Here is a 55074-nt window from a genome sequence, read left to right as displayed (position 1 = left end):
TTCCGCCAGTGAGGACCACCGCGTCCACCTGGCTGACAAGGCTGGTGGGATCGAGCGCATCCGTCTCATGGGTTGCGGGTCCGCCGCCCTGGACGTCAACGGAGCCGACCGTGCCCGCAGGGGGCAGCACAACGGTTACCCCAGTCAGCCAGCCCGCGCCCGTTTTGGAGACCTGCCCCACGCGTATACCCGGTACGTCAGTCAAAGAACCCATGCGCCAATTCTGCCTCCGCATGCTGCTTAGCCGCCGCAAGCGAGCCCTATTTACTTAAGCTATTGAATATCGATAGAATCAGGCTGTTGCTCGATAAGGGAGAGTTCATGGGAAAGCTGGCGGTCCTCGCGCTGCGCATCGTCATTGCGCTGGTTTTGGCTGGTTCACTGTTCGTCCAGGTGTGGATGGTGCCGCTGGTGTCCATCGACCTTCAGGAAGCCGGGGCCCCGGACGGGCTGCGCATCGCGTTCCTGGCGATTGTGGTCCTGGGGATCATCTGCGTACAGATCACGGCGGTATGTGTCTGGCAGTTGCTGACCATGGTCCGGCGGGGAACGGTCTTCTCCCACGCGGCCTTCCGCTATGTGGACATCATCTTCTGGGCTATCGCCGCGGCGGCCGTCCTTGTCTTCGGGATTGCCGTGCTGCTGACTCCCGGGGAAGTCGCGCCCGGCATCGTGCTGCTGATCTGCGGCGCTGCCCTGATGATTGGCGGCGTGGCACTGATTCTCCTGGTGCTCCGGACCCTCCTGGACCAGGCTGTGGCGCGTGATGCCGAGGCCAAGCACCTGCGCGACGAACTCGACGAGGTGATCTGATGGCCATCATCGTGGACATCGACGTGCTGCTGGCCAAGCGAAAAATGCCCGTGGGGGTGCTGGCGGAAAAAGTGGGCATCACCCCGGCCAACCTGGCGGTGCTCAAGAACGGACGCGCCAAGGCCGTGCGCTTCACAACGCTTGAGGCGCTGTGCGAGGTGCTGGAATGCCAGCCCGGCGATCTGCTCCGGTGGGAACCGGACAGCCGGGATGGCCAGTCCCCGGACACTCCCCCAACTAAGTAGCGGCTTAGGGGATCGGCACTGGGGTGACGCCGAGCGGGACAAGGTGCTCCGCGCCGCCGTCGGGTGCTGACAGCACCCAGATGCCCTTCTCGTGCACCGCCACGGAGTGCTCCCACTGGCAGGAGCGCTTGCCGTCGGTGGTGACCACTGTCCAGTCGTCCTCGAGCACAGCGGTTTCAATGCCGCCGCGGACCAGCATCGGCTCGATGGCCAGGCACAGGCCGGGCTTGATCCTGGGGCCGCGGTGGCTGGTGCGGTAATTCAGGACGTCGGGGGCCATGTGCATCTCGGAGCCGATGCCGTGCCCCACGTAGTCCTCCAGGATGCCCAGCGGCTTGCCGGGCACTGACGAGACGTAGTCGTCGATGGCGGCCCCGATGTCGCCCACATGCGTCCCGGTGGCCAGGGCTGCGATCCCCCGCCACATGGCCGCGCGGGTGACGTCGGAGAGCCGCTGGTCCTCCGAATCGGGTGTGCCCACGATGACGGTCCGGGCCGAGTCGGAGTGCCAGCCGTTGACGATCGCACCGCCGTCGATGGAGATCATGTCGCCGTCCTGCAGCACGCGGCTGCCCGGGATGCCGTGGACCACTTCCTCGTTCACGGACGTGCAGATGGTGGCAGGGAAGCCGTGGTAGCCGAGGAAGTTGGACTTGGCGCCGGCCTCGTTGAGCACGGCAGCGAAGACGTCGTCGAGGTGCTTGGTGGTGACGCCCGGCACGGCGGCGGCAACGGCTGCATCAAGGGCCCTGCTCAGGACCAGCCCGGCCTCGTGCATGGTGCGCATCTGGGCGTTGTTCTTGAGTTCGATGCGGGGCTGGCGGAAGCCCATGGTGTGTCCTTTCAAATGGCTGAGGCTCCTCCCCTGTTCCGGGAGGAGCCTCAGAAAAACGGTGCCTGGATCAGGCTGCTGCCTGTGCCGCCTTGATGGCCTGCATCACGCGGTCGGTCACGTCATCGATGGCGCCGATGCCGTCAACCTGGGTGAGGATGCCGCGCTCGGCGTACTTGGCCACCACGGCTTCGGTCTGCTCGTGGTAGAGGTCAAGGCGGTGGCGGATGACGGCTTCGTTGTCGTCGCTCCGGCCCGTTTCCTTGGCCCGGCCCAGCAGGCGGTGCACCAGTTCCTCATCGTCGGCAGTGAGCTGCAGGACGACGTCGAGCTTCTCGTCGCCCTTGGCGAGGATCTCGTCGAGGTAGTCCACCTGCGCGGTGGTGCGCGGGTAGCCGTCCAGCAGGAAGCCGTTTTCGACGTCGGCCTCGCTGAGGCGGTCACGGACCATCTTGTTGGTCACGCTGTCCGGAACGAAATCCCCGTTGTCCATGTACTTCTTGGCCTCGATGCCAAGGGGCGTTTCGCCCTTTACATTGGCGCGGAAGATGTCGCCGGTGGAGATCGCCACAACGCCGAGGCGCTCTGAAATCCGCTCCGCCTGCGTTCCTTTTCCGGAACCGGGAGGTCCAATAATCAGCATTCTCGTCATCGCAAAAGCCCTTCGTAGTGACGTTGTTGTAGCTGCGCATCAATTTGCTTTACGGTCTCCAGGCCAACGCCCACCATGATCAGGATCGAGGTGCCACCGAACGGGAAGTTCTGGTTTGCGTTGATCAGTACCAATGCCACCAGCGGAATCAGTGCAACGAAGCCCAGGTACAGGGCGCCGGGCAGGGTGATCCGGGAGAGCACGTACTGCAGGTAGTCAGCGGTCGGCTTGCCGGCGCGGATACCTGGAATGAAGCCGCCGTACTTCTTCATGTTGTCGGACACTTCTTCAGGGTTGAAGGTGATCGCGACATAGAAGTAGGTAAAGAAGACGATCATGGCAAAGTACAGAACCATATAGATCGGCTGGTCGCCGCGGACCAGGTTGTTGTTGATCCATTCGACCCACGGCTGGAGCTGCTCCCCCTGTTGCGGCTGGTTGAACTGCGCAATCAGGCCGGGCAGGTAGAGCATGGAGGAAGCGAAGATTACCGGGATAACACCGGCCATGTTCACCTTGATGGGAATGTAGGTGCTGGTGCCGCCCACGGTCCGGCGTCCGATCATCCGTTTGGCGTACTGCACCGGAACGCGGCGCTGTGACTGCTCCACGAAGACCACCAGTGCCACGGTCAGCAGGCCAATGGCGAGGACGGTGAAGAACGTGGCCGGTCCCTGCGAGGTCCAGATGGCACCCAGGGACGTGGGGAACGTCGCTGCAATCGAGGTGAAGATGAGCAGGGACATGCCGTTGCCCACGCCCTTCTCGGTGACGAGCTCGCCCATCCACATGATCAGGCCGGTGCCGGCCGTCAGCGTGATGATGAGCAGGATGGTGGTGATGACGCTGTCGTCAGGGATGATCGGTAGCGCACAGCCGGGAAGCAGCTGGCCCGACCGCGCCAGGGACACCAGGGTGGTGGCATTAAGCAGGCCCAGGGCGATGGTGAGGTACCGCGTGTACTGGGTCAGCTTGGACTGGCCCGACGCGCCCTCTTCGTACAGCTGCTGGAAGCGGGGAATGACCACCCGGAGCAGCTGGACGATGATGCTCGCCGTGATGTACGGCATGATCCCCAGGGCGAAGATGGACACCTGGAGCAACGCGCCGCCGCTGAACAAGTTGACGAGCTGGTACAGCCCGCCGGCCGTCTGACCGTTCTGCAAACATTGCTGGACATTCTGGTAGTCCACACCAGGCGAGGGAATGAAAGCACCCAAGCGGAAAATGGTGATGATTCCCAGCGTGAACAACAACTTGCGTCGCAGATCAGGCGTGCGAAAGGCCCGGCCAAATGCGCTAAGCAAGCGTCCTCCTGTGGTGTTTATAAGAGTGGTGTGATGGGGCCCAATAAATCCCAACAACCGAGTCTAACGGTTGGATGCGCCATGCGAACAATCCGGGGAAGCGCTGCTGCGCCGGATGGCGGGAAAAATACGGCCTGCGGATGTGAAAAACTCCCGATGACCGGGGCGTTGGCCCCGGTCATCGGGAGTTGAACAACGGGCTGTCGCCCACCGGCTCTAGAGAGCGGTGGTGCTTCCGCCTGCTGCTGCAATCTTTTCAGCGGCGCTGGCCGAGAATGCGTGGGCGGTGACGTCAACCTTGACGGTGATGTCGCCGGTGCCCAGCACCTTGACGGGCTGGTTCTTGCGAACGGCACCCTTTTCGACCAGGTTCTCCACGGTGACAGTGCCACCTTCGGGGAACAGCTCGTTGAGCTTGTCCAGGTTCACAACCTGGAACTCAACCCGGAACGGGTTCTTGAAGCCACGCAGCTTGGGCAGGCGCATGTGCAGCGGCAGCTGGCCGCCGGCAAAGCCAGCCTTCACCTGGTAGCGGGCTGCCGTACCCTTGGTACCGCGACCGGCGGTCTTACCCTTGGATGCCTCACCACGACCAACACGGGTCTTGGCGGTCTTTGCACCCGGGGCGGGACGCAGGTGGTGAACCTTCAGGGCGTTCTGCTTTTCAGCCTGAGCCTTTTCGTTCTCTGCCATTTACTTCGCCTCCTCTACCTTTACCAGGTGCGGAACCGTGTTGAGCATCCCGACGGTCACGGCGTCGGCGGTGCGGACAACAGTGTGTCCGATCCGCTTCAGGCCGAGGGACCGCAGGGTGTCGCGCTGGTTCTGCTTGCCGCCAATGGCGGACTTGATCTGAGTGATCTCCAACTGCGCGTCGGAGGGGACCAGGTTCTTAGCCATGACTAAACACCTGCCTTCGGAGCCAGGAGGGCCTTCACCAGTGCCTGCGGAGCGATCTCGTCCAGCGGCAGGCCGCGGCGTGCTGCCACGGATGCGGGCTCTTCGAGGCGCTTAAGGGCATCAACTGTCGCGTGGACGATGTTGATGGCGTTGGAGGAACCGAGCGACTTGGAGAGGATGTCGTGGATGCCCACGCACTCCAGTACTGCACGGACCGGGCCACCGGCGATAACACCGGTACCGGCGGAAGCCGGACGCAGCATTACGACGCCGGCAGCGGCTTCACCCTGAACGCGGTGCGGGATGGTGTTGCCAACGCGGGGAACGCGGAAGAAGGACTTCTTGGCCTCTTCAACGCCCTTGGCGATAGCAGCGGGAACTTCCTTGGCCTTGCCGTAGCCCACGCCGACCATGCCGTTACCGTCACCAACGACGACCAGTGCGGTGAAGCTGAAGCGACGACCACCCTTGACCACCTTGGAAACGCGGTTGATGGTGACAACGCGCTCTACGAACTGGTTCTTTTCGGCTTCACGGCCACCGTCGCGGCCGCCACGGCCACCGCGGTCGCCGCGGCCCTGGCCGCGGTCGCCACGCTCGCCACGACGGGCGCCACCACGGCGGTCGTCGGCAGCGGGGGCAGTGGTCTCAGCAGCTGCGGCTTCGGGAGCCTTCTGATCTGCAGACACAGTGTCCTTTTCCTTGTTTGCTTCGGTCACAGTGACAGCCCACCTTCGCGTGCACCGTCAGCGACGGCGGCAATACGGCCGTGGTACTTGTTACCACCACGGTCGAAGACAACTGCCTCGACGCCGGCAGCCTTGGCACGCTCGGCAACGAGCTCGCCAACGCGCTTGGCCTTGGCAGTCTTGTCACCGTCGAATGCACGGAGGTCGGCTTCCAGAGTGGACGCGCTTGCTACGGTCTGGCCAATGCTGTCATCGACAACCTGGACAAATACGTGGCGGGCGGACCGGTTGACCACCAGGCGGGGGCGAACGGCCGTTCCTGCAATGCGCTTGCGGATACGAAGCTGGCGGCGGCTGCGGGCGGCAGCCTTGCTCTTGTTCGTGCGCTTCTTGTTAATGGCGATGGCCATGGTTACTTACCAGCCTTTCCGACCTTGCGGCGGATAACCTCGCCGGCGTAACGGATGCCCTTGCCCTTGTACGGGTCAGGCTTCCGCAGCTTGCGGATGTTGGCAGCAACTTCGCCGACCTGCTGCTTGTTGATGCCTGAGACAGAGAGCTTGGTCGGTCCCTCTACTGCAAAGGTGATGCCGGCAGGAGCCGACACATTGACCGGGTGGCTGAAGCCCAGAGCGAACTCCAGGTCAGATCCCTTGGCCTGAACGCGGTAACCGGTACCGACGATTTCAAGCTTCTTCTCGTAGCCTGCGGTGACGCCCTGGATCATGTTGGCGATCAGGGTGCGGGTCAGGCCGTGGAGCGAACGGGAGGCGCGCTCGTCGTTCGGGCGGGTGACGGTCAGGGTGTTGTCTTCCAGGGCAACCTCGATGGGGCTGGCCACAGTGTGGCTCAGTTCGCCCTTGGAACCCTTGACGCTGACGACAGAGCCGTCAACCTTGACCTCAACGCCGGCAGGAACGGTGATGGGGAGACGTCCAATACGTGACATTATTCTCTTCCTTTCCCGTTACCAGACGTACGCGAGGACTTCGCCGCCCACGCCCTTCTTGCCGGCCTGCTTGTCAGTCAGGAGGCCGGAAGAGGTGGACAGGATTGCGATACCCAGGCCACCCAGCACGTGCGGCAGGTTGGTGGACTTCGCGTAAACGCGGAGACCCGGCTTGGAGATGCGGCGAACACCGGCGATGGAACGCTCGCGGTTCGGACCGAACTTGAGCTCGAGGGTCAGCTTCTTGCCGACCTCTGCGTCCTCTTCCTTCCAGCCGGCGATGAAGCCTTCGGCCTTGAGGATGTCGGCAACGCGAGCCTTGAGCTTGCTGTAAGGCATAGACACGGTGTCGTGGTATGCCGAGTTTGCGTTACGCAGGCGCGTAAGCATGTCTGCGACAGGATCTGTCATTGTCATGGTGGGCTCTTGCCCTTCCTCGTAACGGTTTCCGCCGTCTGCTTCTGATGAAGCCGGCGGCCGGACCTTTTACGTAGTAATTAAGCTTCGGTCTTGAACGGGAAACCAAGCGCCTTGAGCAGCGCGCGGCCTTCATCGTCGGTCTTGGCAGTGGTCACAACCGTGATGTCCATACCGCGGACGCGGTCGATCTTGTCCTGGTCGATTTCATGGAACATAACCTGTTCGGTCAGACCGAAGGTGTAGTTGCCGTTGCCATCGAACTGCTTGCCGCTGAGGCCGCGGAAGTCGCGGATACGAGGCAGCGCCAGGGTGACCAGACGGTCCACGAATTCCCACATGCGGTCGCCGCGCAGGGTAGCGTGTGCACCGATGGGCATGCCTTCGCGCAGCTTGAACTGTGCGATCGACTTGCGGGCCTTGGTAACCTGCGGCTTCTGGCCGGTGATCTGGGTGAGGTCGCGGACGGCGCCGTCGATCAGCTTGGAGTCCTTGGCGGCATCTCCAACACCCATGTTCACAACGACCTTGACGAGGCGGGGAACCTGGTTCACGTTCGCGTACTTGAATTCATCCTGGAGCTGGGCCTTGATGGATTCTGCGTACTTGGTCTTCAGACGAGGAACGATCTTCGTTGCCGGAGTCTCGAGAGTCTCAGTCATTAGATGTCCTTCCCGGTGCTCTTGGACACGCGGATGCGGACGGTCTTCGTGGCGCCGTCCTTCTCTACGGTGTCGAGGCGGAAGCCCACGCGGGTCGGCTTCTTGGTCGACGGGTCAACCAGCGCCACGTTGGAGATGTGGATCGGGGCTTCAACAACCTCGATGCCACCGGTCTTGGTGCCGCGCTGCGACTGACCGACCTTGGTGTGCTTGGTGACGCGGTTGATGCCTTCAACCAACACGCGGTTGGTGTCGGTGAAGACGCGCAGGACCTTGCCCTGCTTGCCGCGGTCGCCGCCGCGCTCAGCCTTGGCGCCAGTGATGACCTGGACCAGGTCACCCTTCTTGATCTTTGCAGCCATGGACTAGAGCACCTCCGGAGCCAGAGAAACGATCTTCATGAACTTCTTGTCACGGAGTTCACGACCAACCGGTCCGAAGATACGGGTACCGCGGGGGTCACCGTCGCCCTTCAGGATCACAGCTGCGTTCTCGTCAAACTTGATGTAGGAACCATCCGCACGGCGGCGTTCCTTCTTGGTACGGACGATGACTGCCTTGACAACATCGCCCTTCTTTACGTTGCCGCCCGGGATTGCATCCTTGACGGTGGCGACAATGACGTCACCGATGCCTGCGTAGCGACGGCCGGATCCACCGAGAACGCGAATGGTAAGGATTTCCTTAGCACCCGTGTTGTCGGCGACCTTGAGTCGCGACTCCTGCTGAATCACTATTTACTCCTTGCGTCGCGCCGGTTCTCAGACCGAAAATCTTCCTACGGAATGAGCCTTGCGGAACGGTTGATCGGGGTGTCTCTTGACCTGCCTGGATTTTGCCAGACCAGGCCTAAACGCCCGTGCCAGAAGCAGTTGCTCCCATCTGTCCAGGACGGATCCCGGGCGCACAGGGGCACTATGCTGTGGCACGCTTGTTTACGAGTTTGGTGAACGGCGCACGAAAGGCGCCATACAAACTCAAAATCCTAGCACAGATTGGCCTGTTCCCCATATCACCGCAGGCCGCTCCCCCGCAAGCAACACGACGTCACCACCAACGCTCTCCCACTTATAGTGCGCATTCTTCCAACGCCCTCTCACTTATGGCGGTTACCCCACCAACCCGGGCTCCCTCGCGTAAAGAAAGTGAGCGCGGCTCTGTCTGGAAGCAACCACAAGTGAGCGCGCGTCACAAGGAAAGGGACGACGGCGTCACGCACGGCAGTCTTTCGGCCCGCCGAAGGTGCCGCTCCCCCGCAAAGCCGCGGCACCTTCCGTCGTAAGCCCACCAGAAGCGTGCACCGCCTGACGCAGGGTTGCCTTAAACGAGGCAGCCCCCGCTCCCGGTGGGAGCAGGGGCTGCAACAGCGAAGCAGCAGGTGCTACTTGGCCTTCTCGAGGATTTCCACGAGCCGCCAGTTCTTGGTGGCGGACAGCGGACGGGTCTCGGCGATGACAACCAGGTCGCCGATGCCGGCGGTGTTGTTCTCATCGTGTGCCTTGACCTTGGAGGTACGGCGGATGACCTTGCCGTACAGGGCGTGCTTCACGCGGTCCTCAACCTGGACAACGATGGTCTTCTCCATCTTGTCCGAGACCACGTAGCCGCGACGCGTCTTGCGGTAACCGCGCTGCTCAGCCGTGGCTGCGGTAGCAGTTTCCGTCACGTTCTGGTCCTTTTCACTCACTTGGCATCCTCCTCGGTTTCAACCGTTTCAGCCTTCTCGGCCTTCTTGGTTGCAGCCTTCTTGGACTTCTTCTCTTCCTTGGCTTCCACAACCGGTGCGGCAACCTCGGCACGGATGCCCAGCTCGCGCTCACGGAGAACGGTGTAGATGCGGGCGATGTCCTTCTTTACCGCGCGCAGGCGACCGTGGTTCTCCAGCTGACCGGTGGCGGACTGGAAACGCAGGTTGAACAGCTCTTCCTTGGCCTTGCGGAGTTCTTCAACGAGACGCTCGTTGTCGAAACCGTCCAGCTTTGCGGGAGCCAGATCCTTGGATCCTACTGCCATTTCTATTCACCACCCTCGCGACGCACGATGCGTGCCTTCAACGGCAGCTTGTGGATTGCCAGGCGCAGGGCCTCGCGAGCTACCTCTTCATTGACACCGGCGAGTTCGAAGAGAACCCGGCCCGGCTTGACGTTGGCGACCCACCATTCGGGCGAACCCTTTCCGGAACCCATGCGGGTTTCGGCAGGCTTCTTGGTCAGGGGACGGTCCGGGTAGATGTTGATCCAGACCTTACCGCCACGCTTGATGTGGCGGGTCATCGCGATACGAGCGGACTCGATCTGACGGTTGGTGACGTATGCCGGGCTCAGGGCCTGGATGCCGTACTCACCGAACGAGACCTTGGTGCCGCCCGTGGCAGCGCCGGAACGACCCGGGTGGTGCTGCTTACGGTGCTTGACTCGACGTGGGATAAGCATTTAAGCCTGTCCTCCTTCTACTGCTGCAGCGGGTGCAGCCTCACCTGCCGGTGCTTCGGCAGCAGGAGCTGCGTCAGCGGCCGGACGGTCGTTGCGACGGCGGCGATCGCCACGGTCAGCGCCACCCGGGCGGCCCGGACGGTCGCCGGAGCGGCCGCGGGACGGGGCGGAAGCAGCCTGGGCGGCCAGTTCCTTGGCAGTGACGTCACCCTTGTAGATCCAGACCTTCACGCCGATGCGGCCGAAGGTGGTCTTGGCTTCGTAGAAGCCGTAGTCGATGTTCGCGCGGAGGGTGTGCAGGGGCACACGGCCTTCGCGGTAGAACTCCGAGCGGGACATTTCAGCGCCACCCAGTCGACCCGAGCAGGCGATACGGATGCCCTTGGCACCGGCACGCTGCGCGGACTGCATGGCCTTCTTCATGGCGCGGCGGAATGCCACACGCGAAGTCAGCTGCTCTGCAACGCCCTGGGCAACAAGCTGGGCTTCCATCTCGGGGTTCTTGACCTCGAGGATGTTCAGCTGGACCTGCTTGCCGGTGAGCTTTTCGAGCTCGCCGCGGATGCGGTCTGCTTCCGCTCCACGGCGGCCGATGACGATGCCGGGACGGGCCGTGTGGATGTCCACGCGGACGCGGTCACGGGTGCGCTCGATCTCGACCTTCGCGATGCCGGCGCGCTCCATGCCCGTGGACATGAGCTGGCGGATGCGGATGTCTTCGCGAACGAAGTCCTTGTACCGCTGGCCGGCCTTGGTGCTGTCAGCGAACCAGTGCGATACGTGATCGGTGGTGATGCCGAGTCGGAACCCGTGCGGGTTTACTTTCTGTCCCACTTAGCGAGCCTCCTCTTTCTCCGGGGTAGCGACTACCACGGTGATGTGGCTGGTGCGCTTCTTGATCTGAAATGCACGACCCTGGGCGCGCGGCTGGAACCGCTTCATGGTCGGGCCTTCATCAACAAACGCTTCGCTGATGATGAGGTCACCTTCGTCAAACGCCACGCCGTCGCGGTCCGCGAGGACCCGGGCGTTGGAGATTGCCGACTGTACTACCTTGAATACCGGCTCCGAAGCTGCCTGCGGGGCAAACTTCAGAATTGCCAGAGCCTCATTCGCTTGCAATCCACGAACAAGGTTGACGACGCGCCGGGCCTTCATAGGCGTTACGCGGATGTGGCGCGCAATTGCCTTGGCTTCCATTGCTTTCCTTCTCTCGTCTATGACGTAAGCGCAGGCGCCTAGCGGCGCTTGCCCTTACGGTCGTCCTTGACATGGCCGCGGAAAGTCCGCGTGGGAGCGAATTCGCCGAGCTTGTGCCCGACCATCGACTCAGTGACAAACACCGGGATGTGCTTGCGTCCGTCGTGTACGGCGATCGTGTGTCCGAGCATGTCGGGGATGATCATCGAACGGCGGGACCAGGTCTTGATGACGTTCTTGGTGCCCTTTTCGTTTTCCCTGGCTACCTTCACAAAGAGGTGCTGGTCAACGAAAGGACCTTTTTTCAGGCTGCGTGGCATGTGTCCAGGCTCCTATCGCTTGTTCTTGCCAGTACGACGGCGACGCACAATAAGCTTGTCGCTCTCTTTGTTGGGGCGCCGGGTGCGGCCTTCCCGCTGACCGTTCGGGTTGACGGGGTTACGACCACCGGAGGTCTTACCTTCACCACCACCGTGCGGGTGGTCAACCGGGTTCATGGCGACACCACGGACGGTCGGGCGAACGCCCTTCCACCGCATACGGCCGGCCTTGCCCCAGTTGATGTTCGACTGCTCGGCGTTGCCGACCTCGCCGACGGTTGCGCGGCAGCGCACGTCAACGTTGCGGATTTCGCCGGAAGGCAGGCGCAGCTGGGCGAAGCGGCCTTCCTTGGCAACGAGCTGGATGGATGCACCGGCGGAGCGGCCCATCTTGGCGCCGCCACCCGGACGCAGTTCAACTGCGTGGATAACGGTACCCACGGGGATGTTGCGCAGGGGCAGGTTGTTGCCGGGCTTGATGTCAGCGTTGGCACCTGCTTCCACGAAGTCACCCTGGGACAGCTTGTTCGGGGCGATGATGTAACGCTTGGTGCCATCAACGTAGTGCAGGAGCGCGATGCGGGCCGTACGGTTCGGATCGTACTCAATTTCGGCTACGCGGGCGTCAACGCCGTCCTTGTCGTGGCGACGGAAGTCGATCAGACGGTACTGGCGCTTGTGTCCGCCACCCTTGTGACGGGTGGTGATCTTACCGGTGTTGTTACGGCCGCCCTTCTTGGGCAGCGGACGTACCAACGACTTTTCCGGCGTCGACCGCGTGATTTCGATGAAGTCCGCTACGCTCGAGCCACGACGGCCCGGGGTAGTCGGCTTGTATTTACGGATTCCCATAATTTATTTCCTCGTTAAAGTGGTCTCCGCTACGAGAGCGGACCGCCGAAGATGTCGATGGTGCCTTCTTTGAGGGTGACAATCGCACGCTTGGTGTTCTTGCGGGTACCCCATCCGAATTTGGTGCGCTTGCGCTTACCGGCACGGTTGATGGTGTTGATCGATTCGACCTTGACGGAGAAGATCTTCTCCACGGCCAGCTTGATTTCGGTCTTGTTCGACCGGGGGTCCACCAGGAAGGTGTACTTGCCCTCGTCGATCAGGCCGTAGCTCTTTTCCGACACGACGGGTGCAAGCACGACGTCGCGGGGATCCTTGATGGTGGCTGCGCTCACTTGGCATCCTCCTCGTTCTTAGCTGCCTTGGCGGCAACGAATGCGTCGTAGGCAGCCTTGGTGAAGACAACGTCATCAGACACGAGAACGTCGTAGGTGTTCAGCTGGTCTGCGTACAGAACGTGAACACCGGCGAGGTTGCGCACGGACAGTGCAGCAACGTCGTTGGCGCGCTCGATGACAACCAGCAGGTTCTTGCGGTCGGAAACACCGCGGAGCGTTGCCAGTGCGGTCTTGGCCGAAGGCTTGTCGCCTGCAACCAGCTCAGAGACAACGTGGATGCGTCCGTTGCGGGCCCGGTCAGACAGTGCGCCGCGCAGGGCAGCAGCAATCATCTTCTTGGGGGTGCGCTGGCTGTAGTCACGCGGGGTGGGACCGTGGACAATGCCACCGCCGGTCATGTGCGGAGCACGGATCGAACCCTGGCGGGCGCGGCCGGTACCCTTCTGCTTGAACGGCTTGCGTCCTGCACCGGAAACTTCAGCGCGGGTCTTGGTCTTGTGGGTACCCTGGCGAGCAGCAGCGAGCTGGGCAACGACAACCTGGTGCAGCAGCGGCACGTTGGTCTGGACGTCGAAGATCTCTGCAGGCAGGTCAACCTGGACAGTGTTAGCCATTGAACTAGGCTCCCTTCACGGCGGTGCGTACGAGTACGACCTGGCCGCGGGCGCCGGGAACGGCACCCTTGATCAGGAGCAGCGACTTCTCGACGTCAACCGCGTGAACCGTCAGGTTCAGCGTGGTGTGACGAACGGCGCCCATGCGGCCGGCCATTTTCATGCCCTTGAAGACGCGGCTCGGGGTGGATGCACCACCGATTGAACCGGGCTTACGGTGGTTCTTGTGGGCACCGTGGGAAGCTCCAACGCCGTGGAAGCCGTGACGCTTCATAACACCGGCGAAGCCCTTACCCTTGGTGGTGCCTACGACGTCGATCTTCTGGCCGGCTTCGAAGAGCTCTACAGAGAGCTCCTGGCCCAGCTCGTACTCGGCAGCATCTGCGGTACGAAGTTCGACGACGTGACGGCGAGGCGTGACGCCTGCCTTTTCAAAGTGACCAGCCAGCGGCTTGGTGACCTTGCGGGGATCGATCTGGCCGTAGCCGATCTGAACGGCGACGTAGCCATCAGCTTCTGCGTTGCGCAGCTGGGTGATGACGTTCGAGTCTGCCTGGACCACAGTGACGGGGATGAGCTTGTTGTTCTCGTCCCAGACCTGGGTCATGCCGAGCTTCGTGCCCAGCAGGCCCTTTACGTTACGGGTTGCGGTCATAGTTTCTCAGCACCTCCCTACAGCTTGATTTCGATGTTCACGTCAGCCGGCAGGTCGAGACGCATGAGCGAGTCAACAGCCTTCGGCGTGGGATCGATGATGTCGATAAGACGCTTGTGCGTGCGCATTTCGAAGTGCTCGCGGCTGTCCTTGTACTTGTGCGGAGAGCGGATAACGCAGTACACGTTCTTCTCCGTCGGCAGCGGCACGGGGCCCACTACCGTTGCGCCTGCGCGCGTGACCGTCTCAACGATCTTCCGTGCTGAAACGTCAATGACCTCGTGGTCGTATGACTTCAGCCGGATGCGGATTTTTTGTCCCGCCATGTCGCCTGACTCTCTTTCAGTCTGTGCTTCCCCGGTTTAGGGCTGCCCTGTTCACTTTCCTGTTGTATGTGGCTGCCGAAGCATTTGAAGTCGTAACTACCACCCGCCGCACAAACTGAATCCGGATGGATCCGGGTTCCTCACCTTGCCGGCGTAACCGACCCCCGCGGTCGGGCGTGTCGCGCTCAACACGCATACAAATCCGCAATTCCATTGGGGTGGGTTATGTTTGGTCTTCAACTTGGACCCTGCATCCGGCATTATCCGGATCGGGACGCGAAGAAGCGCTTGAACAACTCATCTAGTATGCCGGAAATCCCCGGCAGATGCGAATCGTCCCTCGTGGGGCCGGGGCATGGCGGGATCATTGCCCTTGGCTGCATCCGAATGGATGATAAGGACATGACGCTGGAAAGCACTGAATCGGTGACGGAACTGGCCGGCCGGATGCCGCCGTCGTTCACCCTTGGCGTGGCGGCGGCCGCCTTCCAAATTGAAGGCGCCCTCGGTGAAGGGGGCCGGGGGCCCTCCGGCTGGGACGCGTTCGCGGAGAAGCCCGGCGCCATTGTGGACGGCCACTCCCCCGCCATGGCCTGCGACCATTACAACAGGTTGCCGGAGGATGTGGCGCTGCTGCAGGACCTGGGCGTGGATTCCTACCGCTTCTCGCTTTCGTGGCCGCGGATCCAGCCGGACGGCCGGGGCAGTTTTAACCCGGAAGGACTGGACTTCTACGACCGGCTGATCGACCAGCTGCTGGAGGCTGGCATTTCCCCCATGGCCACGCTGTACCACTGGGACACGCCCCTGCCCCTTGAGCACCGCGGCGGCTGGCTCAACCGGGAGACCGCGGAACGCTTTGGCGAGTACGCCGCTGCAGCCGCCGGGCGCTACGGCGACCGCGTGGCCCAGTGGGTCACGCTCAACGAGCCTCTCTCGGTAACCCTGAACGGCTATGCCCTGGGCGTCCATGCCCCTGGCCGGGCGCTGATGTTCGATGCCCTCCCGTCCATCCACAACCAGCTGCTGGCGCACGGGCTGGGCGTACAGGCACTCCGGGCTGCCGGCGTAACCGGCGGCGTTGGGGTGACCAACCTCCATGCCCCCGTCCGGCCCGCCAGCCGGAGCATCGGCGACCGGATGGTGGCCCGGATGTACGACCTGCTGATGAACCGGATCTACGCCGACCCTGTCCTGCTGGGCCGCTACCCGCACCTTCCCCTGTACGCCCGGCCGTGGCTGCGCTCGATTGGCCGCATCTCCGACACCGACCTGCGCACCATCCACCAGCCGCTGGACTTCTACGGACTGAACTACTACTTCCCGGTCAAGGTAGCTATTGGCCGCGGTGTGACACCCATCCCTGCCGAACCGGACGAAGCAGTTGTCACCCTCCCGTATCACGAGGTGGGCTATCCGGAACTTGACCACACCGGATTCGGCTGGCCGGTGGCCCCCGAACATCTGGGCATCCTGCTCAAGGAACTCCAGGACCGGTACGGGGACGCCCTCCCGCCTGTCTACATCACGGAAGGCGGTGCGAGTTTTCCGGAGCCGGACAAGGTTGAGGGCACCCTCCAGGACGAGGAGCGGGTGCAATACCTGGCCACCCACCTGCGCGCTGCCCTCGATGCAACCTCCCCGGGCGGCATGGCTTCAGGCGTTGACCTGCGGGGCTATTACGTGTGGACACTGATGGACAACTTTGAGTGGGCTGCCGGCTACTCCCAACGGTTCGGGTTGGTCCACGTTGACTTTGAGACGCAGCAGAGGACCCCGAAACAGTCCTTCTACTGGTACCAGGCCCTTTCGCGGGCGCGGAAAACCCGGGCCGGCCAGTAGCCCGGGCCCGCACGGTATTTCCTTATCAGCCGAGGCCGGCAGAGCGGCCTGCTACTGGTTCTTGTTTGCCCGGTTGATTCGCTTGGCCCGGTCGATCTCGTGGCGGAAGTGCCTCTTGGCCCAGAACACGCCTGCCACCACCGCGACCACGATGATCAGGAAAATAAGCCATCCCATGATGATCTCCTCTCGATGCTGCCACATTATCAGGGGAGCTTCTGTGCGGGGCCGTCCTGCCCGCCAGCCGATTCAGTGCCCGCGCTGAGGTTGAGGCGCCACATGGCAAAGGCAATCAGTCCGACGGCGACAATCGCCAGCAGCGCGAAGGTGTACTCCCGCATGGCCCACAAGATGCAGGCAGCAATGCCGCCGGCACCCCAACGGACAAAGAACCGGTCCCCAAGGACCAGGCCTGCCACCAGCAGCGCGGCCAGCAGGAGCACGAGCCACAACTGCTGGCCCCCAGCCCCGCTCATAACCACGCCGGCGCCGGACAGGGTGAGCAGGACAGCCGATGCCGTTGCATATGCCCGGCCAGGCCCGTGCTGCCCTGCCCGGTACCGCAAGGCGGCGAGCAAGGCTCCCAGCGCCACGTACCACTGGGCTGCCCAGAAGGGGTCCGGCAGGCTCCCCGTGTCCAGGCGGAAGAGGGCCGCCCTCTGGACCGCGGCGGCCACTGCCACCGACCCAATTTCCGCCGCTACCCGGCGCACTGTTGCCGGCACTTCACACACGGCGACTCCGGCAGCACAGGTTAGCAGGGCAGCAGCGCACCACGCTGTTGAATCCGCCGGGAGCCCGGCCAGCGCGGCGGTGCCGAATCCCAGGAAGGATGCGCCCGCCAAAGACCAGCGGCGCAACGGCTCCTCGACCCGGCGGGAGGCCCGGGCCTGCCGCAGCGCATACAGGGCTGCGGCCGCCAGTCCCGGGCCGGCCAGCCACGGAAGATAGCGGCCCCAGTCCCCACCAAGTCCGTCAAACACTGAGCCTGCAAGCATGAACGCGCCGGTGAGCAGCGCTGCCGCCGCGGGCGGGTACAGTGCCGGGATCCGTTCAACATGCGAGGCAATAAACAGGACAGCGGCCAGGGCAAGGACGGCGGCCCCGGAAACCCAGCCCGCCGCCTCCGGTGCAACCAGCAGGGCAGTGCCCGTGAAAGATACTGCTGCAACAAGCCACAGCCAGTGCTCCACCCCCGCAGGTGCAGCGTTGCGCCGGTTCCCCACCACGCCTGCCCCCGCTGCCAGGAGGCCCAGGAGCATGAGCACCACTGAGGTTTCCGTGTATCCGAGCAGTGGCACTGCCCCAAAGGTAGCGAACGGACCGAGCGCAAGCACCCCGAACAACAGGGCGTAGAGGCCGAAGTACAGCGCACCGGGGGCAACAAACAGACGGCGGGCCAGCGCAGCGGATACCAGCAGCAGCGCCAGCTCCAGGAACAGGACGCCGCGGCCCCCGCTTTCGCCCGCCTGGCCGTAGCGGAGGGCGTACCCCAGGGGCAGCAGGGCCTGCCCGGCCAGCGTAATCCACACGGCTGCCTGCTGGAACGGCACCGATTGCAGGCTGGACCGCAGGACCCACCGCACCGCATGCTGGGCCGCAAGGACTGAGGCGAACGTCAGGGACACCGCTGCCGGCGAAGCAGTGATGTCGTAGCTGAGGACCACCGCCAGCGCAGCCGTCAACACACGGGCTGCTACGAAGTACCACCCTTTCTGCAGCGGGGAGGACGCAACCGGCACCATGACCGCAGCGAACAGCGCGAAAATGCCCACCAACACCTCTATGAGGAGCAGGTTGCCGGACGAGAGGTAGACGAGGACAACGAATAACGCCGGCGCAAACCATTCAGCACCACCTTCACGCCGCAGTACGTACCCGGCCAGCACGGCCGATCCGGCTGCTACGGCCGGCACCAAGACGGCCTGCCAGCTGCCTTCTCCCAGCGGAGCCATCATGGCGCCTATCAGCTGCACCACGAGCACCAGGCCGACATCAGCGGTTGTACCGCCCGGCGTGCGCCGCAGGAGGTATGCACCCAGGACAAGGGCCAGCTGGAGTCCCAGAGCCACGGCCAGCACGGTGGCCGGCAGAACCTGCTCCCCGGCCAGGACCGGTACGGCCCCACTCTGCGCCAGCTGCCCGAACACCGTCAGCACCAGGATCGTGCCCGTAACTCTCGCCAGCCACCAGTAACTCCAGCGGTGCAGGCGGCCGGGCAGCGTCAATGCGATAGCGGCCAGATACGCGAGCATCAGCACCAGCGCAATGTTTCCCGCGCCGGTGGAAACCAACCGGAAGGCGAACTCCACCATGACGGCAGAGACCACCAGCGGCAGCAGCTCCCCAACGGCGGGACGCCAGCCGCCTGGACTGGCAGGACGCCGGATCAACATCAGACCGGTGGCGACAGCTGCCAGCAACTGCAACAGGATCGCCACCATGGTCAGGAGATTTCCGCGGGTGGCGTCGACCGACGCCAGGACGGCGATCCCCACGACACCGAGGTCTGAAAAAACGGCCAGTGTGGCTTGGGAAGCGGGGACACTGTGCCCCAGGCGCTGCAGTGCCGCGGACAGCAGCTGCTGGCAAACGGCCGCCGCAGCGACGCCGAACCACACTGCGTGGTTCTGCAGAGCCCCCTCGGTGAGCGCCGCGGCCGCTGCAGGAACTGCCACGGTAGCGGCAACCCTTCCGTTCAGCACCAGCAGCCCCCGCCGTTCCTCCCCCTTCCGGAGCGCTCTCCCAAGCCAGATGAGCGACGCCAGCAACGGCACCGCCGCAAACGCCCACTCCCCCAGCACCGGGCTGAAGAACCATGCCAGCCCCAAGGGGGCGAACGGTGCCAGTTCAGCGCCGCCCCGGAACCTTGCAGCCAGCACGAAGCTGGCCAGCAGCAGAATCAGGAGCGGCAGCCATAGCGCTACCGGGCCGTCGCCCGGCCCGGAGGCAGCGGCCGTCCCCCGAAGCGCTGCGACCGAGGCGATTGCCGCCGTTACCGCGAACTGCGCTGCATGTGTCAGGAGCGCGTCAAAGCGCCACCACCCGGCACCCCGCAAAGTGCCGTCGTCGGGCACCTTTGGTTGCCTGACCGGCCGTCCTGTCCCGGCGGCCTCGCTTGGAAACCAGTCGGCCAGGACGCGGCCGCCAAACGCGGTTGCGGTGGACTGCAGCGCCAGGAGCAGTCCAGCGGCGAACAACGCATCTGCCCCGTGGCCCGTGAGTTCCCACACCACCACGCTGCCGGACACAGTCAGTGCCACCCGCGCAGCATAGAAATGTAACAGCCTGAACGGGGCGCTCCGGACGGCGGTCATCACCCCGAAGTACACCCCGCAGATACCGAGGACCAGGGCGTAGTCCCACCTCGCCAGCAGCAGCGGGAAGAAGGTGGATGCCAGGGCAACCGCCGGAACCACTAGAGGGTGGAGTCTGGACAAGGGTCCGGTGAAGACGGGAGGAAGCCATCCCGGCCGCAGCAGCGACACCACGGTAAACAGCACGGCCACGCCCGTTAGTGCAACGAAGTACCAAACGAGGGCCCCGCCCAGCACGGCAATGCCAGACCACGCTGTGGAAACGACGAATGTCAAGGACAGGTACACCAGGACCCTGCTCTCGAGCCGAAGGGCGGCGGCAATGTAGGCGAGGGTTCCGGCGAGGGACGTCAGCAGCCACACCGCGGGTCCGTGGAACAGCACGAAGTTATACAGGGCCAGGCCGATCACGGGAATCAGCGCGAGGCCCGTACCGGTGAACGCCACGGCGGCTGGCCTGAGCCGGTGAACCCTGCGGTGAAGGACCAGTCCCGAGGCATAGAACAGGGCCGCCACCGCGCAGACGCCGGCGAAGCGGAACAGCGGCGCCAGCCCGGTCCCCACGAACAGCGCCGCTGCCGCAACAAGCAGGAGGCTGGCAACGTATAGGGTGACGTTGATGTTCTGCCGGTCCCGGCGCTCCCGGCGGGCCTTGCGTTCTTCGTCGGACTCGGCGGGACGTGCCGGCCTGGCAGGATATGCCCGCTGCCGGGCCGGCGGCAACACTTTCCCGGCAGGCTGCTGCCGGGCAGGCGGCTGGGGCGGGGGCGGCGTCCCTCCAATGACTGGTGCGGACATCCGGGGCACGGGCTGGGCCGGCGGCGCCGACTTCCACTGCTGCTCCTGGGTGACCTTCGCCATCGCAACCCGCCACCCCTGGAGGTGGCCGTCCCGGTACCCCGCCTCATAGGATGCATCCCTCATGCCGCGACCTCCCGCTAGGCAGTGCTGTACGACTGCAATTTATCCAATGACTGGATAAGTTCTAGCAAGAGAAAGCCCCGCTGCACATGGCAGCGGGGCTTTCTGTGGATTATGCGGGGCGGTGCCCCGATGATCCGTTGATCAGCAAGGACTACTTGATGATCTTGGTGACGCGTCCCGAACCAACGGTGCGGCCGCCTTCGCGGATAGCGAAGCCGAGGCCCTCTTCCATAGCGATGGGCTGGATGAGCGCAACGGTCATCTCAGTGTTGTCGCCGGGCATAACCATTTCCGTGCCCTCGGGCAGGGTGATAACGCCGGTAACGTCCGTCGTACGGAAGTAGAACTGCGGGCGGTAGTTCGAGTAGAACGGGTTGTGGCGTCCGCCTTCGTCCTTGGAGAGGATGTAGACGTTGGCCTCGAAGTCGGTGTGCGGGGTGATGGAACCCGGCTTGACGACAACCTGGCCACGCTCGACGTCGTCGCGCTTCAGACCGCGGAGCAGGAGGCCACAGTTCTCGCCGGCCCATGCTTCGTCGAGCTGCTTGTGGAACATCTCGATACCGGTAACCGTGGTCTTCTGGACCGGGCGGATGCCGACGATCTCGACCTCGGAGTTGATGGCGAGGGTTCCACGCTCGGCGCGGCCCGTAACAACGGTTCCACGACCGGTGATGGTGAAGACGTCTTCGATCGGCATCAGGAACGGCTTGTCGCGGTCACGAACGGGGTCCGGAACGGACTCGTCCACAGCAGCCATCAGGTCCTCAACGGACTTGACCCACTCGGGATCGCCTTCCAGGGCCTTCAGGCCGGAAACGCGAACAACCGGAGCGTCGTCGCCATCGAAGCCCTGCGAGCTCAGGAGCTCACGAACTTCCATTTCAACGAGGTCGAGGAGTTCCTCGTCCTCAACCATGTCAGCCTTGTTCAGCGCGACCAGCAGGTAGGGAACACCAACCTGGCGGGCGAGCAGAACGTGCTCGCGGGTCTGTGCCATGGGGCCGTCGGTAGCAGCAACCACGAGGATTGCGCCGTCCATCTGGGCAGCACCGGTGATCATGTTCTTGATGTAGTCAGCGTGACCGGGGGCGTCAACGTGTGCGTAGTGACGCTTCTCGGTCTGGTACTCCACGTGGGAGATGTTGATGGTAATACCGCGCTGACGCTCTTCGGGAGCAGAGTCGATCGACGCGAAGTCGCGCTTCTCGTTGAGATCCGGGTACTTGTCGTACAGCACCTTGGAAATGGCGGCCGTCAGCGTCGTCTTACCGTGGTCAACGTGACCGATGGTGCCGATGTTGACGTGCGGCTTAGTCCGCTCGAACTTTGCCTTTGCCACAGGTTCCTCCTAGAACGATTTCAAATGGCTTGCCCTCTAACCGCGCTTCTCGCGGCAGAAACTCAGGCAAGTCTACTTGGGGGCTTTGGATTGGTGAAATTGCAGATTCAGGAACTAATACTAGTCCCTTGAGCCTGTTCGTACAGGTGGCCGGATCCGGTCGGGACCAAGCCGGCCACCTGTACTGGCTGCGCTTTCCGTTTCCGGCCCGCGCACCCGGGATGTTCGCTTTGAGAATCCGTGAGGACTACTCGCCGCGGCTCTTCTGGATGATCTCGTCGGCAACAGCCTTCGGGACCTCGGCGTAGCTGTTGAACGTCATGGAGTACACAGCACGGCCCTGGGTCTTCGAGCGCAAGTCGCCGATGTAGCCGAACATGCCGGACAGCGGAACGTGCGCACGAACAACCTTGACACCCTGTGCATCCTCCATGGACTGCATCTGGCCACGGCGGGAGTTGAGGTCACCGATAACTTCACCCATGTATTCCTCAGGGGTGCGGACTTCAACATCCATCAGCGGTTCGAGCAGGACGGGGTTCGCCTTCCGTGCAGCTTCCTTGAAAGCCATACGGCCAGCGATCTTGAACGCCATTTCCGAGGAGTCAACGTCGTGGTACGCGCCGTCAACCAGCGTGGCCTTGATGCCCACAACCGGGTAACCGGCCAGGACGCCGTCGTTCAGCGCATCCTGGATACCTGCGTCAACAGACGGGATGTACTCGCGGGGAACGCGGCCACCGGTGACCTTGTTCTCGAACTCGTACAGCTCGCCCTCGGCGGTGTCCAGCGGCTCGATCGCAATCTGAATCTTTGCGAACTGGCCCGAACCACCGGTCTGCTTCTTGTGGGTGTAGTCGTGGCGTTCCACGGCCCGCTTGATGGTCTCGCGGTAGGCGACCTGGGGCTTGCCCACGTTTGCCTCGACCTTGAACTCGCGGCGCATGCGGTCCACCAGGATGTCCAGGTGGAGCTCGCCCATGCCGGCGATGATGGTCTGGCCGGTGTCTTCGTTGAGGGACACCTGGAAGGTGGGGTCCTCAGCGGAGAGCTTCTGGATGGCTGTGGACAGCTTCTCCTGGTCACCCTTGGTGTTCGGCTCGATGGCGACAGAGATCACGGGCTCGGGGAAGCTCATGGACTCGAGCACGATCTGGTGGTTGGCATCGCACAGGGTGTCACCCGTGGTGGTGTCCTTCAAACCGATGGCTGCGTAGATGTGGCCGGCGGTAGCGCCCTCAACAGGCATTTCCTTGTTGGCGTGCATCTGGAACAGCTTGCCGATGCGCTCCTTCTTGCCCTTGGTGGAGTTGACCACCTGGGCACCTGCTTCCACGTGACCGGAGTACACGCGGATGAAGGTGAGTTGGCCGAAGAAGGGGTGCGCAGCAATCTTGAAGGCCAGTGCGGAGAACGGCTCTTCGGCGGAAGGCTTGCGGGTCAGTTCCTTCTCTTCGTCGCGAGGGTCGTGGCCGACCATCGGGGGGACGTCGAGCGGGTTCGGCAGGTAATCGACAACTGCATCGAGCATCGGCTGAACGCCACGGTTCTTGAACGCGGAACCGCAGAAGATCGGGTAGAGCTCGGAGTTGATCGTCATCTTGCGGATGCCGGCCTTGAGCTCGTCGATCGAGATCTCTTCACCTTCGAGGTACTTCTCCATGAGTTCCTCGGAGGACTCCGCGACGGTCTCAACCAGGTTCGCGCGGTACTCTTCGGCCTTTTCCTGGAGGTCAGCCGGGATCTCACGAATCTCGTACTTCGCGCCCATGGTCACGTCACCCTTGGCATCGCCGGGCCACACCAGTGCACGCATGTAGAGCAGGTCCACGACGCCGATGAAGTCGTTCTCGGCACCGATGGGGAGCTGCATGACCAGCGGCTTGGCACCGAGGCGGCTGATGATGGTGTCTACGGTGAAGTAGAAGTCAGCACCCAGCTTGTCCATCTTGTTGACGAAGCAGATACGCGGGACGTTGTACTTGTCAGCCTGGCGCCACACGGTCTCGGACTGCGGCTCAACGCCTTCCTTGCCATCGAAGACGGCAACGGCGCCGTCGAGGACGCGCAAAGAGCGCTCTACCTCAACGGTGAAGTCAACGTGGCCGGGGGTGTCGATGATGTTGATCTGGTTGTTCTCCCAGAAGCAGGTCACGGCGGCAGACGTGATGGTGATGCCGCGTTCCTTTTCCTGTTCCATCCAGTCAGTGGTCGAAGCGCCGTCGTGCGTTTCGCCGATCTTGTGGTTCACACCCGTGTAGAACAGGATGCGCTCGGTTGTGGTGGTCTTGCCGGCATCAATGTGGGCCATGATGCCGATGTTGCGGACCTTACTAAGGTCGGTAAGCACGTCCTGTGCCACGGGGTCTCCTTTTGGGATGGACTACGCGTTCGCCGCCGGCTCTTTTGAGCCGGCGGCGTCCGGGGAGTATTACCAGCGGTAGTGTGCGAAGGCCTTGTTGGACTCGGCCATCTTGTGGGTGTCTTCGCGACGCTTCACAGCGGCACCGAGACCGTTGGAGGCATCCAGGATTTCGTTCTGGAGGCGCTCGGTCATGGTCTTCTCACGGCGGGCCTTGGAGTAGCCCACCAGCCACCGCAGGGCGAGTGCGGTGGAGCGTCCCGGCTTAACCTCAACCGGAACCTGGTACGTTGCGCCACCGACACGGCGGGAGCGGACCTCGAGGGAAGGCTTAACGTTGTCCATGGCCTTCTTCAGGGCTGCAACGGGGTCGCCGCCGGACTTGGCGCGTGCGCCTTCGAGGGCACCGTAGACGATGCGCTCTGCCGTGGACTTCTTGCCGTCAACGAGCACCTTGTTGATGAGCTGGGTTACCAGCGGGGAGCCGTAAACCGGATCCGAAACGAGCGGCCGCTTGGGGGCCGGACCCTTGCGAGGCATATTACTTCTTCTCCATCTTTGCGCCGTAGCGGCTGCGGGCCTGCTTACGGTTCTTCACGCCCTGGGTATCGAGGGCGCCACGGACGATCTTGTAGCGGACACCCGGGAGGTCCTTAACACGACCACCGCGAACGAGCACAATGGAGTGCTCCTGCAGGTTGTGGCCAACACCGGGGATGTAGGCGGTTACTTCCACGCCGCCGTTGAGGCGCACACGTGCCACCTTACGCAGAGCCGAGTTCGGCTTCTTGGGGGTGGTGGTGTAGACGCGGGTGCAAACACCGCGGCGCATCGGGCTGCCCTTAAGCGCGGGAGCCTTGGTCTTTGAGACCTTAGGCGTGCGGCCCTTGCGGACCAGCTGGTTAATCGTAGGCACTCTCGTGTTCTCCGTTTTATCCGGAACAGCCGCTTCCGGCCGCTCTCTTGTTGCGTTGCCCCGCCGCCCGGGCCCTTGGAGGAATCTCCGAAGGCGGCGAAGGCGAAGCCTTAATAGTCGGATCCCATGCCCATGACCCGACTCGCGTCAAAATGTCCCTAGGCATGCGAAAATGTGGCATACGTTGCACAAGAACCCTGCAAACCGGAAACGTCGCTCTGGCTCAGCCTCTCAGCTGGGGCCGGCGCACTCATCCACTGCCACAATAACAATTGGTAACAAGTCTAGCATGGACGGCCTCCTTGCCTTAATCGGCCCGTTAAACGGGGATGGTCCCGCACCGTGGGGTGCGGGACCATCCCTTTTAATGCCTAAGGGCAGGGCGGAGGGTCCCTACGTGGCGCGGAACGCGACACGAAAGGGACCGCCCTGCCCGCTACCGGAAGTCGTTGCCCAGGTCGTAGTCATCCAGCGGGATGGCGTGGAACTCAGGAGCTCCGTCGCCGCCCAGGGAGTCGTACGAGAAGTCACTGAACGCGCTGGGGCCTGTGAACAGGTTGGCCTTCGCTTCTTCAGTGGGCTCGACGGTGACCTCGGTGTAGCGCGGGAGGCCCGTGCCGGCCGGGATCAGCTTACCGATGATGACGTTCTCCTTGAGGCCAAGCAGCGGATCGCTCTTGCCTTCCATGGCCGCCTGCGTCAGGACGCGGGTGGTCTCCTGGAAGGAAGCCGCGGACAGCCAGGACTCGGTGGCCAGCGACGCCTTGGTGATACCCATGAGCTCGGGACGTCCGGATGCGGGAGTCTTGCCCTCGGATACAACGCGGCGGTTGGCGTCCTCGAAGCGGCTGCGCTCGGCGAGTTCGCCGGGGAGCAGGTCCGATTCGCCGGACTCGATGACCGTGACGCGGCGCAGCATCTGGCGGACGATAACCTCGACGTGCTTGTCGTGGATACCGATGCCCTGGCTGCGGTACACGCCTTGGACCTCGTCCACCAGGAACTTCTGAGCGGCACGGGGACCCATGATGCGCAGGACCTGCTTGGGATCCACAGGACCGTTGATCAGCTTCTGGCCGACGGTGACGTGGTCGCCGTCTTCGATCAGCAGGCGTGAACGGCGCAGGACCGGGTACGCGATCTCTTCGGTTCCGTCATCCGGGGTGATGACCAGGCGCATCTGGCGCTCGGACTCTTCGATGGTGATGCGGCCCGCTGCCTCGGCAATCGGCGCAACACCCTTCGGAGTACGGGCTTCGAAGAGCTCCTGGATACGGGGCAGACCCTGGGTGATGTCGTCGCCACCGCTGGCGGAGACTGCACCACCGGTGTGGAACGTACGCATGGTCAGCTGGGTACCGGGCTCACCGATGGACTGTGCGGCAATGATGCCCACGGCCTCGCCGATGTCCACGGTCTTGCCGGTGGCCAGCGAACGGCCGTAGCACAGGGCGCAGGTGCCGACACTGGACTCACAGGTGAGGACGGAGCGGACCTTGACCTCGGTGATGCCTGCCTTGAACAGCTCGTCGATGACGACGTCGCCGCAGTCGGTGCCGGCCGCGGCGAGGACCTTGCCCTCGGAGTCCACGACGTCGACAGCCAGCGTACGTGCGTAGGCGCTGTTCTCCACGTTCTCGTCCAGCACCAGCTCGCCGTTGGAATCGGCGACGGCGATGGGCGTGACCAGGCCGCGCTCGGTGCCGCAGTCCTCTTCGCGGACGATGACGTCCTGGGACACGTCCACCAGACGACGGGTCAGGTAACCCGAGTTGGCGGTACGCAGAGCGGTATCGGCGAGACCCTTACGGGCACCGTGCGTGGCGATGAAGTATTCCAGCACCGACAGGCCCTCACGATAGGAGGACTTGATGGGGCGCGGGATGATCTCACCCTTCGGGTTGGCCACCAGGCCACGGATACCCGCGATCTGGCGGACCTGCATCCAGTTACCACGTGCACCGGAGGACACCATGCGGTTGATGGTGTTCATCGGGGACAGGCTCTCACGCATCACCGAAGCGATCTCGTTGGTTGCCTTGTTCCAGATCTCGATCAGTTCCTGGCGGCGCTCGTCGTCGTCGATCAGGCCCTTGTCGTACTGGCCCTGGATCTTGGCGGCCCGCTCCTCGTACCCGGCAAGGATTTCCGGCTTGGCAGCCGGGACCTCGATGTCGGAGATGGCGACAGTGACGCCCGAACGCGTGGCCCAGTAGAAACCGGCATCCTTCAGGTTGTCCAGCGTGGCAGCCGTGACGACCTTCGGGTAGCGCTCGGCGAGGTCGTTGACGATGCGGGACAGCTCGCCCTTGTCGGCAACAGCCTCAACCCACGGGTAGTCCTCAGGCAGAGTCTCGTTGAAGAGCACCTGGCCCAGGGAGGTCTGGACAAGCGCGGGCTGGCCCGGCTCCCAGCCCTCGGGGGCTTCCCAGCCGGCATACGGCACGAAGCCTTCGAGGCGGATCTTGACCTGCGAGTTCAGGTGCAGCTCGCGGGCGTCGAACGCCATGATGGCCTCGGAGACCGAACCGAAGATGCGGCCTTCGCCGGCCGAACCCTTCCGCTTGGTGGTCAGGTGGTAGAGGCCGATGATCATATCCTGCGAAGGCAGGGTGACCGGGCGTCCGTCCGAGGGCTTCAGGATGTTGTTCGAGGACAGCATCAGGATGCGGGCCTCAGCCTGGGCTTCGGGGCTCAGCGGCAGGTGGACTGCCATCTGGTCGCCGTCGAAGTCGGCGTTGAACGCGCCACAAACCAGCGGGTGCAGCTGGATGGCCTTGCCTTCAACAAGCTGCGGCTCGAACGCCTGGATACCCAGGCGGTGCAGGGTAGGTGCACGGTTGAGCAGCACCGGGTGTTCGGTGATGATCTCTTCGAGCACGTCCCAGACCTGCGGACGGTAACGCTCCACCATGCGCTTGGCCGACTTGATGTTCTGGGCGTGGTTGAGGTCAACCAGGCGCTTCATCACGAACGGCTTGAAGAGCTCCAGCGCCATCTGCTTGGGCAGGCCGCACTGGTGCAGCTTCAGCTGCGGGCCGACGACGATGACCGAACGGCCGGAGTAGTCGACGCGCTTGCCGAGGAGGTTCTGGCGGAAACGGCCCTGCTTGCCCTTGAGCATGTCGCTCAGGGACTTCAGCGGCCGGTTGCCCGGACCGGTGACCGGACGGCCGCGGCGGCCGTTGTCGAAGAGGCTGTCAACAGCTTCCTGAAGCATGCGCTTCTCGTTGTTGACGATGATCTCCGGGGCGCCCAGGTCAAGCAGGCGCTTGAGCCGGTTGTTGCGGTTGATCACGCGGCGGTACAGGTCGTTGAGGTCGGAGGTCGCGAAGCGGCCACCGTCCAGCTGGACCATGGGGCGCAGTTCCGGCGGGATCACCGGGACGGCGTCGAGGACCATGCCAAGCGGGCTGTTGTTGGTGGTCAGGAACGCGTTGACCACCTTGAGGCGCTTGAGGGCGCGGGTCTTGCGCTGGCCCTTGCCGTTGGCGATGACGTCGCGCAGCAGATCGGACTCGGCCTGCATGTCGAAGCTCTCAAGGCGCTTCTTGATGGCTTCGGCACCCATGGAGCCTTCGAAGTACATGCCGTAGCGGTCGCGCAGTTCGCGGTACAGGCCCTCATCACCCTCGAGGTCGGCGACCTTCAGGTTCTTGAAGCGGTCCCAGACCTGCTCGAGGCGCTCGATGTCGGCGTCGGCGCGCTTACGCACGTTCGCCATCTGGCGGTCGGCGGAGTCGCGTGCCTTCTTCTTGTCGGCAGCCTTGGCGCCTTCGGCCTCCAGGCGGGCGATTTCGCCTTCGAGGTCGCGGGCAATCGCCGCGATATCGGAATCGCGGTTGTCGATCAGCTGCTTCTTCTCGATGTCGTGCTCAACCTGCAGGTTGGGCAGTTCCTCGTGGCGGGCAGCCTCGTCGACGCTGGTGATCATGTAGGCAGCGAAGTAGATGACCTTTTCGAGGTCCTTCGGTGCCAGGTCAAGGAGGTAGCCCAGGCGGGACGGAACACCCTTGAAGTACCAGATGTGCGTGACCGGTGCGGCCAGCTCGATGTGGCCCATGCGCTCTCGGCGGACCTTGGCGCGGGTGACTTCGACGCCACAGCGCTCACAGATGATGCCCTTGAAGCGCACGCGCTTGTACTTGCCGCAGTAGCATTCCCAGTCGCGGGACGGGCCGAAGATCTTCTCGCAGAAGAGGCCGTCTTTCTCGGGCTTGAGCGTGCGGTAGTTGATGGTTTCCGGCTTCTTAACCTCGCCGTAAGACCAGCCACGGATGTCTTCCGCGGTGGCGAGGCCGATCTGCATGAGGCCGAAGGAGGATTCGCTGGACATATGGTCCCTGTTCTCTCTTGTTCTCTAAATTCTGAAGTCTTGGGTGCGGGAGAAGGAAGGAGGACGACGGCGGACGGGGCCCGCCGTCGTCGGACTCCTTAGACCTCTTCTACGGAGCTGGGCTCTGCACGAGACAGATCGATGCCCAGTTCCTCCGCAGCCGTAAAGACTGCGTCATCAGAGTCACGCATTTCAATTGTGGTTCCGTCCGTGGAGAGGACTTCCACGTTCAGGCACAGCGACTGCATTTCCTTGATCAACACCTTGAAGGACTCGGGAACACCCGGCTCCGGGATGTTCTCGCCCTTGACGATCGCTTCGTAGACCTTCACGCGGCCGTGAATGTCATCGGACTTGATCGTGAGGAGTTCCTGGAGCGTGTAGGCGGCGCCGTAGGCTTCAAGCGCCCACACTTCCATCTCACCGAAGCGCTGGCCACCGAACTGTGCCTTACCACCCAGCGGCTGCTGCGTGATCATGGAGTACGGGCCGGTGGAGCGGGCGTGGATCTTGTCGTCCACCAGGTGGTGGAGCTTCAGGATGTACATGTAGCCGACCGAGATCGGATCCGGGAACGGCTCGCCGGAGCGGCCGTCGAACAGGCGGGTCTTGCCGGACGAATTGATCAGGCGCTCACCGTCGCGGGTCACGTTGGTGGAGTCCAGCAGGCCCGTGATTTCCTCTTCACGGGCGCCGTCGAACACCGGCGTGGCAACGGTGGTGGGGCCACTCTCGCGCGGCAGGTTGGGCAGCTGCTTGACCCACTCGGGCTCGCCTTCGATCTTCCAGCCGGTCTTGGCGACCCAGCCAAGGTGCGTCTCGAGCACCTGGCCGACGTTCATACGGCCCGGAACACCCAGCGGGTTCAGGACGATATCAACGGGGGTACCGTCGGCAAGGAAGGGCATGTCCTCGACCGGGAGGATCTTGGAGATAACACCCTTGTTGCCGTGGCGGCCGGCGAGCTTGTCGCCGTCGGTGATCTTACGCTTGGCAGCCACGTAGACGCGGACCAGCTGGTTGACGCCCGGGGGCAGCTCGTCGTCGTTGTCGCGGTCGAAGACGCGGACGCCGATGACGGTGCCGGACTCGCCGTGGGGCACCTTCAAGGAGGTGTCGCGCACTTCGCGGGACTTCTCACCGAAGATGGCGCGCAGCAGGCGCTCCTCCGGGGTCAGCTCGGTTTCACCCTTCGGGGTGACCTTTCCGACCAGGATGTCGCCGGCTTCGACCTCGGCACCGATGTGGATGATGCCGCGCTCGTCAAGGCCTGCCAGGACTTCCTCGGACACGTTGGGGATGTCACGGGTGATTTCCTCGGCACCAAGCTTGGTGTCGCGGGCATCAATCTCGTGCTCCTCGATGTGGATGGAGGAAAGGACGTCCTCGGCAACGATGCGCTGCGAGAGGATGATGGCGTCCTCGAAGTTGTGGCCTTCCCAAGACATGAATGCCACGAGCAGGTTCTTGCCGAGGGCAAGCTCACCCTGGTCCGTTGCCGGGCCGTCGGCGATGATGCCGCCGACCTCGAGGCGCTGGCCTTCGTTCACCAGGACACGGTGGTTGTAGCAGTTGCCCTGGTTGGAGCGGGCGAACTTGTTAATGCGGTAGTTGGTTTCCGTGCCGTCGTCGTTAAGCATGATGACGAGCTCGGCGGAGACCTCGGTGACCACACCGGCCTTCTTCGCGATGACCACGTCACCGGCGTCCACGGCAGCGGCGCGCTCCATGCCGGTGCCCACGAACGGGGCCTCGGAACGGACGAGCGGCACGGCCTGGCGCTGCATGTTGGCACCCATGAGTGCGCGGTTGGCGTCGTCGTGCTCGAGGAACGGGATCAGGGCCGTAGCCACGGACACCATCTGGCGCGGGGAAACGTCCATGAACTCGACGTCTTCAGCGGGGACCAGGACGGGCTCGCCTCCACCACCACGGGCACGGACCAGGACGGTCTCTTCGGCGAAGCGCTTGTTCTCGTCCAGCGGCGCGTTGGCCTGGGCGATCAGCACCTCGGCCTCGTCGTCGGCCGTCAGGTACTGGACGTCGTCGGACACGACGCCGTCCTTGACCTTGCGGTACGGGGTCTCGATGAAGCCGAACGGGTTGATGCGTCCGTAGGATGCCAGCGAACCGATCAGACCAATGTTCGGGCCTTCAGGGGTTTCGATGGGGCACATACGTCCGTAGTGGGACGGGTGCACGTCACGGACTTCCATGCCGGCGCGGTCACGGGACAGACCACCGGGGCCAAGGGCCGACAGGCGGCGCTTGTGGGTCAGGCCCGAGAGCGGGTTGTTCTGATCCATGAACTGCGACAGCTGGGAAGTTCCGAAGAACTCCTTGATGGCTGCAACCACGGGGCGGATGTTGATCAGCGTCTGCGGCGTGATGGCCTCGACGTCCTGGGTGGTCATACGCTCGCGGACAACGCGCTCCATGCGGGACAGGCCGGTGCGGACCTGGTTCTCGATGAGCTCGCCGACGGCGCGGATGCGGCGGTTGCCGAAGTGGTCGATGTCGTCGATCTCGACGCGCAGGTCAACTTCCTGGCCGTCGCGGACGCCCTTGATGGTCTTCTCGCCGGCGTGCAGCGCGACGAGGAACTTGATCATGGCGACGATGTCTTCAACGTGCAGGACCGAGGCTTCCTTGTCGCCAAGGGAACGGTCGATGCCCAGCTTGCGGTTGATCTTGTAGCGGCCGACCTTGGCCAGATCGTAGCGCTTGGAGTTGAAGTACAGGTTGTCCAGCAGGGACTGGGCAGCCTCGACGGTGGGCGGCTCGCCCGGACGCAGCTTGCGGTAGATGTCCAGCAGCGCGTCTTCGCGGGTCTCGGTGGCGTCCTTCTCCAGGGTGGCGCGCATGGAGTCGTACTGGCCGAACTCTTCGAGGATCTGGCCTTCGGTCCAGCCGAGGGCCTTCAGCAGGACCGTGACGGACTGCTTGCGCTTGCGGTCGAGACGGACACCGACCTGGTCGCGCTTGTCGATTTCGAGCTCGAACCATGCACCGCGGGACGGGATGATCTTGGCAGTGAAGATGTCCTTGTCGCTGGTCTTGTCAGCGGCACGCTCGAAGTAGGCGCCCGGGGAACGGACCAGCTGGGAGACGACCACACGCTCGGTGCCGTTGACCACGAAGGTACCCTTCTCGGTCATCAGCGGGAAGTCGCCCATGAACACGGTCTGCTGCTTGATTTCGCCCGTGTTGTTGTTCATGAACTCGGCCTTGACGTACAGCGGAGCCGAGTACGTTGCGTCCCGGTCCTTGCACTCGGCCATGGTGTACTTGGGGTCGGCGAACTCCGGATCGGAGAAGCTCAGGGACATGGTGCCCTGGAAGTCCTCGATCGGGGAGATTTCTTCGAAGATGTCCGAGAGGCCGGACGTGGTGGCGACGCTGAGATCGTTTTCTTCGACAGCCTTTGCTACGCGTGCCTGCCAGCGTTCGTTGCCGACCAGCCAGTCAAAGCTGTCCGTCTGCAGGGCAAGCAGATTCGGAACGTCAAGAGGTTCGTGAATCTTTGCGAATGAAAGCCGGCGAGTGGCACCATCAGTGCTGTCGGCGGTGTTAGCGGTTTCGTTATTAGAGGTGCTCGAGGCGACCAAGAGGGATCCTTCCACAGACCTTCAGGCGTTTTCAGATCTCCCCCGCTGTGCACCCTGCAGACAGAGTCCGCAGCGCTACCATCCGGTTCCGCTATATGACCCGGGGCCGGCACCGACTATGCTGTGACGTTGTTACGGCACGTTGATTGTCAGCTGCCAGGCAAAGCCCACCGCTATATGAAGGCTGAAGGTAAACAGGGAAGACGCAAATATCTACGATACGGCAAAATATCCTACGTGTCTACCCCACATCCGGCCGGAATGCAAGCACTTGTTTTTAGGGGCGCCGGATACCCTCCCGGGACCATTCAGAGCCGGAGAGTGACCCCTTCCGCCGTGCAGGTTCCGGAGTTCGCGAACACCGCGTCGCGCACGGCGTCCTTGGATTCCTGGGCCGGCGCGCTGCCCGATTCGGCGGCCGAAGAATGGTCGATAGCCAGAAGGCTGAGGGAAGCGAACAGGCCCCGAAGGTCCCCCGCCACCGTGTCCTTGGCATCCTCCGCCTGCAGGTAGATTTCCTCATAGCCGCCGGGGTCGTCGGCCGGGACGGCTCCATACTCGGCGAACAGGGAGTTGAAACGCTCGCACGCCTCCCTCGCGCCTCCGGCTGCAGTGCCGGAAGCCGATGGCGCCGGTTTGATCCCGCCGGCAGACTGCGCGGGGGATTCCGACGGCGACGCGCCGGCGGGTGCCGGGGATGAGACGGAGCACCCGGTCAAGGCCGCCAGGCCGGCAGCGCCTACAAGGGCCAGGGTCTTCTTCACGTTACTTCTCCGTCCGCCCCGCGTCCGGGGGGTGCTCACCGGCAAAAACTGTCCGCCGCCCACCCTACGCACGCCGCCGCCGTCGTGCATCCCGAACCGATGGGGACTTCTCTCCTGCCGCAAAACGCAAAGGCCGGAATGCACATAGCGGCCCCGGCGTTTGAATAGTTAGGTGACCAGGGTCACGATAGCCTTGGTGGCTTACATCGAATCAGAGTGGAAGAGACAACCATGGCCAACTCTCATGACAGCAATGACGTTGTTATCCTCGGGGCAGCGCGTACCCCCACCGGCCGCATCAACGGCCAGCTGGCGGGCTTCTCCGCGGTGGACCTCGGCGCCCACGCGATCCGGGCCGCGCTGGATGCCAGCGGGGTGGATGTGGGCGATGTCGAAGTGGTGATCATGGGCCAGGTCCTGCAGGCGGGTGCCGGCCAGAATCCCGCCCGGCAGAGCTCCGTCGGTGCCGGCATCGGCTGGAACGTTCCGGCCGTGACGGTCAATAAGGTGTGCCTCTCAGGGCTGACGGCAGTCATTGACGCCGCCCGGATGATCCGGGCCGGCGAGGCCGCCGTGGTGGTGGCCGGCGGCCAGGAGTCGATGACCCGGGCGCCGCACCTGCTGCCCGGCTCGCGGCAGGGCTGGACCTACGGCTCCATCCAGGCCCTGGACGCCGCCGCCCACGACGGACTGACCGACGCTTTTGATGGCCAGTCGATGGGCCTGTCCACGGAGACCCGGAACCTGAGCCTGGGCATCGACCGGACGTCACAGGACAACGTGGCTGCGCAGTCGCACCAGCGCGCGGCGCTGGCGGCAAAGAACGGGACATTCGACGACGAGATCGTCCCCCTCAGCGTGAAGCAGCGCAAGGGAGATCCCCTGGTGGTGGACACGGACGAGGGCGTGCGCCCCAACGCCTCCATCGAGTCCCTGGCCGGGCTGCGGGCTGCGTTCGTCACTGACGGCACCATCACCGCCGGCAACTCGTCGCCCCTGTCCGACGGCGCCGCCGCCCTGGTGCTCTCCTCGCGCGCTTATGCCGAGGCCCACGGCCTGGAGTACCTGGCCGTGGTGGGCAAGCCGGGCCAGGTGGCCGGGCCGGACAACTCACTGCACTCGCAGCCGTCGAACGCCATCATGAACGCGTTGGGCCGGGCAGGGTGGACCACGGCGGATCTGGACTTCATAGAGATCAACGAGGCCTTCGGATCCGTAGCGGTGCAGTCCCTCAAGGACTTGGACTATCCGCTGGAGAAGTGCAATATCCACGGCGGGGCCATTGCCCTGGGGCATCCGATCGGAGCTTCCGGTGCACGCCTGGCGGTCCATGCCGCCCACGAGCTCAAGCGCCGGGGAGCCGGAAAGGCCGCCGTGTCCCTGTGCGGGGGCGGCGGGCAGGGCGAGGCGCTCCTGCTCTACCGCGACTGATGGCTGTGGCAGCCTCAAACGGTGCGGACGGCGCCGGGCAGGAACGGTTCCTGGCCGACGCCGCCGCCCGCGGCCTGAAAGTCGAAATTGTGGAACGCCCGGCCGCCCGCAGCCTCGAGGAAGCGGCCGGCATCCTGGGAATCAGCCCCGCGGACATCGTCAAGTCGCTGGTGGTCAAGCACAAGGACGGGACTTTCCTGTTCGCGCTGGTTCCGGGTGACCGGCAGATCTCCTGGCCGAAGCTGCGCACCCTCCTGGGAGTCAACAAGCTGTCACTGCCGCCGGCGGACATGGCCCTGGATGCGACCGGGTATGAGCGCGGCACCATCACCCCGCTGGGCAGCACCACCCCGTGGCCTGTCTATGCGGATGCCACCATCACCGGCAGGCGGATCTCCATGGGTGCCGGGGCCCACGGCTACAGTGCCTTCGTTGACGCCGATGCCTTGACATCCGCCCTGGACGCCGTGGTGGCGGACATCTCCGACCCCCTTTAAACGCAGAAAACCCCGCCCACCGGAGTGGACGGGGTTTTCCAGGAGTATGCGCTGTTACTTGAGGGTAACGGTGGCGCCTGCAGCCTCGAGCTGCTCCTTGGCCTTCTCGGCGGCCTCCTTGTTGGCACCTTCGAGGACAGCCTTGGGGGCACCGTCAACCAGGTCCTTGGCTTCCTTGAGGCCGAGGGAGGTGATGGCGCGAACTTCCTTGATGACTGCGATCTTCTTGTCGCCAGCAGCTTCGAGGATGACGTCGAAGTCGGTCTTCTCTTCAGCCTCTTCTGCGGCGCCGCCGGCAGCGGGGCCAGCAACTGCAACAGCAGCAGCGGTAACTTCGAAGGTCTCTTCGAAGAGCTTGACGAACTCGGAGAGCTCGATGATGGTCAGTTCCTTGAAAGCTTCAATGAGCTCTTCGTTGCTGAGCTTCGCCATGGTAGGCGTCCTTCCTGTTGTGGTGTCCGGCAGGCTCATCGCCCGGCCGTGCACCTGAGTCTTGTGGGGTAAAGAGAATTAGTTCTCTTCGGCTGCGGGAGCCTCAGCAGGTGCTTCGGCTTCGGCGGCGGGAGCTTCTTCAGCGGCGGGCGCCTCGGCAGCAGCCGGAGCACCGTTCTCTTCTTCAAGCTTGAGGCGCAGTGCGTCAATGATGCGTGCAGCTGCGGCGGCGGGAGCCTTGAGGACGCCTGCAACCTTGGCGAGCTGCAGCTCGCGGGACTCGAGCGCTGCCAGTTCGGCAACCTCGCTGGCGTTCAGAGCCTTGCCCTCGAAGTAGCCGGTCTTGATGATCAGCTGCTTGTTGGCCTTGGCAAAATCCGTCAGGCTCTTGGCAGCGGCAACTGCGTCACCCTTGATGAACGCGATTGCAGTGGGGCCGGCAAGCTGGCCGTCGAATGCTTCGACGCCGGCTTCCTTGGCTGCAATGGCGGTCAGGGTGTTCTTGACGACCGCGAACTTGGTGTCCTGGCCGAGAGAAACACGCAGCTGCTTGAGCTGTGCAACGGTGAGCCCGCGGTATTCGGTCAGGACAGCGGCGTTCGATTCCTTGAAATCGTTAGTGATCTCAGCTACTGCTGAAACCTTGGTAGGCGTTGCCATAACCCTCCTTCCGGGGATAGTGCCGGGTATTCGACGGTCCCCGCTCAGGTGAGCTAAAACTAAAAACGCCCCGCGCAGATGCACGGGGCTTGGCTCGACACGGTTCTCCATGGAGCTTTGCTTCGTTCACCTGCGCCGGCCGCCCTATGTTCAGGGTCCTTCGTAAGGAAAACCACGGCACCTCCCGCGCAGGACAGCAGAGTTGCGTCATGTCCGGGAGAGTGGATTTCCAATAACCGACGGTCTTTGGTCATCCCAGTCTACGGGAGGGCATGGCGGACCACCAAATCGTGCCCCGGGCCCTCCCGCAGGCCCGGTGTGGCGGATCCCTAGCTGTTCCGGGTGTGCAGCTTGGGGAGCTCCTTCTGCCAGATGCCTGTCACCCCGGCGGTGCGGAAGCCCAGCTGCTGGTTGACGGTCAGCAGGTACCGGTTTTCCGGGGCGTTCCAGGTGTAGATCACGCGGGCATCGGGAAACTGTTCTGTAAGCCGTTCCATGTTGGCCACCTTGATCAGCAGCCCCAGCTTGTTGCCCCGGTGTTCCTGCAGCACCAGTGTGTCGTCCTGGAACACCACGTCCGTGCGGTGCGCCAGCACCGTGATGGTGGTCAGCCCCACCAGCGAACCGGTGGCGAGGTGCTCGACGGCGGTGACCACCGTCCGCCGGCCCTGCGCGATGGCAACGTCCTCGGCTTCCCGGAGGATGCCGCCGTCGAACACCATGTCCTGCTCCACCGGCACGTCCAGTGAGGGGTCGACGTCCGCGCCCGCCTGGTTCTCAAGGACGGCGACAGCTTCCAGCCACCGGTCCGGGCAGCGGTCGGTCCAGTGGTGCAGCCGGTACCGGCCGTTGTTTGCCTCATCGGCCTCTGCCTGAAGGTCGGCCACGAGCTTCGAATCCAGCGGGAGTGAACACGAACTGAACTGCTCGATGTGCTGCAGCGTGTAGCCCGTCTTCTGGGCGAACTCCACTTCACGGCTCTCCAGCGGAACGAACCCCAGCCCCGAACCCGGGACCAGCTGCGCCTTCTCAAACTCGTGCAGGGAAGCACCCGGATGGTTGGTGTCCACCAGGATCATGGTGCGCCCCTCCGCCCGCGCCAGATGTTCGGCGGCTTCGAGCAGGCGGCGGCCCACGCCCTGGCGCTGGAACTCGGGCAGGATGTCCAGGGTGAACTCCGCAAGGTCCAGGTGGTCCGTCATGGGAAGGGCGATATCCACGGTACCCACGATTTCGCCGTCGACTTTTGCCACCAGGATGAGCTGGCGCTCATACGGGTCCTCAAACTCGAGGAGCTTCTCCAACGGCCCATAGGCGAGGTCGTCGCTCCCCCAGGTCTGCATCCTTACCTTGCGCCCCACCTCGACGGCAGCCAGGAAGTCCGCCGCGTCCGGAGAGTCCAGCGAGTCGGGGATCCAGAGCTGCTCGATCTTCACGTCTTTTGCCATATTGGGCATCATCCCAGCCGTTTCTGCCACTCACCCTCATAGCCTGCAGGTGTGAATCCAAGCGCGATATTGATCGCCAGCATATGCTGGTTTTCGCTGGCGTTCCATGTCAGCACCGAGCGCGCCGCGGGCCATCTGGCTTGGGCCATGCGCAGGTTCCTGATCTTGATCAGCATCCCCAGGCGGTGCCCCCGGTGTTCGGCGGACACAAGGGTGTCCTGCTGGAGCACGGTAGCCGGAACTTCAGGGCGCCAGTTCAGAACCGTATACGCGACCAGTTGGCCCGAGGGCCGGTGCATCGCCGCTGACACCACGGACTGCATTCCGCTGCGGGCAAGGGTTTCCTCGTCGCGGCGGACCCGGGCCGCATCCCAGATTTCGCCTTCCCAATCCAGGCCTGCCGTGGGTACATCAGTGCTCATCCGGGCATTCAGGATGGCGTAGTTGTCCACCAGCTCTTCGGGGCAGGCATCGGCCCAGCCCATCAGCGCGTAGTCCCCGGCATGGGCAGACGCCGCTGCTTCCAGTACGGCCAGCCGATCAGACGGCACGGGCAGGCCAAGGCGGCTGGACGTCTCCACCTGTTCGAGCTCGTAGCCGCCGGCTGCCGCGAAGGCGGTGGAAGGCTCCCCTGCCGGCAGCCCGCCCGCCCCGGACTTTGCGGGCAGCAGCGGTCCGGCGCCTTCCACCGCCTGTGCCGGCAGTTCGAAATAGCCATCCAGCGAGGTACGGCTGTGCTGCTGCGCCACGTCCTCGGCAAACTGCAGGAGCCGGCGGCCCAGTCCGCGCCGCCGGTGCCCGGGTGATACCAGGACGTTGATGCCCGCCGTCCAGAGGTTCTCCCGCAGTGGCAGCGTCACCGAGCACATGCCCACGGTTTCCCCGCCGATCCGGCCCACGAAGAGCTGGCGGGCCTCATAGGGAGTGCCGCGCCAATGCTCCAGTTCCTCGGCCAGGGTGTACCCGCGGTCAAGGTTCCCCCAGGTCTCCAGTTCGTGCGCCTGCCGCATTGCCTGGCAGTCGAGGAAGTCCCGGGCATCCTGCGCCGCGGCCAGGGACCCGGGCATCGCGACGGCGGTTATCACCAGGCCATTCGGCTGCGTCATGACCATAGCCTAGCCAGCCCTGGCCGGCTGTCGAGGGCGGTGTAAGGGAAAGGTGCGGCTTAATGCGGAAGGGACCGCCCGGCTGCTGCCGGACGGTCCCTTCCTGTGTGCCGGACTGGCACGGGAATGCTTGTAAGGCTAGGCCTCGATGAGCACCTTGGTGACGTTGGGGTCGACGGAGATGCCGGGACCGAAGGTGGTGGCGACCGTTGCCTTCTGGATGTAGCGGCCCTTGGCAGCGGACGGCTTCAGGCGAAGCACCTCTTCCAGGGCTGCGGCGTAGTTCTCGGCCAGCTTGACGGCGTCGAACGAGACCTTGCCAATGATGAAGTGCAGGTTGGAGTGCTTGTCGACGCGGAAGTCGATCTTGCCACCCTTGATGTCGTTGACGGCCTTGGTGACGTCCGGGGTCACGGTGCCCGTCTTCGGGTTCGGCATCAGGTTACGCGGACCCAGGACCTTACCGAGGCGGCCAACCTTGCCCATGAGGTCAGGGGTGGCGACGGCGGCATCGAAGTCGGTCCAGCCGGCGGCGATCTTCTCGATCAGGTCGTCGGAACCAACGAAGTCGGCACCGGCGGCGATTGCTGCCTCAGCCTTGTCGCCCGTGGCGAACACCAGGACGCGGGCGGTCTTGCCGGTGCCGTGGGGCAGGTTGACCGTGCCGCGGACCATCTGGTCAGCCTTGCGGGGGTCCACGCCGAGGCGGAAGGCAACCTCAACCGTGGCGTCGAACTTGGACGGGTTGGTGTCCTTGGCGAGCGTTACTGCCTCGAACGGCGCGTAGAACTTCTCCGCGTCGATCTTGGCGGCTGCTGCCTCATATGCTTTGCTGCGCTTTGCCATGCTGCTTGTTTCTCCTTGTGCAGTTGTGGTCTGCGGACCGCGCTGGGCCCTGCCACAGTCGGTGGTCCGGTCTCGTTATTCGGACCGGATGCCCGACATTTCAGTTTTTTGATGGTGCCGGTTTCCCGGCGGCGCCGTCCGTCGTCGTCAAGTGCCCGATCCCGGATGGCTGGATGGGCTATTAGCCCTCGACCGTGATGCCCATGGAGCGGGCGGTGCCGGCGATGATCTTTGCTGCACCCTCGAGGCTGGTGGCGTTGAGGTCTTCCATCTTGGTGGAGGCGATCTCGTTGACCTGGGCCTGGGTCAGCTTTGCAACCTTGACGGTGTGCGGGGTGGCGGAACCCTTGGCAACGCCTGCAGCCTTCTTGATGAGCTCTGCAGCCGGCGGGGTCTTGGTGATGAACGTGAAGGAACGGTCTTCGTAGACCGTGATCTCCACGGGGATGACGTTTCCGCGCTGGGCTTCCGTCGCAGCGTTGTACGCCTTGCAGAATTCCATGATGTTGACACCGTGCTGGCCAAGCGCAGGACCGATCGGCGGGGCCGGGTTAGCGGCACCTGCCTGGATCTGCAGCTTGATGAGGCCGGTGACCTTCTTCTTGGGAGCCAATGTAGGGTCCTTCTCTCAATAACGTCCTGGGGCACAGGAGCGTGCCTCAGGTTTTTGGCCGCCATGGCAAGGCGGCCGGCCGTTCCGGTGCCGCTAAGCGGGCAGCGCCGGGACGAATTCTTGGGTGGTCAGATCTTGGTGACCTGGTTGAACGCCAGGGTGACCGGCGTTTCGCGCTCGAAGATGGAGACCAGCACCACGAGGGTCTGGGACTCGGGCTTGATCTCGGAGATGGTGGCCGGAAGGGTCTCGAACGGGCCTTCCTTGACGATGACCGACTCGCCGACTTCGAAGTCGACAGCCACGGGAGCCTGGTTCTGCTTGTTGACCGGCTTGCCCTTTTCGGCCTGCTCTTCCTCGAAGACCGGGGCCAGCATGGAGAAGACCTCGTCCAGGCGCAGCGGCACGGGGTTGTGGGCGTTGCCCACGAAGCCGGTAACGCCGGGGGTGTGGCGGACGGCGCCCCAGGAGGCATCGGTCAGGTCCATGCGGACCAGGACGTAGCCGGGGATGCGGACGCGGTTGATGATCTTGCGCTGGGCGTTCTTGATCTCAACGACTTCTTCCATGGGCACCTGGATCTCGAAGATGTAATCTTCCATGTCCAGGGTCTGGATGCGGGTCTCGAGGTTGGCCTTCACGCGGTTTTCGTAGCCGGCGTAGGAGTGGATGACGTACCAGTCACCTTCCTGGCGGCGCAGCTTGGCCTTGAACTCCTCGGCCGGGTCGGCGGCCGCGGTGGCGGCGGCAGCAGCGAGGGCGTCGGCGGGCTCGTCGTCGCCCTCCCCGCCTTCGGTCTCGGCAACGTCGGAGCCGGCGGCGTCGGATTCGGGCGCGGCGGACTCAACCTCAGACTCGTCACCGGCTTCTGCCGTGATGTCCGCGGACTCTTCCAGCTCAGTCTCGGTTACCCCGAGCTCCTGCTCAGACACTTGGTCTCCTGCTTCCTCATTGCCTAACATGCCTATTTAAATGGCTCAATTCCGCACGCCGCTGTTTCCTTCCGGTTATCCGGAATAGAACACGCGGCCTGCGGACCCTGCAGCCTTAGCTGTCCGTGGAGCCGGTACCGCCGAAGAGCCAGCCCATAGCGGATCCGAACCCGATATCCAGCAGGCTGACGATGACCATCATGATGGCCACGAACACCAGCACCACGAGCGTGTAATTGATCAGTTCCTTGCGGGTCGGTGCAACAACCTTCTTCAGTTCGCCGATGATCTGGCGGACGAAGAGCGCAATGCGGGCGAAGAAGTTTGCCTTGGCGTCCTTCTTAGCTGGGCGGCCCTTGGAGCTGCTGGCAGCTGTTTCGGTCACCTGGTCCTCGCTCATCTTTGCAATGCTGGATTACCCGGCCCTGAACAGAACCATGGTTGCTGCGCTTGCCCCGGGATTTTGCCCCGGGGCAGCTTGCGCAGGGCAGACAGGACTCGAACCTGCAACCTGCGGTTTTGGAGACCGCTGCGCTACCAATTGCGCCACTACCCTATGGAGTGAATTTCACCCTCCGACGACGATCCGCCAGCTTGAACTGGGGCGCACGCCATCATCCGTGTTTTCAACACCGGTGAACCAGTCTACGCAACATCTGCACGTTCGTAAAACCAGCCCGTTCCGGCCCATCAGCGCCGCGTCCTGGGATCGGCTGCCGGGGCAGTCACAATTCAAAACGGGCCACCCGAAGGGTCCGGTGAACAGCATAGAGTAGAACTCGTCGAATCCCACATTCCAGCCTCACGGCTGCAAGCGAAGAACGGACCTGCCATGTCTGCCGCCCGCGTTTCCCAGCGCATTTCCGCTATTGCCGAATCCGCAACCCTTGCCGTTGATGCCAAGGCGAAGGCGCTCAAGGCAGCTGGCCGGCCGGTGATTGGCTTCGGGGCAGGCGAACCCGACTTCCCCACCCCGGATTACATCGTGCAGGCAGCCATCGACGCCGCAACCCAGCCGAAGTACCACCGTTACTCCCCTGCCGGCGGGCTGCCCGAACTGAAGAAGGCCATTGCCGAGAAGACGCTCCGCGACTCGGGCTACGCCGTCGACCCGTCCCAGGTGCTGGTCACCAACGGCGGCAAGCAGGCGGTCTACAACACGTTCGCCACCTTGGTGGATCCGGGTGACGAGGTCATTGTCCCCACCCCCTTCTGGACCACCTACCCGGAGGCCATCCGGCTGGCCGGCGGCGTTCCGGTGGAGGTTTTTGCCGGCCCGGAGCAGGACTACCTGGTGACCGTTGAGCAGCTCGAAGCCGCCGTGACGGACCGGACCAAGATCCTGCTGTTCGTCTCGCCGTCGAACCCCACTGGCTCGGTCTACTCCCCCGAACAGGTGGCTGAGATCGGCAAGTGGGCCGCCGCGAAGGGCCTCTGGGTCGTCACCGACGAGATCTACGAGCACCTGACGTACGACGGTGTCCCCTTCACCTCCATCGCCACCGCCGCTCCCGAGCTGGGCGACAAGGTTGTCATCCTCAACGGTGTGGCCAAGACCTACGCCATGACCGGCTGGCGCGTGGGCTGGATGATCGGCCCGGCCGACGTCATCAAGGCAGCCACCAACCTGCAGTCGCACGCCACCTCCAACGTGTCCAACATTCCGCAGGTCGCGGCCCTCGCCGCAGTCTCCGGGCCGCTGACCGCCGTGGACGAGATGAAGGTCGCGTTTGACCGCCGCCGGAAGGCCATCGTCGCCGGCCTGAATGCGATCGCGGGCGTGGAATGCCCGACGCCGAAGGGTGCCTTCTACGTCTACGCGGACGTGCGTGCACTGCTGGGCAAGGAGTTCCCGACGGCATCCGGCACCGCCACGCCGCAGACCTCCGCAGAACTGGCTTCGCTGATCCTGGATGAGGTGGAGGTGGCCGTGGTGCCCGGCGAGGCCTTCGGGCCCTCCGGGTACCTGCGCCTGTCCTACGCCCTGGGTGACGAGGACCTGGCTACCGGCGTGCAGCGCCTGCAGGACTTCCTAGGCAAAGCCCAGTAGCCTCCCCCGACGCCCGCTCACTTATGGCGGCTTAAATCCCAACGCCCGCTCGCTTTCTTTGGGGAAGTGAGCGGGCGTTTTGGTTTTAGCCGCCGGATGTGAGCAGGCGTCGGGAAAATGACCGCGGGATATGAGCGGGCGTTGGGGATTTCGCTGCCATAAGTGAGAGGGCGTCACGGTTAGAGGAGGCGGCGTTCGGCGGCCCATTTGGTGAGCTCATGCCGGCTGGAAAGCTGCAGCTTCCGCAGCACCGCCGAGACATGGGTTTCCACCGTTTTGATGCTGATGAACAGCTCCTTGGCCACTTCCTTGTAGCTGTAGCCGCGGGCAATCAGGCGCATGACTTCCAGTTCCCGGGCCGAGAGCTTGTCCAGTTCGTCGTCGGCGATCTCGGCCGGGGCGGTGCCGAACGCGTCCAGCACAAACCCCGCCAGCCGGGGCGAGAACACAGCGTCGCCGCCGGCCACGCGGAACACCGCATCAGTAATCTCGGCGCCGGAAATGGTCTTGGTGACGTACCCGCGGGCGCCGGCGCGGATCACGGCCACCACGTCCTCGGCGGCGTCGGAGACGCTGAGGGCCAGGAACCGGGTGGAACCCAGCAGCGGGGCGGAACCGGCGATCACCTCGCGTCCGCCGCCGCCCAGCCCGCCGGGCAGGTGCACATCCAGCAGCACCACGTCCGGGCGCTGCTCCGCGATCACAGCAATAGCCTGCTCCACGGTGGCTGCTTCGCCCACCACCTGGATGCTGGCGTCAAGGTCAGCCTTCAGCCCGGACCGGAAGATCGCGTGGTCGTCCACGATGACCACGCGGACGGAGTTCGCCGGACGGGAGGCCGCCCCCTGGCTGGTGTTCATGAGTTTCCTTCCGAGTTGTCCGCGCCTGCCGCCTGCAGCCGCAAACGCACTTCCGTGCCGGTGCCGGTGCTGAGGATGGTCGCGGTGCCGCCGTGCCGTTTCATCCTGCCGATGATCGATTCCCGCACACCCAGCCGGTCCTCGGGAACATCCGAGAGTTCAAAGCCCGGGCCACGGTCCTTGATGAAGACCTCCGCCTGCCCGTCGGAGGCCTCGAGGTAGACGGATACCGTGCCGCCGCCGTGCCGGGAGGCGTTGAGCATCGCCTCACGGCTGGCCTGGACCAGGGCTTCGTGCGCCTCCGTCACCGAGGTGTCCCCCACGGTGACAACCTCGACGGCGTTGCCCAGCAGGTCCTCCACTTCCGCGGCGACTGCCTTGATCCGGTCCGACAACTGCCCCGCTTCCCGGCCGGGGTCCTGGAACAGCCAGCCGCGAAGTTCACGCTCCTGCGCACGGGCCAGCCGGACGACGTCGTGCTCGTTGCCGGCCCGGCGCTGGATGAGGGCCAGCGTCTGCAGGACGGAATCATGGAGGTGCGCAGCAATCTCCGCCCGTTCCATTTCACGGATCCTGCCGGCCCGCTCGGCCTCCAGGTCCCGCCAGAACTTGAGCGCCCACGGCAGCAGGACCAGCACCACGCCGCCCAGCACAGCCACCGAGGCCAACAGCGCAAGCCAGGTCTGCTCCCAGGAACCGGAGCCGGAGACCATCACCAGCACCCCTGCCACCACCAGGGCAAGTCCGGCGGCCAGGCGCGCCCAGCCGCCGGCCTGGTCGGCCTTCGTCTTGTCCATTAGGCCGGCCCGCCTTGTCTCATCCAGCTGAATCCACGCAATAGAGGCGCCCCCCAGGACCGCCGCTGCCGGGATCAGCGTTCCGAGCGGAACGTCCACCCCCAGCAGCTGCGCGATCATGATGCCGGCCACCAGCAGCAGGCCGGAGCCCAGCAGGATTTCCTTGCCGTACTTCATCGTGCCGAAGCGGAACCAGGGCGGGGGCTGGACGGGGCCGGAGGCCCCGCTGCCGCGGCCACCGTCGTCGAACCGAGTTGCAGCCCTGGCGGCAGCAGCGCCCGGCGCTGCCGCCAGTCCGGCGCCGATCCCCCGGGCGGAAAGGTCAGGACCAGGAGCCGGCATCCCGGCCGGGGAACCTGCCGGCTGGCTCACCGCGGGCGCAATGGGCGACGCCGGGCGGCGGGCATTGCGCCGGGCGGCCTCGTCTGCGGTGGGAACCATGATCCACAGCCAGGCGTAGAAGACCAGTCCGGCGCCGCCAGCGAGGGTGGCGAGCGCCATGGCAACCCGGACGTTCTTCACCGGCCAGCCCAGATGGACCGCCAGGCCCGAACACACCCCGGCGATCACGCGGTCGCTGCTGCGCGCCAGGGGTGGCCGTGCCGGAAGGATCGTCATGGATCAATCCAAGCACGGATCAGGGTTCCCCGGACCGGATTCCGGCGGCAACCGGGGGTGACTCAGGGACGGTTCAGGGTATCCCCCAGTAGAGCGCCGACCAGCCCAAACGCGAGGATTTAGGTATGAACTCGCAGACCCCCTCCCCCGACGACGGCCAGCCCACCGAGCCCCTTCCGGGTCCCGGCAGCCAGCGGCCCACCGAGCCCCTGCCGTCCTCCGTGCCATCAACTCCGGGCCCGTCCGCGGGCCCTTCCGCCCCGCAGGACGCGGACAGGAACGACGCCGGGACCGGCGACGGCCGGAACAGTTCCGGCTACCAGCCCGGAGCCAACAATCCTTCCGGCAGCCATGCGGCCGCGTCCGGCGCGCTTCCCGGCCCGCAGTACGCTTCCACCCTCCCCTCCCAGTCCACGGACTTCTTCACCTGGGTCCGGAGCCATGGCATCCACCGGGGCACCGACCGCTGGGTGGGCGGTGTCTCCAGCGGCATCGCCAACCGGCTGGGCGTGGATCCGCTGATCATCCGCGGCGTCTTCATCGTCCTCACGCTCTTCGCCGGCATCGGCGTGCTGCTCTACGGCCTGGCGTGGGCATTCCTCCCCGAACCGGACGGGCGGATCCACGTCCAGGAAGCCGGGGCGGGCCGCTGGACCACCGGTATGACCGGCGCCCTGATCGCCACGATCATGGGTCTGACGGGCCTGGGTGGCGGATTCTGGGGCTGGAGCCATAACGGCTTCGGCGGCTTCCTCTGGACCGTCTTCTGGGTGGGCGGCGCGATCTACCTGGTCTACTACTTGTCCCAGCGCAACAAGGGGGCAAGGCCGGCGATGGCCGGACAGCAGCCGGATCCCTACAGCGGCACGTACGACGCCGGGTACCCCGGAACTGCCGCCACCTCCACCTTCTCCGCCGCCGGAACAACCTACGGCAGCGCCCCCGGGTCAGGTTCCATGCCGTCCTACGGCGGCGGCTCGGGCACCGGTTCCTACGGGGACGGCACCTATGGCGGCGGCACCGGTACACCGGCTTACGGCACCCCCACCCCTCCGCGGCCGCCGAAGCCCCGGCCCGCGGGTCCCGGCGCCCCGGCAGTCGCCATCGCAACCGGCGCGGCACTGCTGGTGGGCGGCGGCCTCAAGGCCCTGGACGTCACTAACGTGATCGACCTGGGCGATTCGGCCAACGCGATCGTCTGGGCAAGTGCAGCCGCTGTCCTGGGCCTGGGCATCCTGCTGGCCGGCATCCGCGGCAGGACGGCAGGGGTCCTGAGCCTCTTCGCCGTCATCGCGCTGGTCACAGGTGGTGTGTACAACGTGGTGGGCGACGGCGACCGGGTCCGGTTCCAGCAGGTCAACTGGAGCCCGGCAACCATCGCGGAGGCCCGGGACGGGTACGACGTCACGGCCGGACGGGGAACCGTGGACCTCACCAACCTGGCCGACGACGCACCGCTTACGTCCGACGTCGTCATCCCGCTGGACATCACCGCCAGCAACGTGACTGTGGTCATCCCGGACAACGTGCCCGTGGACATCAAAGCGGACATGACCATGGGAAACCTCAATGAGGCGACCGGACAGCGCGGCGGCACCACCACCCGCGAAAGCAGCTACAACACAGACGAGCCCGGCAGCCGCCTGGTGGTCCAGATCGACGGCACGTTCAGCAACGTCACCATCGAGGAAGGCAACTGAAATGAGCAACAGCAACCAGGCCCCCGAGCCCCGGACCCCTGGCTCCTACTCCACGGATGTCCCGACGGCGGCAAGCACCGATGCAGGAACGGCACCGGCCCGGGTGGGCACGGTGGTGTGGGGACTCATTGTCCTGGCCCTGGCGGCCCTGATCATCGTTGCGCAGCTGGGCATCGTGACCCTCAACGGCACCTACGTCCTGATCGGCCTTATGATCGGAGCCGGCGCCGCGCTGGTGGTGGGCGGCCTGCTGTCGGCCCGCAAACGTGACAACGAACCAACAACAGGGAAGTCTTGAACCATGGACAAGTTTTTCAGCATCGTCAGGGGCCTCGGCCTGAAACGCGGCCCGCAGCGTTGGCTCGGCGGGGTCCTGGGTGGCATCGCGGCAAAGCTGAACGTGGATGTGGCCTACGTCCGGATCGCCTTCCTGGTGTTTTGCCTGTTGCCAGGACCCGCCGTCGTCTTCTACCTCCTGGCGTGGGCGGTCCTTCCGGACCAGCGCAACGTGATCCCGCTCCAGACCTTCCTGGACCGGCGCTCACTGAACCGTCCCTGACTCACTGCAGCCCCTGCCCCCATCGGGCAGGGGCTGTTGTGTTGCCGGCGGACGGGCGCTTTGTAACCAGTTTGTGTCGTACCCCACACCTCCCACTACACTTCTAGATGAGCTCAGCGTGGCGCTCTGCCTGTAAACCCTCTCCCAGGATTTGAGCCAAACATGAAAATTGGAATCCTCACCAGCGGTGGCGACTGCCCCGGATTGAACGCGGTGATCCGCGGCGCCGTACTGAAAGGCATCGCCATCCACGGCCACGAGTTCGTCGGATTCCTCGACGGCTGGCGCGGCGTGGTGGAGGGCGACATCATCGACATCCCCCGCACCATGGTCCGTGGCATCGCCAAGCAGGGCGGCACCATCCTCGGCACCTCCCGCACCAACCCGTTCGACAACGGCGGCGGCCCCGAGGTCATCAAGGCCCACATGGACCGGCTGGGCATCGACGCCATCATCGCCATCGGCGGTGAGGGAACCCTCGCCGCCGCCAAGCGCCTCACCGACGCCGGCCTCAAGATCGTCGGCGTCCCCAAGACGGTGGACAACGACCTCGACGCCACCGACTACACCTTCGGTTTCGACACCGCCGTGCAAATCGCCACCGAAGCCATCGACCGGCTCCGCACCACCGGCGAATCCCACCACCGCTGCATGATCGCCGAAGTCATGGGCCGGCACGTGGGCTGGATCGCGCTGCACGCCGGCATGGCCGCAGGCGCCCACGCCATCCTCATCCCGGAGCAGAAGGTCAGCATCGAACAGATCACCGAGTGGGTGAACGAAGCCCACGCCCGCGGACGCGCACCCCTGGTGGTGGTGGCCGAAGGCTTCGTTCCGGAGCACATGGAAACCCCGCACTCCGAACGCGGCCTGGACACCTTCGGCCGTCCCCGCCTGGGCGGGATCGCCGACCAGCTGGCCCCGGAGCTTGAAGCCCGCACCGGCATCGAAACCCGCGCCACCATCCTGGGCCACATCCAGCGAGGCGGCGTCCCCTCCGCCTTCGACCGGGTCCTTGCCACCCGCCTCGGCATGGCCGCCATCGACTCAGTCGTGGAAGGTTACTGGGGCACGATGGTGGCCCTGAAGGGAACGGACATCGAGCACGTCGGCTTCCAGGATGCCCTGGGCCAGCTCAAGACCGTCCCCCAGCGCCGCTACGACGAAGCCGCCGTCCTCTTCGGCTGAGCTGTCCTGCCCGGTTGAGCGGTCTGGCCGCCCTAGGCTGGGAACATGACACTTGACCCCGGTTCCGCTGCCATCATCCAGCTTGCGTGGGCACGACGCCTCGGGTTGGACGACGACGCCTTCGGGGAAGCCCTCGCTTCCGGCCAACGCGTGGTCCGGGCTGACGAATCGGCCCGGACCGTGGAGTTCCTCCGCCTCTTCGGCAGTTCCGCCCTGGTGGCGCCGCAGTGGGTTATTGACGCCGCGGCGGGCATCCCGGACGAGGAGATGGCGCAGCACGTAACCCTCCTGACCCTGACCCGCTCCCACGGCGGGCACGGCCTGGGCGCCGCAGCCCTATTCTTCGCCGACGACCTGCCGCTCAAGCAGCCGGCCGGGGAGATGACCGTTTCGCACGGCAACCCCGAGGCCATCGAACTGGAGGGCCGGTGCCCGCCGGACGACGTCAACGAGGTTGGCCTCTCGGACCTGGAAAACCGCTACACCCTCGTCCACGAGGTTGAGGGACGGCGAATCCCCCTTGCCTGCGGGGCCTACACGGAGTGGGAGGGCCTGCTGGCGCACCTGGGTGTCCTGGTGGACCCGGAATGGCGCCGCCAGGGGCTCGGGACGCTGGCCGCTTCCATCGCGGCCCATGAAGCACTGGCAGCCGGGCTGACGCTGCAGTGGCGGACGGACGTCAGCAACACCGGAGCGCTGGCGCTTGCCCGGAAACTTGGCCTTTCAGCCGGCGGAATCCAGACCAGCGTCCACCTTGGCTGACGCGGGCGCTGCCATGCCCCAGCCCTGGACCGGCTGGGGTTTCGCGAAGAACAGCGCAACCGCAGCGCCGGCCAGGACCACCGCGGCGGGCAGCAGGATGGACTGGCCCATCGCCGTCGAGAATCCGCTGTGGAGGGCTTCCGGCAGGGTGCCGCTGAGGGCCATCCCTTCGCCGGCCGTGCCGGCCGGTCCCCCAGCGGGCAGTTCAGCCGCGAGCCGTGCCTGGATCAGCACGGCGATGGCTGCACTGCCCAGCACCGCCCCGAACTGCCGGGTGGTGTTGTAGACACCTGAGCCAGCCCCGGCCTGGCGCGGCGGAAGGTTACGGGTTGCAGTGGTGCTGAGCGGCGCCCAGATGCCGGCGTTCGCGAACCCCAGGACGGCGCTGGGCAGCAGGAAGAGCAGGATGGGCGTTCCGGGCTGCATCAGGAGCGCGTTCCAGGCCAAGGCAACGGCCATCAGGGTCAGGCCGGCCGCGGCCAGGTACTTGGGGTTGATCTGGTCCACAACCTTCCCCACCACCGGTGCCAGCCCGCCCGAGATGAGGGCCATGGGCACCATCAGCAGGGCTGACTGCGTGGGCGTCAGGCCGCGGACCATCTGGTAGTAGAAGATCAGCGGCAGCATGAATGCCGTGACGGTGAACCCCACCATGGTGATCCCCAGGTTGGCGAGCGAGAAGTTCCGGTCGTGGAACAGCCCCAGCGGCAGCAGCGGCTCGCCCTTGTTGTACCGCTGCCACACCACAAAGCCCGTCAGCACAACCAGGCCGGCGATGATCAGGCTCCACACGCTGACGGGTCCGGCGATGGTGCCCCAGTTGTACGTCTCGCCCTCCTGGATGCCGAAGACCAGGAGGAAGAGTCCGACGGCGCTGAGCACCACGCCCGGGATGTCGAACCGATGCTGGTGGGTGCTGAGGGCGGGAACGTTCCGCAGCGCCAGGATGAAGCCCACGACGCCGATGGGCAGGTTGATGAAGAAGATCCACTGCCAGCCCAGCCCGTCCACCAGGACGCCGCCCAGGATAGGTCCCACAAGGGTGGCCATCCCGGCGGTGGCTCCCCAGACCGACATGGCCGCCCCGCGCCGGTCGGGCGGGAAGATCCGGGTGATCACGGCCATGGTCTGGGGCGTCATGATGGCCGCACCCAGGCCCTGCAGCACGCGTGCGGCGATGAGCGTCTCCACGTTCCCGGCCAGTCCGCACCACAGCGAGGCAAGGGTGAACACCACCAGGCCCAGAAGGTAGAGCTTTTTGGGTCCGAACCGGTCGCCGAGCCTGCCGGTGATCAGCAGCGGCACCGCGTACGCCAGCAGGTAGGCGCTGGTCACCCAGATCACCGAGTTGATATCCGCGCCCAGGCCCTCCATGATCACGGGGTTTGCCACGGAGACGATGGTGCTGTCGATCAGGATCATGAAGAACCCGATCACCAGGGACCACAGGGCAGGCCAGGGCTTTGCTACGTTTTCCACTCGGTCATCTTTCAGGGTGTTGGCCGGGCAGACCCGGAAACGGCTAGCCGAGGAGGTCGAGGATCTCTTGGCGCGCGAACATCTGTGCCGCGGCGCGGGCCGAAGGGGAACCGGTGTCAGGATCCGCGCCGGCGTCCAGCAGCACACGGGCTACTTCGGGGTAGCCCTTGAATGCCGCCCCCGCCAGCGGTGTCTGCCCGCGGTCATTGGGCGTGTTGGCGTCTGCGCCGTGCTGGAGGACCAGCCGCACCGCATCCGCATGGCCGTGGTAGGCGGCCAGCATCAGGAGGGAGTCCCCGGCGGAGTTGGTCAGGTTGGCCGGTGCGCCTGCCTCAAGGTAGGCGCGCAACAGGTCGGTGTTGCCCTCCCTGGCCGCCTCGAAGAGGGTGTGGGCCAGGGCGACGGCGTCGTCGTCGGTCCCGGCGGTTGGTGCGGCGTTGTCAGTCATCAGCGTGGCCCCCTGAGGAATCCGGTCTGGCGCCCCACCACCTGGCCGGCGTCGGGGGCGACGATGAGTTCTTGGCTGGCGGGGTATGGCTCGTCCCCGTCCAGAACCGTCAGTATCTCATCCGGGGCCACCGAACGTTTTATGACCGCCAGCGCAACCGGGCCCATTTCGTAGTGCTGGGCCACCGAGGTCACCGTCCCCACCTTCCGGTCACCCACCAGGACGGGGCTGCCGGCGGCGGGCAGGGTGTGCTGCGATCCGTCCAGCTGCAGGAACACGAGGCGCCGCGGCGGATGTCCCAGGTTGTGGACGCGGGCAATGGTCTCCTGCCCCTTGTAGCAGCCCTTGGCCAGGTGCACTGCGGTGCGGAGGAGGTCAAGTTCGTGCGGGATGGTCTTGTCATCCGTCTCGGCACCGATCCGGGGCCGCCAGGCGGCCACGCGCAGGGCCTCGGCTGCGAGGGTACCGGCGAGGGGGCGCCCGGCGAGCGTCTCCTCCAGGGCTGCCGCGGGGACAAGGTATTCAAACCAGGGACGCTCCAGTCCAGGATGGTCGATCTCGGCAACCGTGGCATAGGAGAAGCCGCCGGCGCTGACCTGCGGCCACGGGTCCTGCCAGGCGAGCAGGCCGGACCATTCCGGGACCGCCCTGGTGCTGCCCACAACAGCCCACCCGGTGGAGACGTCCGCCACTTCAACCCGCAGCATGAACTTCATCCTGTTGAGGAACTCCGCCAGCGGGGCTGCCTCGGCGCCCTCGACAATCAGCCAGGTGGTCCCGCCGTCGTCAACCACCCGCGCATCAAACTCAATCCGCCCCTGCACGCTCAGGAGCAGCAACTCGCTGGACTCGCCCGGCGTCAGGCCGGTGACCTGCTGCGAGGAGAGGGTGTTGAGCCAGTTCAGCCGGTCCGGACCGGTGACGGTCACTACGCCGCGGTGGGAGAGGTCGACGACGGCGGTTCCGGCGGCCAGGGCGCGCTGTTCGCGCAGGGGCTCGCCGTAGTGGGCCGCGACGCCGGCGTCCGCGCCGGCCGCCTCAACGGCGCCAGGGCGCGACAACAGTGGGCTGGGAATAGTCATATGAAGTAGAAGTCCTTGGAGGCTAGCGATATTCCGGGTTTTCGAAATCGAACCGGGTCCCGGCGGACCATTCCTGCGGGAGGTTGCCGTAGGCGGGCAGGCCGCCGGCGTCCTTGAGGATCCGGGCCAGGTGCAGGAGGTTCCAGGTCATGAACGTCGTGTTCCGGTTGGTGAAGTCGCTTTCGGGGCCGCCCGAACCCTTGTCCAGGTAGCTTGGGCCGGGCCCCACGGGTCCGATCCACCCGGCGTCGGCCTGCGGCGGGATGCTGAAACCGATGTGCTGCAGGCTGTAGAGGATGTTCATGGAGCAGTGCTTGATCCCGTCCTCGTTGCCGGTAATCAGGCAGCCGCCCACCTTCGGGTAGAACGCCCACTGGCCCTTGCTGTTGAGTTCGCCGGAATGGGCGTACAGGCGTTCAATGAGCTTCTTGGTCTGTGAGGAGTTGTCGCCAAGCCAGATGGGACCGGCCACTATCACGATGTCCGCCGCATGGACCGCGGGGTAGAGCTCGGGCCACTCATCCGCCTGCCAGCCGTACTGCCTCATGTCCGGGTAGACGCCGCTGGCAATATCGTGGTCCACCGTGCGGATCACCCGGGTGCTGACACCCTGCTTTTCCATGATCCGCCGGCTGATGTTAATCAGGCCGTCGGTGTTGGACGTTTGCGGGGATTTCTTGAGCGTGCCGTTGAAGAAGACGGCCTTCAGGTCGCTGTAGTCCTTCAGGCTTTCGACTGTTCCCACGGCAGCGCTCCTTTGGTTACGAAACCCGTTTCAGGAAGGCCGAGGCGTGGGCTTCCAGGCCCTTGCCGCCTTCTCCCCCGGTTGCCACGTCCCAGCGCCACAGCAGGTTGCCGTCCACCAGCCCGAAGATGCGGGTAGCGGCGCTGTAGTCCTTGGAATGGCTGCCCCGCATCACCATGTCGGTGGTGAGCTGGATCTGGGGGCCCTTGATCTGCCCGTAGTACAGCTCCGAGATGCCGCCGGGATGGGAAATGGACACCGAGATGTCGAAGCCGCCCTCGCTGTTGCGCAGGGCCTCCACCTCATCGGCACTCTTCAAGGCAGGCACGATGTCCGCCGGGATCAGGCCCGGCCCGCCATCGGCGTCCAACTGCTTGCGCTCCAGCGCCCAGAAGCCGGTCTCGACGGTGAGCGGCCGCAGGCGGGTGCCTTCGTCGTCGGTCAGCCAGCTTTCCGCACGGTACTGAAGGTACGGCAGGCCGTTGTGGGTGAAGGAAACGTGCTGCAGGAAATGCTCCGAGTCCTCGTCCCCGCTGCCGAGCCGGCCGCGGCCTTCCCACTCGCCGATGAGCCAGGAAAGGGGAACGAGTTCAGGGGTCAGATCCGTAGGAATCTCAATGGGCACGGCAATTACCTCGAGATACAGCTAGCTCCGGAAAGTTCTGTCTACTTCTGGCCTTTGAAGAGGCGGTAGACCACAAAGCCGGCAAACCAGGCCATGGCGAGGCTGGCGATGCCGAGCAGGACAAGGAAGAAGATTTCAAAAGCAAGTACGGACATGATGCCATCCTAACGCGTTAGTAGATGAGTAGTTTGTCTATGAAGTAGGCAAGGGAACCCACCGCGGAGACGGGCGCCAGCCCCATGCTGAGCGCCGCAGGAACGTTCAGCGGGGCACCGCGGAGGGTGGCCATCCGGCGGAAACTGGCCAGCACGGCACCTACCACGACGCCGAAAATGGCGGCGGGAAGGACTTCTATGTCGGAGAGCACCAGGCCCGCGAGCGGCCCGGCAAGCCCGGCCAGGACCATGCCCAGCGGCGCCACCACACTGTCGGGCCACCGGATGAGTCCTGTGATCAATGCCACTGCGGCACTGATGGCCGCGACCAGGAGCATCTCGCGCACACCGTTGAACCTGGCTCCGGCAACCCATCCTGAGCCAAGGCAGGACAGCAGGACGCCCACGCAGCAGCCGAGCGTGGACT

General features: G+C 64.6%; 60 protein-coding genes and 1 tRNA gene (2 of these 61 cut by a window edge). 11 read left to right on the top strand and 50 right to left on the bottom strand.

The window, feature by feature from the left end; genetic code table 11:
• Positions 1-214, bottom strand: partial view of a P1 family peptidase gene (locus AC5RT3_RS01350; RefSeq protein WP_494123310.1) — the beginning only. The gene continues 713 nt to the left of window position 1, outside the view; the window shows 214 of its 927 coding nt (coding positions 1-214); the start codon lies at positions 212-214; its stop codon lies beyond the left edge, outside the window.
• A 107-nt stretch (positions 215-321) separates the two neighbouring features.
• Between AC5RT3_RS01350 and AC5RT3_RS01345 the strand changes: the two genes are divergently transcribed.
• Both AC5RT3_RS01345 and AC5RT3_RS01340 read left to right on the top strand, forming a co-directional pair.
• Entirely contained in the window at positions 322-813 is a 492-nt protein-coding gene (locus AC5RT3_RS01345; protein WP_494123309.1) for a DUF2975 domain-containing protein, read from the top strand.
• The gene (locus AC5RT3_RS01340) at positions 813-1058 is read left to right on the top strand and encodes a helix-turn-helix domain-containing protein (RefSeq protein WP_494123308.1); all 246 of its coding nucleotides are present in this window, start codon (positions 813-815) and stop codon (positions 1056-1058) included. Before AC5RT3_RS01345 ends, AC5RT3_RS01340 begins: the two co-directional genes overlap by 1 nt.
• Before the next feature lie 4 nt (positions 1059-1062).
• Here AC5RT3_RS01340 and map read toward each other — a convergent pair whose 3' ends face one another.
• The 23 genes from map to rpsJ all read right to left on the bottom strand — a co-directional run bounded on the left by map (position 1063) and on the right by rpsJ (position 14203).
• Positions 1063-1890, bottom strand: a complete 828-nt coding sequence (map, locus tag AC5RT3_RS01335) for a type I methionyl aminopeptidase (protein ID WP_494123307.1) — start codon at positions 1888-1890, stop codon at positions 1063-1065.
• A 70-nt stretch (positions 1891-1960) separates the two neighbouring features.
• Entirely contained in the window at positions 1961-2533 is a 573-nt protein-coding gene (locus AC5RT3_RS01330) for an adenylate kinase (RefSeq protein WP_494051350.1), read from the bottom strand.
• A gap of 5 nt (positions 2534-2538) precedes the next feature.
• Complete coding sequence (gene secY / locus AC5RT3_RS01325) at positions 2539-3849, bottom strand: preprotein translocase subunit SecY (protein WP_494050996.1); 1311 nt, start codon at positions 3847-3849, stop codon at positions 2539-2541.
• Positions 3850-4065: 216 nt separating this feature from the next.
• On the bottom strand, positions 4066-4542 hold the full coding sequence (gene rplO, locus AC5RT3_RS01320) for a 50S ribosomal protein L15 (protein ID WP_009358730.1): 477 nt from the start codon (positions 4540-4542) through the stop codon (positions 4066-4068).
• Entirely contained in the window at positions 4543-4749 is a 207-nt protein-coding gene (rpmD, locus tag AC5RT3_RS01315; protein ID WP_009358731.1) for a 50S ribosomal protein L30, read from the bottom strand. It abuts the gene before it with no gap.
• A gap of 2 nt (positions 4750-4751) precedes the next feature.
• A complete protein-coding gene (gene rpsE / locus AC5RT3_RS01310) occupies positions 4752-5468 on the bottom strand; it encodes a 30S ribosomal protein S5 (RefSeq protein WP_133345796.1) in 717 nt (238 codons plus the stop codon).
• A complete protein-coding gene (rplR, locus tag AC5RT3_RS01305) occupies positions 5465-5848 on the bottom strand; it encodes a 50S ribosomal protein L18 (protein ID WP_133345794.1) in 384 nt (127 codons plus the stop codon). Before rplR ends, rpsE begins: the two co-directional genes overlap by 4 nt.
• 2 nt (positions 5849-5850) lie before the next feature.
• The gene (gene rplF, locus AC5RT3_RS01300) at positions 5851-6387 is read right to left on the bottom strand and encodes a 50S ribosomal protein L6 (protein ID WP_009358294.1); all 537 of its coding nucleotides are present in this window, start codon (positions 6385-6387) and stop codon (positions 5851-5853) included.
• Between the two features lie 18 nt (positions 6388-6405).
• On the bottom strand, positions 6406-6804 hold the full coding sequence (rpsH, locus tag AC5RT3_RS01295; RefSeq protein WP_043454616.1) for a 30S ribosomal protein S8: 399 nt from the start codon (positions 6802-6804) through the stop codon (positions 6406-6408).
• 80 nt (positions 6805-6884) lie between these two features.
• Positions 6885-7466, bottom strand: a complete 582-nt coding sequence (gene rplE, locus AC5RT3_RS01290) for a 50S ribosomal protein L5 (RefSeq protein ID WP_009358297.1) — start codon at positions 7464-7466, stop codon at positions 6885-6887.
• Positions 7466-7828 carry a 50S ribosomal protein L24 gene (gene rplX / locus AC5RT3_RS01285; RefSeq protein ID WP_494050997.1) on the bottom strand — a complete coding sequence of 121 codons (363 nt, stop codon included), beginning with the start codon at positions 7826-7828 and terminating at the stop codon, positions 7466-7468. The genes rplE and rplX overlap by 1 nt, the downstream gene beginning before the upstream one ends.
• 3 nt (positions 7829-7831) lie before the next feature.
• Positions 7832-8200 (bottom strand): 50S ribosomal protein L14, encoded by a 369-nt coding sequence (rplN, locus tag AC5RT3_RS01280; protein WP_009358299.1) that lies wholly within the window; start codon positions 8198-8200, stop codon positions 7832-7834.
• Between the two features lie 647 nt (positions 8201-8847).
• Entirely contained in the window at positions 8848-9153 is a 306-nt protein-coding gene (gene rpsQ, locus AC5RT3_RS01275; protein ID WP_009358300.1) for a 30S ribosomal protein S17, read from the bottom strand.
• The gene (gene rpmC, locus AC5RT3_RS01270) at positions 9150-9479 is read right to left on the bottom strand and encodes a 50S ribosomal protein L29 (protein ID WP_009358301.1); all 330 of its coding nucleotides are present in this window, start codon (positions 9477-9479) and stop codon (positions 9150-9152) included. The genes rpsQ and rpmC overlap by 4 nt, the downstream gene beginning before the upstream one ends.
• A 2-nt stretch (positions 9480-9481) precedes the next feature.
• Positions 9482-9898, bottom strand: a complete 417-nt coding sequence (rplP, locus tag AC5RT3_RS01265; RefSeq protein WP_009358302.1) for a 50S ribosomal protein L16 — start codon at positions 9896-9898, stop codon at positions 9482-9484.
• A complete protein-coding gene (rpsC, locus tag AC5RT3_RS01260; RefSeq protein WP_009358303.1) occupies positions 9899-10732 on the bottom strand; it encodes a 30S ribosomal protein S3 in 834 nt (277 codons plus the stop codon).
• Positions 10733-11098, bottom strand: a complete 366-nt coding sequence (gene rplV / locus AC5RT3_RS01255) for a 50S ribosomal protein L22 (protein WP_009358304.1) — start codon at positions 11096-11098, stop codon at positions 10733-10735.
• A 38-nt stretch (positions 11099-11136) separates the two neighbouring features.
• Complete coding sequence (rpsS, locus tag AC5RT3_RS01250) at positions 11137-11418, bottom strand: 30S ribosomal protein S19 (RefSeq protein WP_003803803.1); 282 nt, start codon at positions 11416-11418, stop codon at positions 11137-11139.
• Positions 11419-11430: 12 nt separating this feature from the next.
• Positions 11431-12270 (bottom strand): 50S ribosomal protein L2, encoded by an 840-nt coding sequence (gene rplB, locus AC5RT3_RS01245; protein WP_009358305.1) that lies wholly within the window; start codon positions 12268-12270, stop codon positions 11431-11433.
• A gap of 29 nt (positions 12271-12299) precedes the next feature.
• Complete coding sequence (rplW, locus tag AC5RT3_RS01240; protein ID WP_009358306.1) at positions 12300-12605, bottom strand: 50S ribosomal protein L23; 306 nt, start codon at positions 12603-12605, stop codon at positions 12300-12302.
• Positions 12602-13222, bottom strand: a complete 621-nt coding sequence (rplD, locus tag AC5RT3_RS01235) for a 50S ribosomal protein L4 (RefSeq protein WP_133345792.1) — start codon at positions 13220-13222, stop codon at positions 12602-12604. Before rplD ends, rplW begins: the two co-directional genes overlap by 4 nt.
• 4 nt (positions 13223-13226) lie before the next feature.
• Positions 13227-13877, bottom strand: a complete 651-nt coding sequence (rplC, locus tag AC5RT3_RS01230) for a 50S ribosomal protein L3 (protein WP_133345790.1) — start codon at positions 13875-13877, stop codon at positions 13227-13229.
• A 17-nt stretch (positions 13878-13894) separates the two neighbouring features.
• Positions 13895-14203 carry a 30S ribosomal protein S10 gene (gene rpsJ / locus AC5RT3_RS01225; RefSeq protein WP_003803825.1) on the bottom strand — a complete coding sequence of 103 codons (309 nt, stop codon included), beginning with the start codon at positions 14201-14203 and terminating at the stop codon, positions 13895-13897.
• Between the two features lie 402 nt (positions 14204-14605).
• On the opposite strand from rpsJ, the gene AC5RT3_RS01220 reads away from it, so the two are divergent.
• Complete coding sequence (locus AC5RT3_RS01220) at positions 14606-16045, top strand: GH1 family beta-glucosidase (RefSeq protein ID WP_494050998.1); 1440 nt, start codon at positions 14606-14608, stop codon at positions 16043-16045.
• Between the two features lie 51 nt (positions 16046-16096).
• Here the strand turns inward: AC5RT3_RS01220 and AC5RT3_RS01215 are convergent, their stop codons facing one another.
• The 9 genes from AC5RT3_RS01215 to AC5RT3_RS01175 all read right to left on the bottom strand — a co-directional run bounded on the left by AC5RT3_RS01215 (position 16097) and on the right by AC5RT3_RS01175 (position 33614).
• Complete coding sequence (locus AC5RT3_RS01215) at positions 16097-16222, bottom strand: hypothetical protein (protein ID WP_494050999.1); 126 nt, start codon at positions 16220-16222, stop codon at positions 16097-16099.
• Between the two features lie 29 nt (positions 16223-16251).
• Positions 16252-20286, bottom strand: coding sequence for a hypothetical protein (locus tag AC5RT3_RS01210; RefSeq protein ID WP_494123306.1), 4035 nt, complete (start codon positions 20284-20286; stop codon positions 16252-16254).
• 151 nt (positions 20287-20437) lie between these two features.
• Entirely contained in the window at positions 20438-21628 is a 1191-nt protein-coding gene (gene tuf, locus AC5RT3_RS01205; protein WP_009358310.1) for an elongation factor Tu, read from the bottom strand.
• A gap of 247 nt (positions 21629-21875) precedes the next feature.
• Positions 21876-23990 carry an elongation factor G gene (fusA, locus tag AC5RT3_RS01200; protein WP_494008932.1) on the bottom strand — a complete coding sequence of 705 codons (2115 nt, stop codon included), beginning with the start codon at positions 23988-23990 and terminating at the stop codon, positions 21876-21878.
• 69 nt (positions 23991-24059) lie between these two features.
• A complete protein-coding gene (gene rpsG / locus AC5RT3_RS01195; RefSeq protein WP_003803829.1) occupies positions 24060-24530 on the bottom strand; it encodes a 30S ribosomal protein S7 in 471 nt (156 codons plus the stop codon).
• Position 24531: 1 nt separating this feature from the next.
• Positions 24532-24906: a 30S ribosomal protein S12 gene (gene rpsL / locus AC5RT3_RS01190; RefSeq protein WP_009358312.1), complete on the bottom strand. Its 375-nt coding sequence runs from the start codon at positions 24904-24906 to the stop codon at positions 24532-24534.
• Positions 24907-25342: 436 nt separating this feature from the next.
• Positions 25343-29242, bottom strand: coding sequence for a DNA-directed RNA polymerase subunit beta' (locus AC5RT3_RS01185; RefSeq protein WP_494051001.1), 3900 nt, complete (start codon positions 29240-29242; stop codon positions 25343-25345).
• A 98-nt stretch (positions 29243-29340) separates the two neighbouring features.
• A complete protein-coding gene (gene rpoB / locus AC5RT3_RS01180; RefSeq protein ID WP_133345782.1) occupies positions 29341-32850 on the bottom strand; it encodes a DNA-directed RNA polymerase subunit beta in 3510 nt (1169 codons plus the stop codon).
• A gap of 308 nt (positions 32851-33158) precedes the next feature.
• Positions 33159-33614, bottom strand: coding sequence for a hypothetical protein (locus AC5RT3_RS01175; RefSeq protein ID WP_494051003.1), 456 nt, complete (start codon positions 33612-33614; stop codon positions 33159-33161).
• Positions 33615-33845: 231 nt separating this feature from the next.
• On the opposite strand from AC5RT3_RS01175, the gene AC5RT3_RS01170 reads away from it, so the two are divergent.
• Together AC5RT3_RS01170 and AC5RT3_RS01165 are read left to right on the top strand one after the other, a co-directional pair.
• Positions 33846-35045, top strand: coding sequence for an acetyl-CoA C-acetyltransferase (locus tag AC5RT3_RS01170; protein WP_494051351.1), 1200 nt, complete (start codon positions 33846-33848; stop codon positions 35043-35045).
• Positions 35045-35542 carry an aminoacyl-tRNA deacylase gene (locus AC5RT3_RS01165; protein ID WP_494051004.1) on the top strand — a complete coding sequence of 166 codons (498 nt, stop codon included), beginning with the start codon at positions 35045-35047 and terminating at the stop codon, positions 35540-35542. Before AC5RT3_RS01170 ends, AC5RT3_RS01165 begins: the two co-directional genes overlap by 1 nt.
• 54 nt (positions 35543-35596) lie before the next feature.
• On the opposite strand, the gene rplL is transcribed toward AC5RT3_RS01165, so the two are convergent.
• From rplL to AC5RT3_RS01120, 9 genes are all read right to left on the bottom strand, one after another.
• Positions 35597-35974 carry a 50S ribosomal protein L7/L12 gene (gene rplL, locus AC5RT3_RS01160; protein WP_009358316.1) on the bottom strand — a complete coding sequence of 126 codons (378 nt, stop codon included), beginning with the start codon at positions 35972-35974 and terminating at the stop codon, positions 35597-35599.
• Positions 35975-36052: 78 nt separating this feature from the next.
• Positions 36053-36634 (bottom strand): 50S ribosomal protein L10, encoded by a 582-nt coding sequence (gene rplJ, locus AC5RT3_RS01155; RefSeq protein ID WP_494008937.1) that lies wholly within the window; start codon positions 36632-36634, stop codon positions 36053-36055.
• A gap of 329 nt (positions 36635-36963) precedes the next feature.
• On the bottom strand, positions 36964-38082 hold the full coding sequence (locus AC5RT3_RS01150; RefSeq protein ID WP_494051005.1) for a GNAT family N-acetyltransferase: 1119 nt from the start codon (positions 38080-38082) through the stop codon (positions 36964-36966).
• Between the two features lie 8 nt (positions 38083-38090).
• Positions 38091-39188 (bottom strand): GNAT family N-acetyltransferase, encoded by a 1098-nt coding sequence (locus AC5RT3_RS01145; RefSeq protein WP_494051006.1) that lies wholly within the window; start codon positions 39186-39188, stop codon positions 38091-38093.
• A 138-nt stretch (positions 39189-39326) separates the two neighbouring features.
• Positions 39327-40034, bottom strand: a complete 708-nt coding sequence (rplA, locus tag AC5RT3_RS01140; RefSeq protein WP_009358320.1) for a 50S ribosomal protein L1 — start codon at positions 40032-40034, stop codon at positions 39327-39329.
• 181 nt (positions 40035-40215) lie between these two features.
• On the bottom strand, positions 40216-40647 hold the full coding sequence (gene rplK / locus AC5RT3_RS01135; protein ID WP_003803853.1) for a 50S ribosomal protein L11: 432 nt from the start codon (positions 40645-40647) through the stop codon (positions 40216-40218).
• Positions 40648-40775: 128 nt separating this feature from the next.
• The gene (gene nusG / locus AC5RT3_RS01130; protein WP_009358321.1) at positions 40776-41579 is read right to left on the bottom strand and encodes a transcription termination/antitermination protein NusG; all 804 of its coding nucleotides are present in this window, start codon (positions 41577-41579) and stop codon (positions 40776-40778) included.
• Between the two features lie 115 nt (positions 41580-41694).
• The gene (gene secE, locus AC5RT3_RS01125; protein WP_494008940.1) at positions 41695-41979 is read right to left on the bottom strand and encodes a preprotein translocase subunit SecE; all 285 of its coding nucleotides are present in this window, start codon (positions 41977-41979) and stop codon (positions 41695-41697) included.
• Positions 41980-42062: 83 nt separating this feature from the next.
• A tRNA-Trp gene (locus tag AC5RT3_RS01120) sits at positions 42063-42135 on the bottom strand.
• A 276-nt stretch (positions 42136-42411) separates the two neighbouring features.
• On the opposite strand from AC5RT3_RS01120, the gene AC5RT3_RS01115 reads away from it, so the two are divergent.
• Entirely contained in the window at positions 42412-43629 is a 1218-nt protein-coding gene (locus AC5RT3_RS01115) for a pyridoxal phosphate-dependent aminotransferase (RefSeq protein WP_494123305.1), read from the top strand.
• A gap of 179 nt (positions 43630-43808) precedes the next feature.
• Here AC5RT3_RS01115 and AC5RT3_RS01110 read toward each other — a convergent pair whose 3' ends face one another.
• Both AC5RT3_RS01110 and AC5RT3_RS01105 read right to left on the bottom strand, forming a co-directional pair.
• On the bottom strand, positions 43809-44489 hold the full coding sequence (locus AC5RT3_RS01110; protein ID WP_494008942.1) for a LuxR C-terminal-related transcriptional regulator: 681 nt from the start codon (positions 44487-44489) through the stop codon (positions 43809-43811).
• Positions 44486-45904, bottom strand: coding sequence for an ATP-binding protein (locus AC5RT3_RS01105; RefSeq protein ID WP_494123304.1), 1419 nt, complete (start codon positions 45902-45904; stop codon positions 44486-44488). The genes AC5RT3_RS01110 and AC5RT3_RS01105 overlap by 4 nt, the downstream gene beginning before the upstream one ends.
• Positions 45905-46029: 125 nt before the next feature.
• Between AC5RT3_RS01105 and AC5RT3_RS01100 the strand changes: the two genes are divergently transcribed.
• The 5 genes from AC5RT3_RS01100 to AC5RT3_RS01080 all read left to right on the top strand — a co-directional run bounded on the left by AC5RT3_RS01100 (position 46030) and on the right by AC5RT3_RS01080 (position 50113).
• Entirely contained in the window at positions 46030-47604 is a 1575-nt protein-coding gene (locus AC5RT3_RS01100; protein ID WP_494123303.1) for a PspC domain-containing protein, read from the top strand.
• A gap of 1 nt (position 47605) precedes the next feature.
• Entirely contained in the window at positions 47606-47902 is a 297-nt protein-coding gene (locus AC5RT3_RS01095; protein ID WP_494051010.1) for a hypothetical protein, read from the top strand.
• A gap of 3 nt (positions 47903-47905) precedes the next feature.
• Positions 47906-48163: a PspC domain-containing protein gene (locus AC5RT3_RS01090; RefSeq protein ID WP_009358328.1), complete on the top strand. Its 258-nt coding sequence runs from the start codon at positions 47906-47908 to the stop codon at positions 48161-48163.
• A gap of 162 nt (positions 48164-48325) precedes the next feature.
• A complete protein-coding gene (locus AC5RT3_RS01085; protein WP_494123302.1) occupies positions 48326-49351 on the top strand; it encodes an ATP-dependent 6-phosphofructokinase in 1026 nt (341 codons plus the stop codon).
• Positions 49352-49396: 45 nt separating this feature from the next.
• On the top strand, positions 49397-50113 hold the full coding sequence (locus tag AC5RT3_RS01080; RefSeq protein WP_494123301.1) for a GNAT family N-acetyltransferase: 717 nt from the start codon (positions 49397-49399) through the stop codon (positions 50111-50113).
• On the opposite strand, the gene AC5RT3_RS01075 is transcribed toward AC5RT3_RS01080, so the two are convergent.
• The 6 genes from AC5RT3_RS01075 to AC5RT3_RS01050 all read right to left on the bottom strand — a co-directional run.
• Entirely contained in the window at positions 50075-51592 is a 1518-nt protein-coding gene (locus AC5RT3_RS01075) for a DHA2 family efflux MFS transporter permease subunit (RefSeq protein ID WP_494123300.1), read from the bottom strand. The genes AC5RT3_RS01080 and AC5RT3_RS01075 overlap by 39 nt on opposite strands.
• A 43-nt stretch (positions 51593-51635) precedes the next feature.
• Positions 51636-52040, bottom strand: a complete 405-nt coding sequence (locus AC5RT3_RS01070) for an ankyrin repeat domain-containing protein (protein WP_494123299.1) — start codon at positions 52038-52040, stop codon at positions 51636-51638.
• On the bottom strand, positions 52040-53122 hold the full coding sequence (gene ygfZ / locus AC5RT3_RS01065) for a CAF17-like 4Fe-4S cluster assembly/insertion protein YgfZ (protein ID WP_494051015.1): 1083 nt from the start codon (positions 53120-53122) through the stop codon (positions 52040-52042). Before ygfZ ends, AC5RT3_RS01070 begins: the two co-directional genes overlap by 1 nt.
• 22 nt (positions 53123-53144) lie before the next feature.
• A complete protein-coding gene (locus AC5RT3_RS01060) occupies positions 53145-53867 on the bottom strand; it encodes a flavodoxin family protein (protein ID WP_494123298.1) in 723 nt (240 codons plus the stop codon).
• Between the two features lie 16 nt (positions 53868-53883).
• Complete coding sequence (locus AC5RT3_RS01055; protein WP_494008953.1) at positions 53884-54492, bottom strand: nitrobindin family protein; 609 nt, start codon at positions 54490-54492, stop codon at positions 53884-53886.
• A gap of 172 nt (positions 54493-54664) precedes the next feature.
• Positions 54665-55074, bottom strand: the 3' portion of a protein-coding gene (locus AC5RT3_RS01050) for a permease (protein ID WP_494123297.1). Its footprint extends 358 nt past the window's final position; 410 of the gene's 768 nt are visible here — the last part of the coding sequence; its start codon lies beyond the right edge, outside the window; it ends in the stop codon at positions 54665-54667.

The organism is Arthrobacter sp. Y3221159 (assembly GCF_059089885.1).
Note: the sequence above shows the minus strand (reverse complement) of the source record. Positions and strands in the feature narration are given on the sequence as shown.

Bases quoted from the DNA above. Each gene is read 5' to 3' on its own strand.
- AC5RT3_RS01345 (WP_494123309.1), top strand. From the start codon at position 322: ATGGGAAAGCTGGCGGTCCTCGCGCTGCGCATCGTCATTGCGCTGGTT.
- AC5RT3_RS01340 (WP_494123308.1), top strand. From the start codon at position 813: ATGGCCATCATCGTGGACATCGACGTGCTGCTGGCCAAGCGAAAAATG.
- map (WP_494123307.1), bottom strand. From the start codon at position 1,890: ATGGGCTTCCGCCAGCCCCGCATCGAACTCAAGAACAACGCCCAGATG.
- AC5RT3_RS01330 (WP_494051350.1), bottom strand. From the start codon at position 2,533: ATGCTGATTATTGGACCTCCCGGTTCCGGAAAAGGAACGCAGGCGGAG.
- rplO (WP_009358730.1), bottom strand. From the start codon at position 4,542: ATGGCAGAGAACGAAAAGGCTCAGGCTGAAAAGCAGAACGCCCTGAAG.
- rpmD (WP_009358731.1), bottom strand. From the start codon at position 4,749: ATGGCTAAGAACCTGGTCCCCTCCGACGCGCAGTTGGAGATCACTCAG.
- rplR (WP_133345794.1), bottom strand. From the start codon at position 5,848: ATGGCCATCGCCATTAACAAGAAGCGCACGAACAAGAGCAAGGCTGCC.
- rplF (WP_009358294.1), bottom strand. From the start codon at position 6,387: ATGTCACGTATTGGACGTCTCCCCATCACCGTTCCTGCCGGCGTTGAG.
- rpsH (WP_043454616.1), bottom strand. From the start codon at position 6,804: ATGACAATGACAGATCCTGTCGCAGACATGCTTACGCGCCTGCGTAAC.
- rplE (WP_009358297.1), bottom strand. From the start codon at position 7,466: ATGACTGAGACTCTCGAGACTCCGGCAACGAAGATCGTTCCTCGTCTG.
- rplX (WP_494050997.1), bottom strand. From the start codon at position 7,828: ATGGCTGCAAAGATCAAGAAGGGTGACCTGGTCCAGGTCATCACTGGC.
- rpmC (WP_009358301.1), bottom strand. From the start codon at position 9,479: ATGGCAGTAGGATCCAAGGATCTGGCTCCCGCAAAGCTGGACGGTTTC.
- rplP (WP_009358302.1), bottom strand. From the start codon at position 9,898: ATGCTTATCCCACGTCGAGTCAAGCACCGTAAGCAGCACCACCCGGGT.
- rplV (WP_009358304.1), bottom strand. From the start codon at position 11,098: ATGGAAGCCAAGGCAATTGCGCGCCACATCCGCGTAACGCCTATGAAG.
- rpsS (WP_003803803.1), bottom strand. From the start codon at position 11,418: ATGCCACGCAGCCTGAAAAAAGGTCCTTTCGTTGACCAGCACCTCTTT.
- rplB (WP_009358305.1), bottom strand. From the start codon at position 12,270: ATGGGAATCCGTAAATACAAGCCGACTACCCCGGGCCGTCGTGGCTCG.
- rplD (WP_133345792.1), bottom strand. From the start codon at position 13,222: ATGGCTAACACTGTCCAGGTTGACCTGCCTGCAGAGATCTTCGACGTC.
- rplC (WP_133345790.1), bottom strand. From the start codon at position 13,877: ATGACCGCAACCCGTAACGTAAAGGGCCTGCTGGGCACGAAGCTCGGC.
- rpsJ (WP_003803825.1), bottom strand. From the start codon at position 14,203: ATGGCGGGACAAAAAATCCGCATCCGGCTGAAGTCATACGACCACGAG.
- AC5RT3_RS01220 (WP_494050998.1), top strand. From the start codon at position 14,606: ATGACGCTGGAAAGCACTGAATCGGTGACGGAACTGGCCGGCCGGATG.
- AC5RT3_RS01215 (WP_494050999.1), bottom strand. From the start codon at position 16,222: ATGGGATGGCTTATTTTCCTGATCATCGTGGTCGCGGTGGTGGCAGGC.
- AC5RT3_RS01210 (WP_494123306.1), bottom strand. From the start codon at position 20,286: ATGAGGGATGCATCCTATGAGGCGGGGTACCGGGACGGCCACCTCCAG.
- rpsG (WP_003803829.1), bottom strand. From the start codon at position 24,530: ATGCCTCGCAAGGGTCCGGCCCCCAAGCGGCCGCTCGTTTCGGATCCG.
- AC5RT3_RS01185 (WP_494051001.1), bottom strand. From the start codon at position 29,242: ATGTCCAGCGAATCCTCCTTCGGCCTCATGCAGATCGGCCTCGCCACC.
- AC5RT3_RS01170 (WP_494051351.1), top strand. From the start codon at position 33,846: ATGGCCAACTCTCATGACAGCAATGACGTTGTTATCCTCGGGGCAGCG.
- AC5RT3_RS01165 (WP_494051004.1), top strand. From the start codon at position 35,045: ATGGCTGTGGCAGCCTCAAACGGTGCGGACGGCGCCGGGCAGGAACGG.
- rplL (WP_009358316.1), bottom strand. From the start codon at position 35,974: ATGGCGAAGCTCAGCAACGAAGAGCTCATTGAAGCTTTCAAGGAACTG.
- rplJ (WP_494008937.1), bottom strand. From the start codon at position 36,634: ATGGCAACGCCTACCAAGGTTTCAGCAGTAGCTGAGATCACTAACGAT.
- AC5RT3_RS01150 (WP_494051005.1), bottom strand. From the start codon at position 38,082: ATGGCAAAAGACGTGAAGATCGAGCAGCTCTGGATCCCCGACTCGCTG.
- AC5RT3_RS01145 (WP_494051006.1), bottom strand. From the start codon at position 39,188: ATGACGCAGCCGAATGGCCTGGTGATAACCGCCGTCGCGATGCCCGGG.
- rplA (WP_009358320.1), bottom strand. From the start codon at position 40,034: ATGGCAAAGCGCAGCAAAGCATATGAGGCAGCAGCCGCCAAGATCGAC.
- secE (WP_494008940.1), bottom strand. From the start codon at position 41,979: ATGAGCGAGGACCAGGTGACCGAAACAGCTGCCAGCAGCTCCAAGGGC.
- AC5RT3_RS01115 (WP_494123305.1), top strand. From the start codon at position 42,412: ATGTCTGCCGCCCGCGTTTCCCAGCGCATTTCCGCTATTGCCGAATCC.
- AC5RT3_RS01110 (WP_494008942.1), bottom strand. From the start codon at position 44,489: ATGAACACCAGCCAGGGGGCGGCCTCCCGTCCGGCGAACTCCGTCCGC.
- AC5RT3_RS01105 (WP_494123304.1), bottom strand. From the start codon at position 45,904: ATGACGATCCTTCCGGCACGGCCACCCCTGGCGCGCAGCAGCGACCGC.
- AC5RT3_RS01100 (WP_494123303.1), top strand. From the start codon at position 46,030: ATGAACTCGCAGACCCCCTCCCCCGACGACGGCCAGCCCACCGAGCCC.
- AC5RT3_RS01095 (WP_494051010.1), top strand. From the start codon at position 47,606: ATGAGCAACAGCAACCAGGCCCCCGAGCCCCGGACCCCTGGCTCCTAC.
- AC5RT3_RS01090 (WP_009358328.1), top strand. From the start codon at position 47,906: ATGGACAAGTTTTTCAGCATCGTCAGGGGCCTCGGCCTGAAACGCGGC.
- AC5RT3_RS01085 (WP_494123302.1), top strand. From the start codon at position 48,326: ATGAAAATTGGAATCCTCACCAGCGGTGGCGACTGCCCCGGATTGAAC.
- AC5RT3_RS01080 (WP_494123301.1), top strand. From the start codon at position 49,397: ATGACACTTGACCCCGGTTCCGCTGCCATCATCCAGCTTGCGTGGGCA.
- AC5RT3_RS01070 (WP_494123299.1), bottom strand. From the start codon at position 52,040: ATGACTGACAACGCCGCACCAACCGCCGGGACCGACGACGACGCCGTC.
- ygfZ (WP_494051015.1), bottom strand. From the start codon at position 53,122: ATGACTATTCCCAGCCCACTGTTGTCGCGCCCTGGCGCCGTTGAGGCG.